Raw genomic sequence first — 55,953 nt, 5'->3', positions numbered from 1 at the left:
CGCGGTGCACCGCCAGCGTGCCGGGGCTGCCGCGGGGGACGGGCGCGCCGGACGCATTCAGCACCGCGACGCGGCGGCCGGGCTGGGGCCAGCCGGTTGCCTCGTCGGGGGCGGGCCGGTCCGGGGCAGCAGAGATGAAGGTGGAAATCTCGGACATGCCGAGTGCCTCGAAGATCTCGGTTCCGGTCGCGGCTTCCCAGGCGGCGCGGATCGGGGCGGGGAGCTTCTCGCCCGCGGACAGCCCGTGGCGCAGGCGCGGCAGCGGCAGGTTCGGCGCCTCGCGCAGCATCTGCCGGAAGACGCCGGGGGCGGCGGCGAAGATGGTGGCGTCGAAGCGTTTGAGCAGCAGCGGCAGCTGCGCGGTGCTGGTGCCCGCGCCGGGGATCAGCGCGGTGGCGCCGACCGTCCAGGGGTCCATCAGCCCGGTGCCGAGGGTATAGGTCCAGTTGAAGGCGCCCGCGTGCAGCAGCCGGTCTGTGGGCCCCAGCCCCTCCCATCCCTGCAGCATCATCGCGCGGCCAAGGATGGCGCGGTGGGCATGGACCACCCCGCGCGAGGTGCCCGAGGTGCCGGAGGTGTAGATGATGTAGGCCGGGCGCTCGGGGTCGCCCATGTGCCAGGGCGCGGGGGGTAGCGCCTCGAACCCGCGCAGGGTGTCTTCGGTCATCACCGGGGCTGCGCTGCCTTCGGGCAGGGCCACGCCCTCACCGGCGACGATCAGCCGCGCCTCCAGGCCGGCGGCCATTGCCGTGATCTCGGGCACCGTCAGCTGCGCCGAGGTCGGCACCGGCACCAGCCCGGCGGCGATGGCGCCGAGGAAGGCCACCGGAAATTCCACGGTGTTGCCAAGCCGCAGCAGCACCCGGTCGCCCGGGGCAAGGCCCGCCTGCAAGAAGCCGGTAGCGGCGCCGCGCACGGCGGCGATCAGCCGGTCATAGCTCCAGCGTTCGGCGCCGGTGGGGCGCAGGATCTGCAGGGCGCTCTTGCCCGGCGTCGCGGCGCCCGCGGCCAGCACATAGCCCGCAAGGTTGAAGGGCGCGGGGCAGGCCGGGGCGCTGCCTTCGGAATAAATGGACTGCATGGGATGTTGCTACGCCCCGCGGCAGGCCGTTGCAAGGCAGCGCGAAATGCCCCAGAAGCACGTAAACCTGTGCGGGAATGAACATGACGCGGCAGAGCGAGCCCAAGATGCCGGCCCAGATGCCGGCTAAAAACGCCGACCAGACCCGGATCATCCGCATCGCCCGCGAAAGCGGCGAGGCGGCGGAGCTACCTGAACCCCTGAACCTGGGCGAGCGGGTGCGCGAGCTGCGCAAGGCAAAGGGCTGGACGCTGGAACAGGCGGCGGTGCAGGCGGGGCTGGCGCGGTCCACCCTGTCGAAGATCGAGAACGGGCAGATGTCGCCGACCTATGAGGCGCTGAAGAAGCTGGCCGAGGGGCTGGCAATCTCTGTCCCGCAGCTGTTCACCCCGCCGTCGAAGGCGCAGGTCACCGGCCGCATGGCGGTGACGCGCGCGGGCGAGGGGCAGGCGCAGGCGACGGTGACCTATGAGCATGAGCTGCTGGCCGGCGCGCTGCGCGCCAAGCAGATGCTGCCCTACCGCGCCCGCATCCGCGCCCGCAAGCTGGAGGAGTTCGGCGGCTGGGTACGCCATGACGGCGAGGAGTTCCTCTATGTGCTGACCGGGGTGATCCGGCTCTATTCCGAGTTCTACGAGCCGGTGGACCTGCGCCGCGGCGACAGCGCCTATTACGACGCGACGATGGGCCATAACGTGATCTCGGTCAGCGAGGAGGATGCGACGATCCTGTGGGTGACCTCGCTGACCTGAGGCGGGGCTATCCGCGGGCGGCGTCGACGGCCTCGCGCAGGGTGGCCCTGTCGATGACCCCGGGGAACATCGTCATGCCGACGATGTAGGACGGGGTGCCCAGGAAGCCGAAGCCCTGGGCCTGTGCGGCGTTGCGGTCCAGGAGGGCGGCCCACCGATCCTGTTCCGCCGCGTGGCTTGTGGCTGCTGCGGCGATGTCGATGCCCGCTTCGGTCAGCGTGCTGTCGATCTGCGCCCCGGTCAGCCGGCCCTTGGTCGCCATCAGCGCCGCCTGCGCGGCGGCGTAGTCGCCCTGCCGCTGCGCGCCGAGCACGAGTTGGGTCGCATGCAGCGAGGCGGGGCCGAAGATCGGCCAGTCCTTCAGGATCAGGCGGATGCCGCCGTCGCGCGCCACCTCGTCCATCAGCAGCGGGTGGTTGGATTTGCAATAGGGGCATTGGTAGTCGAAATACTCGATCACCGTGACATCGCCGGCGGGGTTGCCCTGCACCGGCGCGTCGGGGTCGTTCAGCACCTCTGCCGGGTCGGGATAGGATTGGGCGCGCAGGGCCGGGGCGGCAAGCGCGAAGGCGGTGCTGGCGGCGATCAGGTGGCGGCGGGAGAGGATCATGGGGAGCTCCTTCAGTTCAGCTGCGGGGCGGGCGCGGTGGCGGCCGTGGTCGCGGTGTCGGGCGTCAGCGCGACAAAGCCGGCCGGGTAGTCCACCGGCGGCAGCGGGGTGCCGGGCGGGACCGTGCCCTTGCCGGTTTCGGTCTGGCTGAGCACCACCACCCGCGCGCCGGGCTTCACCCGGTCATGCAGATCGACGATGTCCTGATTGTAAAGCCGGATGCAGCCGGCCGAGGTGGCCTGCCCGATCGACCAGGGGTTTGCGGTGCCGTGGATGCGGTAGAGCGTGTCCTGCCCGTTCTGGAACAGGTAGAGCGCGCGGGCGCCAAGCGGGTTTTCCAGCCCGCCTTCCAGCCCGGCCGCGACCGGCCCGTATTGCTCGGGGTCTTCGGCGATCATGTTCTGCGTCGGCGTCCAGCTGGGCCATTCGCGGGTATAGGGGATCGTCGCCTCGCCCGAAAAGCCGCGGCCTTCCTCGCCGACCGCGACGCCGTAGCGCATGGCGCGGTTGCCGTCTTGCACGAGGTAGAGGTAGCGGGCGAAGGGATCGACGACGATGGTGCCCGGCTTCTCCTCGGTCCAGTAGTCGACCTCGGTGCGCTTGTTGCGTTCGGACAGCCATTTGGGGGGAATGGCGGGGATGGTCAGGTCGCCGTCGGGCAGCTCGGAATACATCGCCAGCAGTGCGGGATCGGGCGCGAGGGCCTGCGGCAGCGGCGCGCGCGTGGCTTCCGGCTGGGCGCAGGCGGCGAGGGTAAGGAGCAGGGGGAGGAGGGGCAGTCGCATCGAGGGCATCCTGTTGGCCCGCAGGGGGCGGGTCTTGGGAGTGCCGTCGGGGGCGGAGCTTAACCGCGCCTTAAGGGGGGGCAAGTTCCCCTGCGTCGAAGGCCAGCCGTGCCACCTCGCCCTGCGGGAGGCGGGGCGTCAGCGTGAAGGTGGCGCCGAGGCGCAGGGCGGCGGTTTCGACGATGGCGAGGCCGAGGCCGCTGCCGCCGCCCTCGCTGCAGCCGCGATAGAAGCGTTCGGTGACGCGGGGGCGGGCGGCGGCGGGGATGCCGGGGCCCTCGTCCAGCACCTCGGCCTGCCAGCCGGGAGGGGTGGCGGTCAGGCGCAGATCGACGCGGGCGCCTTCGGGGCTGGCATGGACGGCGTTTTCCACGAGGTTGCGCAGGACGACCACCAGCAGGTCGGGCAGCGGCGGGCTGAGGGCGGCGAGTGCGTCATCGTAGTGCAGGTGCAGGTCCACGCGGGCCGCGCGGGCGGCGGCGGCGGTCAGGTCCAGCACTTCGGCGCCGAGGCGGGGCAGGGGGCGGGGCAGGGGGTGGGGCGCGGGGCCGTCGCTGCCCTGATCCACCGCCGCCATGTCCAGCAGCTGATGCACCAGCCGGTCGGAGCGGTCGACCGCGCGGCGGATCTGCGCCAGCGCGTGATCGCGGGTTGCGGCATCGGGGGCGAGCCGCGCCACCTCTGCCTGCATCTTGAGCCCGGCCAGCGGCGTCTTCAGCTCATGCGCGGCATAGGCGGTGAAATCCTGCTCGCGCTGGCGCGCGTCGCGGACCCGGGCGAAGAGGCCATTGAGGGCCGCGACCATCGGCACCACCTCGCGCGGGGCGGGTGCCTCCAGCGGCGCCAGATCCTCGGCGCCGCGCTGCGAGAGAAGCCCGGCGATGCGGTGCAGGGGCGCAAGGCCGCTGCGCAGGCTGAGCCAGATTGCGCCCGCCAGCAGCGGCAGGATGAACAGCGCCGGCCACATCAACCCCTGCACCACATCGGCCAGCAGCCTCTCGCGGATCGCCACGCTGTCGCCGACCATTACGCGGATGCCGCGGGCGGTATCGACATGGGTATAGACGCGCCACAAGAGGCCATCGACCTCGCGTTCGCTGAACCCGTCGTCCACCGTCGCCAGCGCCTGCTGCGGCGCCTGCGAGGAGGCCGCCAGCCGCGTGCCATCGAGCCCCCAGACCTGACAGGAGAGCTGCCTTGCATAGCTGTGCGCCGCCGCGCCCGGCAGCGCCGGGGCGGCCAGCGCCATCGCCGCGTTGAGCTGCAGGCCATCCTGATCGACGAGGCTGCCGACCATCCGCGCCGCCTCGGCCAGCCGGCTGTCGAGCACGCGGTTCAGCTCCACCCGGGTCGAAGACTGGATCCACAGCGCGGCCGACAGCCAGATGAGGCCGGTGGCGGCGAGCAGGGCGACAAACAGGCGGCGCTGGATCGAGGTCATGCGGGGGGTGGTTCTGGGGGTCATGCGGGTTCTGCCAGCCGGTAACCGGCGCCGCGCACGGTTTCGATGAAGCTGTGGCCCAGCTTGGTGCGCAGCTTGTGGACATGCACCTCGACGGTGTTGCTGTCGATCTCTTCCTGCCAGCCATAGAGATGCTCTTCCAGCCGGCTCTTGCTGAGGATCGCGCGGGGATGGGCCATCAGCGCCTGCAGCACCGAAAACTCGCGGGGGGAGAGGGGGATGACGGTGTCCCCGCGCCGCGCCTCCTGGCAGGCAAGGTCGAGTATGACGCCGTTCCAGACCGGCTGGGTGCGCGACAGCGCCGCGGGGCGGCGGCCAAGGGCGCGCAGGCGGGCGGCCAGTTCTTCAAGGTCGAAAGGCTTGCCAAGGTAGTCATCGGCGCCAAGGTCGAGCCCGCGCACCTTGTCGCCGGGGCGGTCGCGGGCTGTCAGCACCAGCACCGGCACCGGATCGCGGGCGCGCCGCAGCTCCGCCAGCAGGTCGAGGCCCGAGCCGTCGGGCAGCATCAGGTCCAGCACCAGCACCTCGAACCGGGTCGCCCTGAGCGCGCCGCGGGCATCCTCGAGGCTGCCGACGGACTCGGGGCTGAACCCGGCAAGCCGCAGCCCGACCTGCAGCCCGTCGCGCAGCACCGCGTCATCCTCGATGATCAGAACCCGCATGATGTGCTTTCGGTATCTGGTGACAGGGACTGCGGTGGCGTGCCTGGGAAGAGTTGTATCACGGGGCGGGGGAAGGGGACAGGCGCGGGCGGGGATCGGGGCGGGGTCATGGCAGGCTCCTCCTCGGGGAAGCGCAACGCGAGCGGGCTTAACCGGGGCTTAAGGCGCGCGATTGCGTCTGGCCGGGACCCCGTCGGCCGCCGCCCAAAGACAAGGCCTGCCGGCAGCGGCCCCGGCCCGGCGCGGCGGTTCAGTCCCGCCGCTGCACGGCGCCAGCCCCGGCCAAGTCACCGTTCCCGACCATGCGCCATGTCCCTTCCTGCCCGGCAGTTTTCCCTTGAACCCGCCGATCCCTCGCGTGTAAACACCGCCGCAACGGATCGGTGGCCGAGTGGTCGAAGGCGCACGCCTGGAAAGTGTGTAGGCGGGGAACCGTCTCTAGGGTTCGAATCCCTATCGATCCGCCATAATCCCCCATTGCGCCACCGGGCATGGCGCGACGAGCTCCCCTCAGCCGGGCGACGCGGCAGAGCCGGCGAGCAGGCCGCCGTCGATGGTGATCTCGGCCCCCGTCACATAGCCCGCCTCGTCCGAGGCCAGCATCAGCGCGATGGCGGCAACCTCTTCGGGCGTGCCGAAGCGTTGCAGCGGCGTGTCGGAGACCAGGGCCTGCATCTTCGCCGCGCGGTCCGGGCCGGTGCCCAGCATCGGCTCCCAGATCGGGGTCAGGATCGCGGCGGGGTGGATCGAGTTGCAGCGGATCTGCCAGCCCTGCTGCGCGCAATAGAGCGCCACCGTCTTGGAATGATTGCGGATCGCCGCCTTGGAGGAGGCATAGGCGGCGGCCAGCGGGATGCCGACCAGCCCCGAGCGCGAGGAGATGTTGATGATCGATCCGGTGCCGCGCTGCTTCATGGCGCCGATGGCGTAGCGGCAGCCGAGGAAGGTCCCGTCGAGGTTGACGCGGTGGACCGCCCGCCAATCCTCGAGGCTGGCATGTTCGGGATCGTGGGGCGCCATCCCGTGCTCGAACCCCGTCACGCCGGCATTATTGACCACCACGTCGGCGCTCGGCACCAGCCGGGCCAGCCGCTGCCAGTCGGCCTCCTCGCGCACATCGAGCCGTTCGAAGCGGCAGCCGATGGCGGCGGCAGCGGCGGCCCCGGCGGTTTCATCAAGGTCGGTCAGGATGACGGTGGCACCTTCGGCATGGAAGCAGGCGGCGATGGCGCGGCCGATGCCGCGGCCCGCGCCGGTGATGACGCAGGTCTTGGAGGTCAGTCGGTGCATGAGAGCCTCGAAACAGGGTGCAATCGGCGGATCGCTCCGCGGGGAGTGCCGTGTTCAGCCTGGATCATGTCGAAAATCCTCCGGCGTCAGGGGGGCAGTCTACCCGGGCTGCCAGGACTCCGCAACTCCGGCGGACCCGAAGCGCGGCCGATGGTCAGGACGCTTGGAGGGCGCGGCGATGGCGCCTATGCATGGGCGGGGTGCGCCTGTGATCGACGGCGAAGGCGCCCACTCGCGCGAAAGCGGGGAGACCCGTCCGCAGATTGGACATGACATGCAGATGACTCCGCCAGGTGAACGGCTGAACATCGCCCTTCTGGGGCTGGCGCTGTCGGGGTTGGTGGGCGGTCTTGGCCTCTGGCTGGCGGGGCAGCCGCAGCTGGCGGGGCCGGTCTGGGCGGCGGGCGTCGTGCCGGTGCTGGCGGCGCTGTGCGTCGAGATCCTGCGGAGCCTGCGCAAGGGCGAGGTCGGGCTCGACATCGTTGCCGCGCTGTCGATGTCGGCGGCGCTGCTGGTCGGCGAGACGCTGGCGGCGGCGGTGGTCGCGCTGATGTATTCGGGCGGCACCTTTCTGGAGAGCTTCGCGCAAGGCCGGGCCCGGCGCGAGATGAGCGACCTGTTGTCGCGCGTGCCCCGCACCGCCACCCGCCACCGGGCCGGTGCGCTGGAGGAGGTGGCGCTGGACGCGATCGCGCCCGGCGATCTGCTGCTGATCCGGCAAGGCGATGTGGCCCCCGTGGACGGCACGGTGGAGAGCGCGGGCGCGATGCTGGACCAGTCGGCGCTGACCGGCGAGGCGATGCCGGTGCGGCTGGCGCAGGGGCATGATGTGATGAGCGGCTCGACCAATGCCGGCGAGGCCTTCGACCTGCGCGCGACGCGGGCCGCGGCCGACAGCACCTATGCCGGGATCGTGCGGCTGGTCGAGGCGGCGCAGGCCTCCAAGGCGCCGATGGCGCGGCTGGCGGACCGCTATTCGCTGCTGTTCCTCGCGGTGACGGTCGCGCTGGCAACGGCGGCCTGGTGGTTCACCGGCGATCCGGTCCGCGCGGTCGCGGTGCTGGTGGTGGCGACCCCCTGCCCCCTGATCCTGGCGGTGCCGGTGGCGCTGGTGGCCGGGCTGTCGCGGGCGGCGCATTTCGGGGTGCTGATCAAGGGCGCGAAGCCGCTGGAGGCGCTGGCGCGGGTCAAGACGCTGATCCTCGACAAGACCGGCACGCTGACCGACGGGCGCCCGCAGATCGTGCGGATCGACAGGCTGGGTGCGCTGTCCGAAGACGAGATCCTGTACTTCGCCGCAGCGCTGGATCAGGCGTCGAGGCACCCGGTCGCGCAGGCGATTGTCGCGGCGGCGCAGGCGCGGGGCCTCGCCCTGCCGGTGCCGGAGCATGTGGTGGAAAGCCCCGGTGAGGGCGTCACGGGCTGCATCGACGGGCGGCAGGTGATCGTCGGGGGCGCGGGCTTCGTCGCCGCGCAGGCGGGCACCGCCGTGCCCGAGGCGGCAGTCATCGCGGCGGGGACAGTGGTGGTATCGCTCGGCGTGGATGGCAAGCTGGCGGGGCATCTGGTGATGGCCGACGCGCTGCGCGCCGGCACCGGCGATCTGCTGGCCGGGCTGCGCCGGCTGGGGGTTGCGCGCATCGTGCTGGCCACCGGGGATCGCCGCGCCGTGGCCGAGGCGGTCACCGGGGGGCTGGGGCTCGACGCGCTGCACGCCGATCTGGCGCCAGGCCAGAAGGTGGCGCTGGTGCTGGCAGAGCGCGCGGGCGGCCCGGTGATGATGGTCGGCGACGGCGTCAACGATGCGCCCGCGCTGGCGGCGGCCGATATCGGCGTGGCGATGGGCGCGCGCGGGGCGGCGGCCTCGGCCGAGGCGGCGGATGTGGTGCTGCTGGTCGATCATCTGGATCGCCTCTTGCCGGGGATCGAGATCGCGCAACGCTCTCGCCGCATCGCGATGGAGAGCGTGGTGGCCGGGATCGGCCTGTCGGTGCTGGGCATGATCGCCGCCGCCTTCGGCTACCTGACCCCGGTGCAGGGCGCGCTGCTGCAGGAACTGATCGACGTGGCGGTGATCCTGAACGCGCTGCGGGCGCTGCGGATCCAGCCGGGGCGGACCGCTGCGAGGCCGGACGATGCTGCGGCCCGTGTGGCGCATCGAGATCCCGGGCGAAGCGCAGATCGCTGATCCGCGGATCGCAGGGAAACCGTTGGTGACAAACGCCTTTCCCACCTCTAGCCTGGCGCGATGCCGAGCGGGCCCTGGACAGATGCCGAGAATGACCTGATCGTCGCGGATTATTTCGCGATGCTGGCCGCGGATGTCGCGCGGCGTCCCTACAACAAGGCAGCGCACAACCGCGATTTGCAGGGAAGCATAGATCGCAACCGTAGCTCCATCGAGTTCAAGCATCAGAACATCAGCGCGGTGTTGAAGGGGCTTGGTGAAGATTGGATCGGTGGTTACAAGCCCGCCTTCAATTTTCAGATGGCGCTGGTCGATGCCGTGGCGCGCTGGCTCGCCCTGCATCCTGCCTGGCTTGCCCGGATGCCGGACGCGCAGCAGGGGGGCATGGCTGCGCCGTCCCCGCTGTGGATCGGGCCGCCGCCCACCCACTCGAACCAGCCCCCGCCGGCCGAGCTGGAGCAGATGCTGCACATCGCGCGCAAGTTCGACGTGGCGGCGCGCGACGCAAGCAACCGGGCCCTCGGCCGGGCTGGCGAGGCGCGGGTGCTGGCGCATGAAAGGGCCGCGCTGACCGATGCCGGGCGCGGCGATCTGGCCTGCAAGGTGCGCTGGGTCTCGGAGGAGGAGGGCGACGGCGCGGGCTATGACATCGAAAGCTACGCGCCGGATGGTCGGCCGCGGCTGATCGAGGTGAAGACGACGAATGGCTGGGAGCGCACTCCCTTCCACATTTCGCGCAATGAGCTGGCGGTGGCGGAAGAGCGCCGGGCCGACTGGTGCCTGATGCGGCTGTGGAATTTCGCGCGCGTGCCGAGGGCGTTCGAATTGCGTCCACCGCTGGAGGCGCATGTGTCGCTGACCGCGAGCAGCTTTCAGGCCAGCTTTCACTGATGGCCCCCGGCTGCCGGGCCGGGGGCCGACGCGCTCAGCCCTCGCGCCGCCTTGTCTTGTCGCGCAGCGCCCGGCGGGTCATGCGGCCGAACGCGCGGTCGCGGCTATGGGCCTCGGCCAGCGTTTCCGAGTTGTAGCGGTCCTCGCGGCGCAGTTTTTCCCATCGCAGCACGCGCCCCGGGTCCAGATCACCCGCCTCCACCGCGGCGCGGAGGGCGCAGCCCGGTTCGGACTGATGGGTGCAGTCACCGAAGCGGCAGGTGCGGGCGAGCGCGTCCAGATCGTCAAACACCGCGGCGATCCCTTCTTCGGCATCCGTAAGGCGCAGCTCTCGCATTCCCGGCGTGTCGATCAGCCAGCCGCCGCCGTTCAGCGCCAGCAGGTGCCGGGCGGTGGTGGTGTGGCGGCCCTTCGCGTCGTCCTCGCGGATGCCGGCGGTGGGGTGGGCGGCGCCCACCAGTGCATTGGCCAACGTGGTCTTGCCGACGCCCGAGGAGCCGGCCAGCGCCACCGTCTGACCGGGGCGGCACCAGTCGGCGAGCCGCGCGCCCACATCGGGCGCCAGCGCATCGAGCACCAGCACGGGCACGCGGCGGGTCACCGCCTCGGCCCGTGCGCGCCAGTCCTCGGGGTCATCCGCAAGGTCGGCCTTGGTCAGCACGATCACCGGCGTGACCCCGGCGCTGATCGCCAGCGCAAGGTAGCGCTCCAGCCGCGCCGGGTTGAAGTCTGCGTTGCAGGAGGTGACCACGAATAGCGTGTCGACATTGGCCGCGATCAGCTGCCGCCCGGCACCGGTGCCGGGCGCGCGGCGGGCAAGGTTGGTGCGGCGGTCCAGCACCCGCAGCAGGCGCGGCCCCTCGGCCAGCACCCAGTCGCCGACGCCGATGTCGGCGGTGGACTGGCCCGGGGGCAGGGTCAGGGACAGCGGGCCGTCCTCGGACAGGGCGCCGAGGCGGTCCCTGTGGACGGCGCAGATGCGGCATGGGGTGGTGGTGCCGATCTCGTCCAGGGCAAGCTGGCGCAGGAAATCGGCAGCCCAGCCGAGACCGGCGAGCGTAGGAGTGGGGTTCAAGGGAAGGCCCTCGCAAAAGACTGAAAGGCTGGCGCCGGGTTGGGCGCCGGTGACGATCAGACGGGCAGGGCGGCGGCGGATGGCCCGCTCAGACGGCCCTGGCCCGGAGGGATGCAAGCTCTGACATGTCCTCTCCTTTGCGGCGATGGTTTCGGCGGCAGCCTTGCCGCCGCCGCTATTTTACGCCTGCGCGGCGGCCTCTGCAAGCCGCGGCACACTGCCCTGAACATTCCGTCGCAACTGTACTTGACTAGTTTACTCAGATAAGCGAAATCCCGCACATATTCCAATCGCCAACGCCAGCACCTCCGCCAGCGAAGCCAGCAACCGCTTCTCTGGGGGACCACCCGATGCGACCTTCCCACCGGCATCTTGCCGCCGTTCTGCTGGGCACAACCTGCCTGACGCTTGCCGCCGCCCCGCTGGCCGCGCAAGAGACCATCCAGCTCGATACCATCGTGATCGTCGGCTATGACGAGGACGGCGCGCCGATCTTCGCCGGTGAGAACACCACCAGCCTGGACGCGGAGGACCTGCAGTCGGGCGTCGGCGTCACCGATCTGAACACCACCCTGCGCCGCCAGACCTCGGTCTTCACGCAACAAGACCCCGGCAACCCCGGTATCGCGGTGAACCTGCGCGGGTTCGAGGGCTCGGGCCGCGTCGCCATGTCTGTGGACGGGGTGCCCCAGCAGTTCCGCCTGACCGGCCATGCCGCGCAAAGCGCCGCCTTCGTCGATGAGAACTTCCTCGGCGGGGTCGAGATCATCCGCGGCGCGGTCACCACTACGGGCGGCACCGGCATTGCCGGGTCGGTCAACTTCTCGACCATCGACGCGGCGGATGTGGTGCGGGACGGGCAGAGCTTCGGCGGCATCTCGCGGCTGACCTATGGCGACAATGGCCAGAACCATTCGGGCATGGCGGCGGTGGCCTACCGCGATGACCGCTTCGACATGCTGCTGGGCTACAGCCGCCACCTGTCGGACGATTACGAGGATGGCAACGGCGACACCGTGGCCAATACCGATGAGGATGTGGTCTCGGGCCTGTTCAAGCTGGGCTACAACATCGATGCCAGCCAGCGCGTCACCTTCATGGCCTCGCGCTATGACAGCGACTTCTTCGCCACCAGCTATGATCAGGAGCTGACTTCCGACATCTACAAGCTGGGCTACAGCTATGACGCGGGCGACAACCTGATCGACCTGAAGGCGAACCTCTACCGGGCGGAGACCGAGACCGAATGGGTGGGCGGTACCGGCTCCTATGTGGGGCGGAAACTGTCGACCGAGACCACGGGCTTCGACCTGACCAATACCTCGCGCTTCGCCTTCGGGAACTGGTCGCTGACCAGTGTCAACGGGTTCGAGATTTCGCAGGACGAGCTGGGCGGCAAGACGGGCGGGGTGAACCCGACCGATGGCACCGCGGACCGCGCCTCGATCTTCTCGGAAAACATCTTCGTCAATGGCAAGTGGGAGCTGACCGCCGGCCTGCGCGCCAATGAATATGCGCTCGACGGCGAGGCCTCGCAGGGCGATATCGACATCAAGAACACCTCGGTCGATCCCAAGCTGACAGTGGCCTACCGCGTGACCGACTGGTTCCAGCCCTATGCGACCGTCTCGCGCACCATGCGCTCGCCGACGCTGCAGGAAACCATGCTGGGCGGCAGCCATCCGGGCGGCGGCTTTGGCATGATCGCCAACCCCGAGCTGGAGGCGGAAACCTCGGAAGGCTTCGAGCTTGGCTTCAACCTCGACCGCCAGGACCTGTTCGCCAGCGGCGACAGTCTGTCAGGCCGGGTGAACTACTACCGGATGGATGTCGACAACTATGTCGCCACCAGCTTCGCCTTCACCAATGCCTTCGGCCAGTCCGGGGTGGCCTTCGTCAACGTCGATGGCATTTCCGAAACCAGCGGGGTCGAGGTCGAGCTGGCCTATTCGTATCGCCAGCTGGATCTGGGCCTGTCCTACACCAAGAATGACAGCGACATCCCCAGCCAGACCCCGGGCCTCGGTGCCGGACAATACCTGCCGGACTCCACGCTCTCGGCCAGCATTGCCGGGCGTTTCCTGCAGGACCGCATGACGCTGGGGGCGGAATACAGCTTCGTCTCGGGCGGGCTCTACACCGACACCTATGACAGCACGCCCTATCAGCGCGACGACAGCTATGAACTGGTCGACCTCTTCGCCAGCTACAAGCTGAACGACACCGTGCAGCTGAATGCCAAGATCGAGAACGCCTTCGACACCGATTACGTGCCGTGGCTGTCCTCGGGCGAAAAGGGGCAGGGCCGCACCCTCTATGTCGGCACCAGCCTGCAATTCTGATCCTTGTTCCGGGAGGGCCGCGCTGGCCCTCCTGTCCACCCATGCCAGAAAGGACCCGCCATGAGCGCCCCCAGCCCCGAAGAGATCCGCGCCGCCCGTGCGGCAGAGCCGAAGATGCGCGCCCGTGATCTGGCGGAAAGCCTTGGCATCGCCGAGGCCGAGATTTGCGCCGCGCTGGTGGGGGCCGAGGCCACGCGCATCGCGGCGCATCCCGATGCGATCATGCCGCTGCTCACGGCCTTCGGCCCGGTGATGGCGCTGACCCGCAACGACAGCTGCGTGATCGAGAAGGTCGGCATCTATGACGACTACCGCCCCGGCCCCCATGCGGCGCTGGTGGTGAACGAGACCATCGACCTGCGGCTGTTCCCCGGCCATTGGGTCCATGCCTTTGCGATGGACGAGGCGGGGCCGAGCGGTCCGCGCCGGTCGGTGCAGGTCTTCGATGCGGCAGGGGATGCCGTCCACAAGATCCACCTGCGCGCGGAAAGCGATGCCGCGCACTGGGCGCCCTTCGTCGCGGCGCTGCGGCTGGAGGATCAGGGCCAGGTGCTGGACCTCTCGCCCCGCCAGCCGCCCGAGGTGCCCAAGGCCAACCCCGACCGGGCCGAGGAGCTGCGGCAGGGCTGGGACGAGATGACCGATACCCACCAGTTCATGCGCCTGACCTCGCGGCTGAAGATGAACCGGCTGGGGGCCTACCGCATCGCAGGCGCGCCCTATGTGCGGCAGCTGGCGCCGAAATCGGTGGAGGCGCTGCTGCACAGGGCTGCGGAAACCGCCGTGCCGATCATGGTCTTCGTCGGCAACCGCGGCATGATCGAGATCCATACCGGCCCGATCACCCGCGTGGTCGAGTTGGGGCCTTGGATCAACGTGCTGGACCCCGGCTTCGATCTGCATCTGCGGATGGACCATATCGCCGAGACCTATGCGGTGGTGAAGAACACCCAGCGGGGCCCGGCGCATTCGGTGGAGTGTTTTGACGCGCGCGGCGCGCTGATCGCGCAGATCTTCGGCGTGCTGCGCGCCGGCGACGAGGCAGCGGCGGGCTGGAACGCGCTGGTGGCAGAGCTGCCCGGCTTGGAAGCGGTGGAGGCATGATGTCGCGTCTTCTTCTGGGCGCCGCGCTGGCCCTGCTGCCCCTTGGCGCAGCGGCGCAGGAGCGGGTGCTGGCCATCGGCGGGTCGGTCACCGAGATCGTCTATATGCTGGGCGAGCAGGGCCGGCTGGTCGGGCGCGACAGCACCTCGACCTTTCCCGCCGAGGTGGAGGCGCTGCCCGATGTCGGCTACATGCGCGCGCTCTCGCCCGAGGGGGTGCTGTCGGTCTCGCCCGAGCTGATCCTGATGGAGTCGGGGGCTGGACCGGCGGAGACGCTGGACACGCTGGCAGGGGCGGGGGTGGCGACGGTGACGGTGCCCGACGACTACAGCCCCGCAGGCGTGCTGGCCAAGGTGCGCAGCGTGGCCGGGGCCATGGGCGTGCCCGACAAGGGCGAGGCGCTGGCGGCCGATCTGGACGCGCAGATGCAGGCGGCGCTGGCGAAGGTTGCTGCCGAAGACGGGCCGCCGCCGCGGGTGCTGTTCATCCTGGGCAACAGCGGCGGGCGGCTGATGGGGGCGGGCACCGATACCGCCGCCGCCGCGATGATCGAGCTGGCGGGCGGCACCAGCGCCATCGACAGCTTCGAGGGCTACACTGCGCTGACCGATGAGGCCATAGCCGTCGCCGCCCCCGACGTGATCCTGGCGATGGAGCGGGGCGAGGGCGCAAGCTCGCATGGTGATGACGAATACCTGACCCATCCGGCGCTGGCGCAGACGCCCGCGGCACTGGGCGGGCATGTTGTGCGGATGCCTGGCACCTTCCTGCTGGGCTTCGGCCCGCGCACGCCCGACGCGATTGCCGCGTTGCACGCCGCGCTCTATCCGGACGCGCCGTGAGATGACCGCCATCCCCTTCACCCCCGCCATCCGCGCCCCGCGCCTTGCGGTGCCGGCGGTCACGACCGGCCTTGCGCTGCTGCTGGCGGCGATGGCCTGCCTCAGCCTCAGCATCGGCGCGTCGGGGCTGCTGCCGTGGGAGCTGTTCACGCGCGAGCTGAACCCGGCGGAGCGGGCGATCTTGCTGGACATCCGCCTGCCGCGGCTGATCCTGGGGATGCTGGTCGGGGCGGCGCTGGCGGTGTCGGGCGCGCTGATGCAGGGGCTGTTCCGCAACCCGCTCGCCGATCCGGGGCTGGTGGGCGTGGGGGCGGGCGCCGGGCTTGGCGCGGTGATCGCCATCGTGCTGGGGGGCGTCATGCCCGCGGCGGTGCAGGCGGTGACGGGGATGTACATGGTGTCGCTGTTTGCCTTCTTCGGCGGCTGGGCGACGACGCTGATCCTCTACCGTGTCGCCAGCCTGCGCGGCCACACCTCGATCGCCACCATGCTGCTGGCGGGGATCGTGCTGGGGGCGCTGGCGGGGGCGGCGACGGGGGTGCTGATCTATCTGGCCGATGACAACCAGCTGCGCGACCTGACCTTCTGGGGCCTCGGCTCGCTGGCAGGGGCGAACTGGGTCAAGGTCTGGGCCGCCGCGCCGGTGCTGATCGCGGGCCTTGCCGCCGCGCCGTTCCTGGCGCGCGGGCTGAACGCGATGGCGCTTGGCGAGGCGGTGGCGCGGCATCTGGGCGTGCCGGTGGAGGCGGTCAAGCGCGGCGCGATCCTGGCGGTGGCGGCGATGACCGGCGCCTCGGTCGCGGTGTCGGGCGGCATCGGCTTCGTCGGCATCGTGGTGCCGCATATCCTGCGCCTTGCCATCGGGCCCGACCATCGCACCCTGCTGCCCGCGGCCGCCCTCTTCGGCGCCACGCTGCTGATCGGCGCCGACACCTTCTCGCGCGTCGTGGTGGCCCCGGCCGAACTGCCGATCGGCATCATCATGGCGCTGATCGGCGCGCCGGTGTTCCTGTGGATCCTGCTTGCGCGCCGCGCCACGATGGAGATCTGAGCCATGCTTCTGGCAGCCGATCTGGGGGCCAGCCTTGGCGGGCGCGATGTCCTGCACGGGGTGGATTTCGAGGCCCGCCCCGGCCACATCACCGCCATCGTCGGGCCGAACGGGTCGGGCAAGACCACGCTGCTGCGGCGGCTGACGCGGGATCTGCCGGGGCCGGGCTCCATCAGCCTCGACGGCGTGCGGCTGGCGGATCTGACCCCCCGCCAACTGGCGCTGCGCCGGGCGGTGCTGCCGCAGGCCACCGCCGTTGGCTTTCCCTTCACGCTGCGCGAGATCGTGCGGATGGGGCATGAGGCGGGCCATGCGGCGCATCTGCCCGGCATCGTCGAGGCGGCGGTGGAGGAGGTGGGCCTGAGCCCAAAGATCGACGGTTTCTTTCAGGACATGTCGGGAGGCGAGCAGGCGCGGGGGCATCTGGCGCGGGTGCGCGCGCAGGTCTGGCAGGCGCGGCGGGCGGAGTATCCGTGCTGGCTGTTCGTCGATGAACCCGTCGCCAGCCTGGACATTGGCCACCAGCTGCAGGTGATGGCGGTGCTGCGGCGCTTTGCCGATGCGGGGGGCGGCGTGGTCGCGGTGATGCACGATCTGAACCTGACCGCGATGCACGCGGACCGCATGGTGCTGATGGCCGAGGGCCGGATCGCCGCCGCTGGCCGACCGGCCGAGGTGATGACGGGTCCGCTGCTGTCGGGTGCCTATCGCTGCCAGCTTTGCGTGAACACCGCGCCGCCGGGCGGGATCTGGCTGCTGCCGCAGGCCGCGCGGCTGGGCTGAGCTTGCTTGACGGGGCCGCACGGATGTGGCGTACCCGCGGCACATCCCCAGCCCGAGGCCTTCATGTCCCGCCCCATGCAATTCTTCCGCCGCCAGTCGCTGCGCAGCTGGATCGCGCTGGCAATGGTCTGCGCGCTGCTGCCGCTGCTGGCCAGCGCCGTGGCGGGCTATGCGGTCTATCACCAGACCATCGTGCAGCCCTTCCGCGATGTGCTGGCCCGCCAGCATGACCTGCTGATCAGTCTTGAGCGGATCCAGGGCGATTACTGGACGATTTCCGAAGCGTTGAACGCCTATGTGCTGACCGGCGATGTCGCGCAGCGCGAAACCTTCGACGCCGCCGCCGACCGCATCGGGGCACAGTTTGCGCGGCTGGAGGCCGCCGCCTCGGTGTCGAATGCCGGACAGGTTCAGGCTGCGCGGCAGGAATGGGACAGGGCCTTTGCCGATGCGGGCGCGGTCCTTGCGCGCCCGCGCGGCAGCGTGGCGCCGAATGTCGCCGACCTGCAGCAGGTGCTGGCCGTCGAGCGCGAGCTGCCCGTCGCCGCCCGCCGGCTGGAGGCGGTGCTGGACCGGATGCGCGCCGAAAGCGAGGCCAGCCATGCCGCGGCGCTGCTGGCCTTCCGGCGCCTGGAGCTTGGGGCGCTTGGCGCAATCCTGATGTCGCTGGGGATGATGGGCCTCGGCGCCTTCATCGTGAACCGGGCCATCGTGCTCAGCGCCGATGAGCTGGTTGCGGGGGCCAGGCGCTTCGCCTCGGGCCGCCATGACACCCCGGTGCAGATCACCGTGCCACCGGAACTGGCCGCCGTTGCCGAGGCCTTCAACACCATGACCCGCACCATTCAGGAGCAGCGCGAGCAGTTGGCCGAGCATGCACGGCGCGACGGGTTGACCGCGCTGCTGAACCGGCGCGAGTTCGATGCGGCATTGGGGGCGCGGCTGGGGGCGCTGACCGCGGGCGGACCCGGCTTCGCGCTGCTGATGGGGGACGTGGACCATTTCAAGCGGATCAACGACACCTATGGCCATGTCGAGGGCGACCGGGTGCTGCGCCGGGTGGCAGAGGTGCTGGCGTCCGAGGCCCGGGCCGATGACCTTGTGTTCCGCTATGGTGGCGAGGAATTCGCGCTGATCCTGAACGATGCCGGCCCGGAGGCCGCCGCCGCCGTGGCCGAGCGCCTGCGCCTTGCCATCGCGGCAGTCTTCGAGGCGGAAGGCACGGGAACCGCCGTCACGCTGAGCTTCGGCATGGCCTTCTGCGCCGCGCCTGCCGCGCCCGAGGCGCTGATCCGCGTGGCCGATGGCGCGCTCTATGAGGCGAAGGCCGGCGGCCGCAACCGGGTGGTGGTGCGCGGGGGCTGAGGCTGCGCGGCGCTTTTCCGCCCAAGGCTGCCTGAGACGTCCGGCGCATTGAACCGGAGGCTCACATCTTCGTTAGGCCTTGGAACCCGGAGGACCGATCGATGAAATCAATCCCGCTTGTCTTGCTGCTGCTTGCCGCCGCTTGCACCCAGACCGAAACCACGACCACCCGCCCGATGGACGAGGTGCCGGTCCAGAGCCGCCTTGCCAATGGCGACCGCGAATATCGCTTTGCAAACGGCTGCGCCGTGGTGCTGGAGCCGGTGCAGGCTGTCCTGCGGGCCGAGATCGGGCCTTGCGAGCTTTATCACCGCGATATCGCGCTGCTTTACGCCTCGGGGGATTGAGCCGGGCGGACTGCCGCGGCACGGTCTGGGCCCCGATGGCCGAAGCGCGGGCGCTGAAGTCCCGACGCGCTTGCGCCTGCGCCCCATGATCCACATCAACGCAGGCCGTCCTCGCGCAGGCTACGTTCTGAAAGCCACCCGCCGGTCCGTCGCTGGACTGCGGGAGCTTGGGCCCAGAACAGGACGGATCCGTGTCGGTAGCACAGCAAGAGACGGATGTTGCGGACAGGGCAGCAGCTGCGGCCCCGGTGACCGGGAAACCCGGCTTGCCGGCGACGCGGGCGCCCGCGCCAGAGCGACGGGGACGAAGCGGCCGGGTCTGGGCACTCTGCATGGCGCTTGCGGGGGGGCTGACAGCGGTGCTCTACCTTCAGCCTTGGACAACCGGAGCAACGCCGGTGCCGGTGGAACTGGTGGCGATGGCCCCGGTCACGCGTGTGCTGGCGACGAATGGCCGGATCGCCGCGCGCCATTCGGTGGACATCCGCTCTTTGGTGGGCGGCAGGATCGAGGCTCTGGGCGTCGCCGAGGGCGATGAGGTGCAGGCGGGCGTGGAACTGGCGCGCATCGACGCCGCCGCGCCGCAGGCGGCCCTTCGGCAGGCGATTGCGGGGCTGGATGGCGCGTTGGTGGCCGAGGCGCAGGCGCAAGATACGCTGGCCCGGGCGAGGGCGCTTGGCGCCAATGTCTCGTTGACCACGCTCGAGACTGCCGAACGCGCGGTTCAGTCGGCGGCGCAAGAGGTGGCGCGCGGCACGGCGCTGGTCGATCAGGCGCAGGTGCAGCTGGCGGATTACACGCTTCACGCCCCGATGACGGGCACGGTGCTGGCGCTGACTGTCGAGCCGGGGCAGAGCATCGACCCTTCGACAGCGCTGATGACGATTGCCGACCTTGGCGAACTGATCGTCGAGACCGATGTCGACGAGGCCTATGCCACCCAGCTGCGCAAGGGACAGGCGGCCGTGCTGCAGCTGGCGGGCGAGACGCTGCTGCGGGATGGCCGGATCGACTTCGTCTCGCAGCAGGTCGATGCGGCGACGGGCGGCCTTGCCATCGAGCTGAGCTTTGAGGACCCGGTGACAGCCCCCGTCGGCCTGACCGTGACCGCCAACATCGTCGTGGAGGCGCTGGAGGCTGCCCTGACCGCGCCCCGTGCCGCGATCCAGTCGGGCGAGGCCGGCGCGGCGGTGTTCATGCTTGCCGATGGCGTGGCCCGGCGCCGCCCGGTGTCGGTGATCGACTGGCCCGCCGCGCGGCTGATCGTGACGGACGGGCTGGCGCCGGGCGAGGTGCTGATCCTTGATGCGGCCGGCATCAGCGACGGGCAGGCCGTGCGCGGGACGGCCCCCTGATGCTCTACGCGCTCAAGATCGCCGCGCGCTACCTGACCGCCAGCAAGGCGCAGACCGCGCTTTTGGTGCTGGGGGTGGCGGTGGGGGTGTTCATCTTCATCTTCATGTCGGCGCTGATCGGCGGGCTGGCAGAGTTCATCCTGTCGCGCACCGTGGGCGACCTCAGCCATGTGACGATTGCGGCCGAGGATCCTGACCCCGCGATCCTGATCCACCCCGATGGCCATGTTCTGGCAGTGATCGAACGCGGCCGCGCCCGCACCGCCTCGCTGTCCGAGGCCGCGACCTTCATTCCGCTGATCGAGACGGTGCCGGGGGTGATCGCCGTGTCGCCGCAGATCACCGGCGCAGGGTTTCTGGCGCGCGGGGCGCAGGTGGCGCAGGTCAGCGTGACCGGGCTGGAGCCGGGGCGCGAATCCGACATCCTCGATCTGGACGGCTACATGACCCAGGGCTCCGTGCGCCTTGGCTCGGGTCTGGTGGTGCTGGGGGAGACGCTGGCCGAGGACATGTCGCTGCGGCTGGGGCAGACGGTGCGGCTGCAATCCTCGACCGGCGAGTCGGCGGTGCTGACGCTTGGCGGGCTCTATGACACCGGCAACGGGCTGATCGACGCCAGCAGCATCTATGTCAGCCTCTCCACCGCGCGCACGCTGTTCGCGCTGCCCCAAGGGGTGACGCGGATCGAGATCAAGCTGCGCGACCTCAACGAGGCCGATGCCGCTGCGCTGCGCATCGCGGCGCTGACCGGGCTTGATGCCGAACCCTGGACCGAGGGCGCCGAACAGCTGCTGGAGGCGCTGGACGCGCAGGCGCAGACCGGGATCTTCCTCAAATCCTTCGCGCTGATCACCATCGTGATCGGCGTCGCCTCGGCGCTGCTGCTGTCCACCTACCGCCGCCGCCCCGAGATCGGAATCATGCGGGCGATGGGGGCAGGCCGCGGCTTCGTGGTCTTCGTCTTCGTGACGCAAGGCGCGCTGGTCGGGCTGATGGGCGGGGTCACCGGCGCGGCGCTTGGCTATCTGGCGCTGCTGCCGTTTCCGTCGCGCGAGGAGTTCGAGGTCGGCACCCTGCCGATGGACATCACCCAGGGCTCCTATGGTCTTGCGATCACGCTCACGGTGATCGGTGCCATCCTCGCCTCGATCCTGCCGGCGCGCGCCGCGGCACGGGTCGATCCGGTCACGGCGATCGGCCAATGACCGTGCTGCTGGAGGTGTCGGACCTCATCAAGACCTTCGGCACGGGCGAGGCCGAGACGCGGGTGCTGCGCGGCCTGTCGCTGGTGCTGGAGGCAGGCGAGATGGCGGCGCTGCTGGGGCCATCGGGGTCAGGCAAGAGCACGCTGCTGACGATCCTCGGCACGCTGATGAAGCCGACATCCGGGCGCTATGCCATGCTGGGAACGGATCTTGTCGCCGCAGATGACACCGAGCTGACCGAGTTCCGCAACCGCCATATCGGCTTCGTCTTCCAGTTCCACAACCTGCTGCCCGACTTCACCGCGCTGGAGAACGTGGTGTTCCCGACGGCGGTGCGCGAAGGGCGCGAGACCGCCGCCGCCCGGGCGCGCGGGCGCGAATTGCTGACGCGGATGGGGCTGGCGGAACGGATCGACTTCCCCTCGGCCAATCTTTCGGGCGGGCAGAAGCAGCGGGTGGCGGTGGCCCGCGCGCTGATGAACCGGCCCGAGCTGGTGCTTGCAGATGAGCCGACCGGCAACCTCGACCGCGCCTCGGCCATGCAGGTCATGGACCTGATCGCCGAGATCAACCGGGACGAGGGCACGACCTTCCTGATCTCGACCCATGACGAGAAGATCGCGGGCCTGTGCCGGCGGAAGATCGTGGTGGGCGACGGGCTGGTGACGGGATAGGGGCAGGGGCTACTCGTGCGGGGGACTTTCCCCGGTCCACACCGGCAGGCTGTCCAGAAACGCCTGCGAGGACCGGGCGATGTCGGCCCGTTGCCCGTCCGGCATCCTGGCAAGCGTCTTGTAGGGCATCGCCATGCGCAGGTTGCGCGACAGCACCGCCTCGTTCTCGATCAGGAAGTTCCAGTAGAGGTAGTTGAACGGGCAGGCCGTGGGGCCAAGCTTGACCTTGGGATCATAGGCGCAGGTTTTGCAGTAATCCGACATCCGGTTGATATAGGCGCCCGAGGCGGCATAGGGCTTCGACCCCATCCGCCCGCCATCGGCATGCATCACCATCCCATGCACGTTGGGCAGCTCCACCCACTCATAGGCATCGGCATAGACCGCCAGATACCACTCCTCGATCTGCGGCGGCGATACCCCGGCCAGAAGGGCGAAGTTGCCGGTGACCATCAGCCGCTGGATGTGATGGGCATAGGCATGGCGGCGGGTGGCGGCGATGCAATCGGCCATGCAGTGCATCTGCGTGTCACCCGTCCAGTAGAGCGCGGGCAGGTCGCGGGCGGCGTTCAGGTGGTTGGTCCGGGCATAGCCCGGCATCTCGGTCCAGTAGATGCCGCGCACGAACTCGCGCCAGCCGAGGATCTGGCGGATGAACCCCTCCACCGCGTTGATCGGGGCATCGCCGGCGCGGTAGGCGGCCTCGGCCCGGTCACAGACCTCGCGGGCGGTCAGGAGGCCGATGTTGAGGTAGGGAGAAATCAGGCTGTGATAGAGGAAATCCTCGCCCGCCTTCATCGCATCTTGATAGTCGCCAAAGTCCGGCAGGCAACCGGCGATGAAATGGTCCAGCGCCTGCAGCGCGCCCTCGCGGGTGACGGCCCAGCCGAAGGGCGTGAGGTCGCCGAAGTGGTGATCGAAGCGGGTTTCGACGAGCGCCAGCACCTCGGCGGTAATGGCATCGGGCTCGAACCGACGGCGCGGCGGGGGCTGGTGACCACGGGGCAGCGACTTGCGGTTCTCGGGGTCGAAATTCCACTGGCCCCCCTCCGGGCCCTCGCCTGCCATCAAAAGGCCCGTCCGGCGGCGCATCTCGCGGTAGAAGAACTCCAGCCGGCTGGTCTTGCCGGCCTTGGCGAGGGCCGCGAACTCGGCGCCCAAACAGAAGAAGCGGTCGTCGGGGCGGATCTCCACCGGGCAGATCAGGTCCCAGTCCTGTATCATCTGCAGCACCCGCCACTCGCCGGGCTCGGTCACCACGACCGAGGCGGGCGCATGGCGCACCACCGCGCGCGCAATCTCGCCGCTGAAACTGTGGGTATTTTCCGGGTCGTCCAGTGTCACATAGTCAACATTTATGCCTTCAGATTTCAGGCTCTTGGCGAAATTCCGCATGGCCGATAGCACAAATGCGATCTTCTGCCTGTGATGCGGCACATAACGCGCCTCGGCCGCGACCTCGACCATCAGCACCACATCCTGCGCCGGGTCGAGATCCGCCAGCGAGGACAGGCCCCGCGTCAGCTGATCCCCGAGAACGAAGCGAAGCCGCCTCATGCCGGCACCTTCGGCCGCGCGGCCTTCGCGGCGCTGCGGCAGCGATCCGAGCAGTGGGTCACCTGCTGCCAATCCCGCTCCCACTTCTTGCGCCAGGCGAAGGGCAGGCCGCAGACTACGCAGACCTTGGTCGGCAGTTCGGATTTCTTGCGCATCTTGGGCATCGGGCGGTCCTGCGGCTCTGGCGTTCTGGTTCCCCCCATATGGCGCGGGTTTCGGTGAGGACCACTGGATATTCGAGAGCCGCCTGGGCCAGAACCCTTGTGCCGATCACGGACAGCGGGTTCGGTGGCTTGTCCATGGGGACGGTGGTCGGCCGGAAGCGCAGTGTCAGGGTGACCGCCGGTTACCTGAAATGCGGCTGGTCGGCCAGGATCACATCGGCCGCCTTTTCCGCCGCCATGATCACCGGGGCGTTGGTATTGCCCGAAGCCAGGGTCGAAAAGATCGAGGCATCCACCCCCCGAAGCCCCGTCAGCCCACGCGCCCGCAGCCGGCGGTCCACGACATCTTGCGCCGGGTCCGGGCCCGATCTTGCAGGTAGCCGACCGGGTGGAACACCGTCCCGGCACGGGCGCGGCAATCGGCCAGCAAATCCGCGTCGTCCTGCACTGCAAACCCCGGCAGCAGGTCCGCCTCGACGATCCGCGCCAGCGAGGGGGCACCGGCAAGGCGGCGCAGGACCTTCACCCCGACTGGCTTGCCAGATCGCGCTATCAGGTCAGCGGCCTGGAGCACGCCGGGACGTGGAGAGGGCGTGCAGAGCCTGGGCTGGTCGACCTTCGCCAGGTGGGGTGCTCAGCTTCCGCTGCCAGGATCCCGCGGCGCCGGCGGGGCGAGAGGAGCTGACGGCGAACCGGTCACCGCCTCGGTCGGTCTGCGTCCTACCCCGTCCACCGCGCCAAGCTTCCGGATGCACAAGGCAAAATCGGGGTAGGTGCTCGCCAAAAGCCGCTGAACCAGGAGTATCAGGTGCTTCCTGTCCTCCCATCACCCGGTATCCCGACGCACGCAGACACGCTTGCAAATGCAAGATCGAAAAAATCGTATCAACTTCAAAAGCTTGTGGAAGCTGGCTCCGGCGGTGGCGGCCGGAGCGTAAACGTCCCGCAATGTGACAGTCTTGCGTGACAGATGTAGGAGAGGGTGTGACCGGGGCAAGCGGTTTGGGTAGGCCGGGCTTTGCCCCGTTGAGCGACTGCATCGGTCGATGCGCTTTGCCGGCCTCAGGGCGAGCGGGATATCCGGCGGCATGTCAGTCCAGGTATTCGCAACCCGACTCCCTCAACGCCTGGTCGACCCAGGCGCGGTCCAGGGTACCGGCTTCGGTCGCAGCCATCTGTTTTTGCTCCGCGGTGTTCTTCGCCCGCGTTGCCGTCAGCACCTGTTCGGCCCGATCCGTCGGCACCGACAGCACGCCGTCGAAATCCCCCAGCACCAGATCGCCCGGTGCCACAAGCGCCGCACCGAGACGGATCGGGAAACCGATCTCGCCGGGGCCGGTCCGGTAGGGCCCGCGATGGGTGATGCCTTGCGCATAGACAGGCAGGTTGCGCGCGAGGAAGGCTTCGGCGTCCCGGATGGCCCCGCCAAGCACGAAGCCCGCGACACCGCGCCGGATCGCATGGGCCAGCATCAACTCGCCCATCAGCGAATTGGTCAGATCACCGCCCGCATCCACGACGATCACGTCGCCCGGCTCGGCCATGTCGATGGCCTTGTGCAACATCAGGTTGTCGCCGGGGCGGGTTCGCACCGTCAGCGCCGGTCCTGCCAGCACGCCGGTGCGATGCATCGGGCGGAAGTCCGGCCCGAAGCCGGGCAGGCGCTGCATCGCATCGCTGACATTCGCAACGGGCAGTTCGCGGAAGGCCCCGACCATCCTTGCGTCAATCCGGGTCCAACTTTGCTTGATCCTGAAGCCGTAGGCCATGATGTCCTTTCCCGGCCGGTCAGGCCGACAGTTCCGATGCGAGGGCGAGGCTGCGCGGGTCCGGCGGATTGCCGTCGAGCACGCTGATGATGTGGCGCGCGGCGATCTCTGCCATCGAGCGCGCCGAGCCGGTGGTAACGCCGCCGACATGCGGCGTCGCGGTGAGGGTGGGGAGAGGCCAGAGGGGATTGTCCGCGGCGGGTGGCTCTTGCGCAAAGCTGTCGAGACCCGCAGCGGCAATTCGGCCTTCTGCCAACGCCAAGGCCAGCGCCGCCTCGTCGATCAGCCCGCCGCGGGCGGTATTGACGATCACCGCGGTGGCTTTCATCAGCGCCAGCCGCCGCGCGTCGATCAGATTTCGCGTCGCCGCGGTCAACGGGCAATGCAGGCTGAGAATGTCGAGAGCGGGCAACATGGCGTCGATCTCGGCCACGGCAAAGCCGTCGGCCTGGATGGCGTCGGCGGCATAGGGGTCATGCACCACGACCTCCATGCCCAGGGCCTGTGCCATCCGCGCCGTCTCGCGCCCGATCCCGCCATAGCCGATCAGGCCCATGGTCGCTCCTTTGAAGTCCTTGCCGATGAAGGTCGGCTTGGGCCAGCCCCCGGCCTTCACGGCGGCGTTCAACGGCTGGATTTCCTTCACCAGCATCAGAGCCAGCGCGATGGCGTGTTCGGCGACTGCGCGCGAGTTCGATCCTAGCGAGCGCAGCACCGGGATGCCCCGCGCCGTTGCCGCGGCGATGTCGATGTTGTCGACCCCGACGCCGTGCTTGACGATCACCCGCAGCTTTGGCGAAGCCCCGATCACCTGATCGTCGATCCTGCCCTGCCGGACCATCAGCGCGTCGATCTGCAGGTCTGCGGCGCGGGCGGCGACGACATCGGACGGATCGTAGGGCGGGGAAAAGAACACGTCGATGTCATGCGCGTTCAGCAGTTGTATGGCGCTTTCGGCGATCTGGGTATGGCTGACCAGCACACGGCGGCTGCGACCGGAGCCGTTGGGGGAAGAAATGTCCATGAGCGTCCTATGTCTGACGGGCGAACCGGGCGACAAGTCGTTCCGCCCGTGTGACGATGGGGGCGTCGACGAAGACGCCCTCCAACATGAAGGCACCGCGGCCTGCGGCGGTTTCCTCGCTCGCGGCAGCCAGGACCTTGCGCGCCCAGATCATCTCGGCCTCGGTGGGCGCGAAGGCTTCATTCAGCACCGGAACGACGCTGGGATGGATGCAGCTTGCCCCGTCGAAGCCATGGTCGCGCGCCTCTTTCGCGGCCTCGCGGATCGCGCCCGTGTCCGTGAAATCGACTGTGCTGCGGAACAGGCCGAAGGACAGGACACCGGCCGCCTTGGCGGCGTAGTGGATCATCAGCTTTGGCAGGCGCAGCACCTCGGGCAAAGGTTTTGCGCCCATCGAGGTGGCAAGATCCTCGGCGCCCGACGAAAGCCCCAGCACGCGCGGGCCCTTGGCGATGGCGCGGGCCTCGAACAGGCCCTCGGCATCCTCGATCAGCGGCACGAAGTGCATCGGCGCGCGGCTGGTCTCGGCTTCGATCGGCGCGAGGTGCGCCGCAAGCTGTTCAAGGATCGCGGAGCCGCTCACCTTCGGCAGGTAGAGCCCGGAGGCGCCGGCCCGGCAGGCAGCTTCGGCATCGTCCAGCAGCCGGCCCGTCATGTTGACCCGGACAAAGACTTCGGCCCCGCCCTGTCCGACCTGCGGAACGCTCTGCGCCAGGTCATCGCGGGCGGCGGTCTTTGCAGCTTCCGGGACCGCATCCTCGAGATCGATGATGATCGCGTCGGCCCCGCGCGAGGCAGCCTTTTCCAGGAACCGGGGCGTGTTGCCGGGAACGTAGAGCAGCGAGCGGATCATGCGCCGCCCTCCAGATCCGCTTGCGACATGCCGATCTCGGCGAGGATTTCAGCGGAATGCTCGCCAAGCGACGGCGCGGGCAGCCGCCAGACGCCCGGTGTCTGCGAGAAGCGCGGGAAGATGTTGTGCATCGGCAGGCTTCCGTTGTCGGCATCCTCCACCTCGACGACGATCTCGCGCTCGGTGAAGTGGCGGTCTTCGGCAATGTCGGCAATGTCGTAGACCGGACCCACGGTGGCACCCTGCGCCCGCATCTCGGCCAGCGCCGTGTCGCGGTCGCGGGTCAGGAACCAGGCACCGACCGCCGCGTCGACAAGATCCCGGTGCTGCACCCGCGCCGCATTTGTGGCAAAGCGTGGATCGGTCTTCAACTCGGGCTGCCCGATGGTGTCGAAGATGCGCATCGCCACCACCTGAGTGGAACCCGAGAGCGCCGCGAACTTGCCATCGCTGCATTTGTAGACGTTGCGCGGGGATACGGTGTTGGAGGCAGAGCCAGCACGCTTCTTCACCTCTCCGGTCTGGCGATAGATCGCCGCCTCAGGCCCCAGCGAGGCGAAGATCGGCTCCAGCAGCGACAGGTCGATCACCTGCCCGGCCGCCATGCCGCGTTCGCGGGCGAAGAGCGCCATCATCGCGGCATTGGCACCGGTCAGCCCGGCAATCATGTCGGCCAGCGCCAGGGGCGGCAGCACCGGCTCGCGGTCGGGAAAGCCGGTGCGGGCGGCGAAACCGCTCATCGCCTCGACCAGCGTGCCAAAGCCCGGCAGTTCCGCATAGGGGCCGGTCTGGCCGAAGCCCGAGATCCGCACGGTGATGAGACGCGGGTTCAGGGCCAGCAGCACCTCGGGGCCGAGGCCCATCTCCTCCAGCGTGCCGGGGCGGAAATTCTCCACGAAGATGTCGGCGCCTTCCAGCAACCGGCGCAGCGCCTGCATCGCCTGCGGCTGACGCAGGTTGAGCACCAGGGACCGCTTGTTGCGCCCATAGGTCTTCCAGTGCAGCGACTGTCCGTTGTCGCGCCAGTCGCGCAGGGGGTCACCCTGCGGCGGCTCGACCTTCACCACGTCGGCGCCGAAGTCGGCCAGCTGCAGCGACAGCATGTTGCCGGCCACCAGACGCGACAGGTCGATCACCCGCACCCCTGCCAGTGGCCCCTGCGCCGCGGCGTCGAAGCGGATGGGATTGTCCTTCGTGCGCATCCTCAGTTCCCCACCGGCTTTTCGCTGAAAAGGGCGCAGGCATCGGCGGGGATGTGCAGCAACACTTCGGGGGCATCGATCTCGAAGGTGGTCTGGATTCGGAATTCGACCGGGCCGCTGCGGACCACATACTGCCAGACCGAGCCGAGGTAGACCTTCTGTTCCACTTTCGCCCGCAATGTGTTGGGGCCCTCCGCGGTTGCGACCGAGATCCGCTCTGGCCGCACGGCAACCACCAGGGAGCCATCTGCCGCGGCCCGTCCCGGTGCGGTTGTGAGCCGCGTGCCATCGCCCAGTTCGACCAGCGCATGGTCGGCGCCGCTCTCGATCATCCGAGCGCCCAGGAAGTTCGACGAGCCGATGAAGTCTGCGACGAAACTGTCGGCAGGCGTCTCGTAGATCTCGCGCGGCGAGCCGAGCTGCCGCATCCGCCCCATGCTCATCACCGCGATCCGGTCCGACACGGCAAGGGCTTCGGACTGGTCATGGGTCACGTAGACGGTGGTGACCTTCAGCCGCTCCTGCAGCTCGCGCAGCCAGACGCGGGCCCGCTCGCGCAGCTTGGCGTCGAGGTTGGAGAGCGGCTCGTCGAGCAGCAGCAGCGGCGGGCGGTAGACCAGCGCCCGCGCCAGCGCGACGCGCTGCTGCTGGCCGCCCGACAGCTCGAAGGGATATCGCTCGGCATAGGGCAGCATCTCGACCAGCCCGAGCGCCTCCTTGATCCGCTCGTCGCGCTCCGACTTGCCCATCTTGCGCAGGATAAGCGGGAAGGCGAGGTTGTCGGCCACCGTCTTGTGCGGCCACAGGGCGTAGCTTTGGAACACCAGCCCGATGTTTCGCCGCTCGGGCGGGACGGCTGCCTTGCTGTCACCGTTGAACAGGATGCGGTCGCCGACCCGGATGATGCCCGAGGTGGCATGGTTGAGGCCCGCGACGGCGAAGAGTGTCGTGGACTTGCCGCAGCCCGAGGGGCCAAGCAGTGTCAGGAACTCTCCCGACGGCACGTTGATGCTCAGGTTCTCGACGGCGGTGACCCCGCCGTATTTGATCGTGAGGTTCTCGATAATGAGATCAGCCATAGATCTTGGCTCCCAGCAGGCGGCGCGCCAGGAAGACGAACAGCGCCGTGATGATGACTTGAATGGTGGCAAGCGCCGAGACGGGGCCGTTGTCGCCCTGCGCCACAAGCTGCAGCATGGTGGTGCCGATGATTTCGGAGCCCGGCTGGTAGAGGAACGCCGCGGTGACGTATTCCTTGAAGAAGTGGATGAAAAGCAGCGCGTAGCAGGAGAACAGCGCGGGTTTCAGGATCGGCAGGATGATCCGTGTCACCGTCGTCCACCAGTCGGCACCCGATATCCGCGCGCCGCGGTCCAGCTCTTCGCCGATCTGCGCGAGTGCGGGGGCGATGGCGCCAAAGCCGACCGGGATGTAGCGCACCACGAACGCGAGGATCAGCACGAAGATCGTGCCGCGGATCGCATCCAGCCCCGGCATCCAGATCACCGCGTAGAAAAAGCCCAGGCCGGCGATGATGCCGGGCAGGGCGCGGGGGAAAAGCGCCACATATTCCAGCGGACGGCGGAAACGAAATTCGGACCGCCGGGCGATCAGCGCAATGACAACGATGAAGAAGGTGCCGATGGCGGCCCCGACCACCGAGACGACCACCGAGTTGACGATCGACCGGACATAGGTTTCAGAGCTGAGCACCAGTTCGAAATTGCCGGTGGTCAGCACTTTCCAGATCGGGATCAGCGGGGTCAGGAAGGTCACGACCGACCGCAGGAAGATGCCGCCGAAGATCGACAGGATGGTGAGCAGGACGAAGCCGAACACGAAGGCGAAGGCCGCCCATTTCCATGGCCCGAGGTCCAGCGTTGACGGACGGCTCGCCTTGCCCCGCACCGTGACGAAACGGCCTGCGCCCTGCATCAGCCTGCCCTGCAACCATACAAGCAGGGCCACGACGATCAGCAGCAGGATCGCCGCAGCGCCGACGATGCCGTATTCGGGGCGCACGGCGGCGTTGATGCCCTTGTCATAGAGGAATGTCGTCACCGTCTGGATGCCGCTTGGCCCCCCGAACAGCAGCGGAATGGCCAGCATTTCGATGCCGATCACGAAATTCAGCACCGCCGAGTAGATCATCGCCGGACGGATCATCGGAATGGTCACCGACCAGAGCGCGCGGAACGGGCCGGCGCCGGCGGAGCGGGCGGCATCCTCAAGCTGTGGATCGGCCTTGGTGACGGCTGCGAGGCACATGAGATACGTCAGCGGTGCCTGGCTCAACCCGGCGACGATCCCCATGCCGGTGACGGAATATAGGTTCCACGGCGCGCCGCCGAGATAGGTGCGCGACGCCAGCGTTATGAAGCCCGAGGGCCCATACATGGTGAACCAGCCGAAGGCGATGACGAGGTTGGACACGAACAGCGGCCAGATGAAGACCTCGCCCATCCAGCGCCGCCCCGGCAGGTTGGTGCGCCCGACGAGGACGGCCATCACCGCGCCGAAAACCTGCGCGACCGCCATGGTGAGCGCCCCGAAATACAGGGTGTTGAGGAAGATGCGGCCAACCCCCGGCTCGCTGAACAGGCGACCGAAGTTGCCGAGCGTGAAGCCGGCGTCGGCGTCGTAGAGTGGTTTGTCGAGAAAGGCCTGAATGAAGATCGGCAGGATCGGGCCGAAGACCAGCACGACGGTCAGCAGCGAGACACCCCAGAAGATCAGGCGCGATCGGTCAAAGGCCGGGCGTCCTGCACCGGCATCGGTTAGGTCGGTCATCGGGTTCTCCTTAGGAGTGGGCGGCCACGCCGGGCCGCCCTGTGCCGGTCAGGTTACTGACCGCCCATCGCGGCAGTCCACTGGTCCGCGAAGGCCTGCGCCTCGGTGATCAGGCGTTCGTCGAAGCCGGCGATCACCATGTTGTCGGCCCCGATCAGATCGGAGATGCCCTGGAAGGTGTAGCGCACCTGATCTTCCGGCACGTCCTCGCGGTAGGGGACCAGTCCGCCCTTGCCGACGAGGGTCTGGCCCTCGGTGCTCAGGGCATAGTCGAGGAACAGCTTGGCCGAGTTCGGGTTGGCCGCCCCGGCGGGAATGCCCATGCCGCGCAGCATGATGATGGTGCCGTCATCGGGGAAGGCGAAGCCGAGGATCTCGCCGCCAGGCTGTTCGAGCCGCGGGAAGATGGTGATGCCGGAGACGGCAATGCCCATGACATATTCACCGGTGGCGATCTTCTCGTTCATCGGGCCGCCCGAGGTCTCGCCGCGGATCATCGGGCCGATCGCGCGCAGATTGTCCCAGCCCTCATCGCCCTTCTCGTTCATGTAGTTCCACCAGGCGGCAAGCCCGAAGGAATTGCGGGCCGCGTCATAGGTGGTGATGCGCCCGTCAAAGGTGCCCGGATCGGACACTGCGGCGGCAACCAGCGAGGCAAACCCCGTGGGACGCTGGTCCTCCGACAGAAGCGCCGCGTTGTAGGTGATGACCAGCGGGTCGGAGGACATCACCGCCACGCCGGGGTAGGGCTGGCCAAATTCGGGAAGCTTGGCGAACTCAGGGCTCTCGTAGGGCTCCATCAGCCCCTCCTTGCCGTAGCTGGCCCAGCGATCGTTCGCGCCCGACACGAGGATGTCGGCGGTGCGCGCATTGGAGCCCTTCTCCGCCTCCCAGCGGGAATGCACGGTCCCCGACCCTAGGTCGACCGTCTCCACCGTGATCCAGGGAAACTGCGCCCGGAAGCCCTCGAGCAACGGCTGCCAGTTGTTGTCAGCCATGTTGGAATAGATCATCAGCCCGCCCTCGCTGCGCGAGGCTTCGACGATGTCGCCGTAGGAGTCGGGATAGTAGTCTGGCAGGTCTTGCGCATAAGCGCCGGTGCCGAGCAGGGCAAGCGTGGCAGCCGCGCCGAGCAGTTTCATATAAGGCGACATGTGACGTTTCCTCCCTCACATAGTTCTGGATGCGCGCCGGCCAATATCCTCCGAGACGGCGCGTGCAGTTTCGAGCACCGCTTGGGTGGCCCGGTCGGAGTGTTCGGCGATCCGCGCCTGCGGACCGGATATGTTGATCGCCGCAACGGCCCGCCCCTGCGCGTCAAGGATGGCCGCGGCAACGCCTGCGGCCCCTTCGACGACACCCTTGAGGTTGAGGCAGAAGCCGTCCCTGCGGGCTAGGCCTACGACCCTGCGGACCTCTGCCGCTTCGGCATCGCTCAACGCCGCGTCGAGGCAGTAGGCATTAAGCGCGCTCTCGCTTTCCGCCGCGAGCAGCACGATGCCGCTTGCGACGCGGTGCGCCGGGCGCGTGCGCGAGATGTCGCGGTCATAGCGGATCTCGCGCGCTGGCAGGATCTTGTTCAGATAGCGGATCTGGCCGCCTTCCAGCACGGCAACGAATCCGGACTCTTCGGTGGCGGCAACCGCCGCCTCCAGATGCGGAGTTGCCAGTGCGAGGATGGCACCCCAGGGCCTGCGCGATCCTGAGACATCGCCCGGCAGCCGGACGAGCACGTAGTTGCCGTTCTCAAGGCGCTGCACATAGCCGCGATCCACCAGCGAGCGGAGCATCATCAGCGCGCTAGATTTCGGAAGGTCCAGAGCCTTGGAGACATGCGCCAGCGCTGCCGGCGCGGGATGCGCGGCGAACCATTCAATCAGATCGAGGATCCGTTCCACCCCGCGTCCGCTCACAGCAACCTCCCCGTAGCCGTTCAGACTGTATCGTTCAGCATAGTGAACGCAGTTAGTATGTTGAATGATGACCAGCATCGCGCGGTGAGTCAAGCCGCCTGATGAATGCGCCTTGTGCCCATGTCGCGTGCACTGACTGCCAAACTTGCGGGCCGACCAATCGCCAGCAGCGATGAAGTTGATCCCGGTGGGGTTGATCCAGAGAGAGCGTCTCAAACACAAAAGCGCCGATCAACGTCGCAGAGAAAGCAATCTGCGACGTTTTTGCCCAAAATATAGGCGAAATTCCCTATAGGGCCCGGCGAGCGTCCCGGTAATCAATCCGCAAAAAGTATGTGTTTGATAAACACATATCCAATATGCATGATTTTCGCATGGAGACTCGTGATCTACAGATCTTTCTCGCGGTAGCGACAACCGGCAGCATCACCCGTGCCGCGGAGATGTGCGGCTGCTCGCAGCCGTCGGTGACCCGGACGGTGAAGGATCTGGAGGCGGAGCTTGGGTTCGACCTTCTCCACCGCGTCGGCCGCGGCGTGGTGCTGTCCGAGGCAGGTATCGCTTTCGAAGGTGAGGCCCGGCGGATGCTGAGCGCTTTCACGGAACTGGCAGAGCGCGCCAAGAGCATCGCCTTGGGAAAGGGGCGGACGCTGGAGATCGCAACAACCTCGGCGATCGGGACCGGGCTGATCCCGGCGGCGCTGGCGTCGATGGGCGCGGACAAGCTGCCGGAGGTGCATCTGGCGCATTTTCTGCCGACGACCGTTTCTCAGCAGGTTCGCAGCGGCCAGTCCGAGATCGGCTTTTCAAGCCTTCCGCTGGACGGGCCGGGGCTCGACCTGCTGAGGCTTTATTCGGCGTCAGACGTGGCGGCCCTTCACAAGGATGACCCGCTGGCAAAGCTGGACGTCGTGCCGCTGGAGGCGTTTTCGGGAAAGCGGCTGGTGACGATGCTCGACCCCATGCGCTTCATGCGCCAGGTGTCGCGCGCCATGGCGGAACGGGGGGTGAAGCCCGGCAGCGTGATGCGCACCAACGTGGCCTATGTAGCTTTGCACCTCGTGCAAGACACCGGGGCGGTGGCGATCATCGACCCTGTCACCAGCTTCACCGTGCCGATGCGCGACGTCGTGATCCGGCCTATCGACGTGTCGCTGCCGTTTCATTGGGGAGCCATCGCGCTGCGCGGCGCGCCGTTGCGGCCGCTCGCCACGGAGCTTGTCGAGGCCGTCGAGCGCATGGCGCTGCTCAAGATCCCCGGTCTGGAAATCCTCGACCCTGCCCGGGCGGGCGACATCATCACGCAATCCAGCGCCAGATCCGGCGCTGACAGGAACGGAACGACCCCATGACTGACCTGCCGCCGCCCGAAGGGCTCGACCGGCTCGAAGCGCGTCTAGCAATGGACATGACGCTTCTGGAACTGCCTGCGAAGCCTTGGGTTCCGGGCCGCGAAGGCGTGCGCGATGTCGTGGTGGTCGGGGCCGGGATGTGCGGTCTGGCCGCGACAGCAAAGCTGATCCTGACCGGGATCACCAATGTCGTGGCGCTGGACGCGGCCCCGGCGGGGCGCGAGGGGCCGTGGGTCACCTTCGCGCGGATGCAGACGCTGCGCTCTCCAAAGCAACTGGCCGGCCCAAGCCTTGGCCTGCCGGCACTGACCTTCCGCGCCTGGTTCACGGCGCAATGGGGCGAGGCGGCCTGGGACGCGCTCGACAAGATCCCCAAGGACATGTGGATGACCTACCTTGTCTGGTATCGCCGGGTGCTGGACTTGCCGGTGGCCAACAACACCCGCGTGACCGGGGTCGAGGCCGAGGGCGATCTCATTACCCTGACCGTGGAAGGCGCCAAACCCGCCCGTATCCTGACCCGGCATCTCGTGCTGGCCACCGGGCGCAGCGGCCTTGGCGGCTTTGCCGTTCCGGCGTTTTTGCAAGGCGTGGACCGGCGCTACTGGGCCCATTCCGCCGATGACATCGACTTCACCGTGCTGCGCGGCAAGCGCGTCGCGGTGATCGGGGCAGGGGCCTCGTCGATGGACAATGCCGCAACCGCGCTGGAGGCGGGCGCGGACAGCGTCGACATGCTGATCCGCCGCAAGCAGATGCCGCGCATCAACAAGATGACCGGAATTGGCTCGCAAGGGGTTGTGCATGGCATGCACCTGCTGCCCGACGCCTGGAAGTGGAAGTTCGTGAATTACACCGCCGCGACGCAGACGCCGCCGCCCCGATCCTCCACGCTCCGCGTATCGCGGCATGCCAATGCGCGCTTCTATCTTGATTGCGGCATCGTGTCGGTGCGCGAGGATGCGGGGGAGCTTCTGGTCCAGACCACACAGGGGCCGATGCGCTTCGACTTCATGATCGCCGCCACCGGCTTCACCAATGACTTCGGCGGGCGCCCCGAATTCGCAAACATCGCGCCCCACATCCGCGCCTGGTCCGATGGGCGTCAACCCGGCGACTGCCCCGACCAGCGCGGGATGAGCGAGGCGCCCGACCTGGGGCCGTCTTTCGAGTTCCGAGAGAAGCGTCCGGGGGCTTGCCCGATGCTGGCGCGCATCCACTGCTTCAACGATGCCGCCATGCTGACGCATGGCAAGGTGTCGGGAGACATCCCTGCGATCAGCGCCGGGGCCGACCGGCTGGTGCGGGGCATTGCCGCCAGCCTATTCGCTGCGGATGTCGAGACCCATTTCGCCAATCTGATCGCGTTCGATACGCCCGAGCTTCAGGGCGACGAATGGACCGACTCTACCCCTTTGCTGAAGGAACGGACCGCATGAGCGAAGAGCGCTATGTCACGCTGAACGGCTGCACCTTCCGCTACCGGATTGCGGGCGAGGAACACCCCGAGACGATCATCTTGCTGCATGGCGGTCGCGGGATCGGCGACCATCTTGGCGAATGGCGGGCCTATAGCGCGTTGTCCGATCGCTACCGGGTCATTGCCTACGATCAGCGCGGCTGCGGCCTGTCCTCGATCACCCACCCGATGAGCTTTCGGCAATATGCCGAGGACGTGGAGGCCTTCCGCCGCCATTTCTGCGGCGAGGAGGGCAAGTTCATCCTTCAGGGCGGCTCTTTTGGCGGCATGATCGCGCTGACCTATGCCGTGCTCTATCCCCAGCACCTGTCGCGCCTGATGGTGCGCGGAACGGCACCCAGCCATCACCACGAGGCAGAGGCCATAGCGATCTTCAAGAGCCGGATCGACAGGGTGCCTTCGGCATCGCCGGCGATGATCGACAAGCTGTTCTCGGAAAACATCATCGACGACACTGAGTTGCGGCTGATCTGGTTGGCCTTGCAGCCGCTCTATTACGAGGCCTTCGACCCGGACGCCGCGCTGGAGCGGACCCGGACGATGCATCTGCATGCCGAGACCCATAACGCCATGTTCCGCGAGAAGGAGCATGACCTGCGCGAGGCGCTGCGCGCGGTCGGCGTGCCGACACTGGTATTCTGCGGCGAGAAGGACTGGATCTGCCCGCCCTCGCAATCACGATTGATTGCCGAGCTGATGCCGCAGGCCGAGCTTTGGGAGGTGCCGGGGGCCAACCACTCTTGCCACATCGAGAAGAACGCCGAAGTGTTGGCGCATATGCGCGCCTTCCTGCAACGGACGGCTTCGTGATGGCGGGCTATCTCGTCCGGCGCTTGCTTGAATCTGCCCTTGCCGTGTGGGGCGTGGTGACCATCGTGTTCTTCGTCACCCGGGTGCTGGGCGATCCGGCAGCGCTGTTGCTGCCGATCGGGGCCAGCGCCGAGCAGATCGAGGCCCTGCGCGACAACCTTGGCCTGAACCAGCCGCTATTCGTGCAGTATCTCCAGTTCCTCGGGCAGGTGGTGCAGGGAGATTTCGGCACGTCTTTCCAGCATGGCCGTCCCGCGCTGGAGGTGGTGATGGAGCGGATGCCGGCAACCGCGCTGCTGGCGGGCAGTGCCATGGTGCTTGGTATCCTGATCGGCGCGGTGGCCGGGGCGATTGCCGCCCTGAAGCGCGGCAGCCTTGCCGAGCTGGTGGTGATGGCGATCGCGTTGCTGGGGCAGGCGACGCCGGTATTCTGGCTCGGGATCATGCTGATCCTCTATTTCGGGGTGAACCTCGGCTGGCTGCCGACTGGCGGCTACGGCACCTTTGCACATCTGGTGCTGCCGGCGATCACGCTTGCGGTGTTCGTCTCGGCCTCCATCGCACGGCTGCTGCGCTCGTCGATGCTGGACATCCTGCGCGAGGATTATATCCGCACCGCCCGCGCCAAGGGCCTGATGCCCCATACCGTCTTCGTCTGGCACATCGCGCGGAACGCGCTGATCCCCGTGACGACCATGACCGCGATCCTTGCGGGTGAATTGCTGGGCGGTTCGGTGGTGACCGAGACGGTGTTCAGCTGGCCCGGCGTCGGGCGGCTGATCTTGCAGGCGATCCAGGCCAAGGATTTCCCGGTGATCCAGGCGGGCGTCTTCGTGGTGGCCTCGCTCTTCGTGCTCATCAACTTTGTGGTCGACCTGCTTTACGGCGTGCTCGACCCACGCATTCGCGCAGAACGCTGAGGGGCCCCGATGAGACAGTTCTTTTCCGAACTTTCGCGCAGCAAGGCCGGTCTGGCCGGGTTCATCTTGCTGGTGCTGTTCGTCGCGCTGGCGGTGCTTGCGCCGTGGCTGGGGCTGGAGGATCCGACCCGCGGCAGCCTGCGCGCCCGGATGACCGCGCCGACTTGGGACGGGTTCTGGCCCGGCGCCCACCCGCTTGGCACCGACGAGGTGGGGCGGGATATCCTGTCGCGGATCGTCCATGGCAGCCGCACCACGCTGGCCGTCGCCGGGGCCGCCGTGGTTGCTGGCGGGATCGTAGGCACCTTCCTTGGCATCCTCGCGGGCTATGCCGGCGGATTGACTGACCGGATCCTGATGCGGCTGGTGGACATCCAGCTTGCCATCCCTTTGATGATGCTGGCGCTGCTGGTGGTCGCGGCGCTTGGTCCGTCGATCCAGAACGTGATCATGGTGCTCGCCCTGACCTCATGGATCCGCTACGCCCGGATCATCCGCGGCCAGGTGCTGTCGCTGCGCGAGCGCGAGTTCGTCCAGTCCGCCCGGGCCATCGGCGCCTCGGGCTGGCGGATCATGCTGCGCCATATCCTGCCGAACGTGATGACGCCGGCGCTGGTGGTGGCCACGCTGGAACTGGCGCGGATCATCGTCATGGATGCCGCGCTGTCCTTCCTCGGCCTTGGCGTGCAGCCCCCCAATCCCAGCTGGGGCCGGATGCTGGCCGATGGCCGCGTCTACATCTCGACTGCCTGGTGGAGCGTTACCTTCCCCGGCCTTGCCATCATGCTGACCGTGCTGGGGGTGAACCTCTTCGGCGACTGGTTGCGTGACTATTTCGATCCCAAAACCCGGAGCGCCCGATGACCCAGACCCGCCCCCGCATTGCAAGGCTGAAGGCCGCCATGGCCGCCGAAGGCATCGACGCGCTCATCTGCTTCAAGCCCGAGCACACGTTCTACCTGTCGGGCTTCAACCCGATCATCTACTCGCATCCGGTCATCGTGATCCTGCCGCTGGAAGGCGATCCGGTGCTGATGGTCCATGCGCTGCGCGACGATCATGGCCGGTCGGAAAGCTGGGTGACCGACATCCGGCTTTACGGGGCCTGGTCGACCAAGGTGACGATGGGCCCGAACTGGCAAGAGGCGCTGGCCTCGGTGCTGGACGAGAAGGGCGTGCGGCAGGGCACCATCGGGCTGGAGGAAGACGCGATGCCGCTGGCCCGTTACCGGGTGATGCAGGGCATCTTGCCGGGCGCCCGGCTGGTCGATTCCAGCGAGATCTTCGACCGTTGCCGACTGATCAAGGACCCTGACGAGATTGCCAACGCCCGCATCGCCGCCACCCTTGCCGATCACGGCATGGACGCCGCCGTCGAGGCGGTGGCCCAGGGCTGCAATGAGCGCGAGATTTCCACTCTGTCGATGGCGGCGATGAACCGCTACTGGACCGAACATCTGCCCGATGTGGAGGTGGCGGATTTCGGCACACTGGAAGGCGGCGCCCAGAACGGGCTCTGGACCTGGACGCTTGCAGGCGACCGGATGTTCCGCAACTGCGACAACTCCAGCCTGCGCCAGCCGAAGCGTGGCGAGACAGTGGCGATCTTCATCTGGGCGGTGGCTAACGGCATCCATGCCGAGAACGAGCGCACGGTGGCCTATGGCCCGATCCCGGCGGCGAACCGGCGGGCGCTCGACACGATCCTGAAGATCCGCGAGGACATCGCGCCGCTGATGCGCCCCGGCACACCGCTGGCCGAGCTGTTCAACGTGACCAAGCGCGGTCTGGAGGCGGCGGGCTATGCCGCCAACATTCCGGGCCGCATCGGCCACACCATCGGCATCGGCGCGCATGAACATACCTCGCTCGACGCCAAATCGACTGTGGTCCTGCAGCCCGGCATGATGTTCACACTGGAGCCGAACCTGAGGGTTCCGGCGGAGAATGTGGCGACGCAAATCTCGGACACGATCCTGATCACCGACACGGGGCACGAATTCCTCACCCGCTCGCGCGGCGGCTATCTGGAGGTGTGAGCTGATGGCCCCGCCGCTGCTTGAGATCCGCAACCTGACCGTGGCGTTCGACACGCCCGCGGGCCGGGTCCATGCGGTGAACGACCTGTCCTACACGTTGAACGAAGGCGAGACGCTTGGCGTGGTCGGCGAAAGCGGGTCGGGCAAGAGCGTGCATGTGCTGGCGATGCTGGGACTGCTTCCCAGCCCGCCGGCGAAGATCTTGTCGGGAGAAGTTCTGTTCCAGGGGCGCGATCTGCTGAAACTGCCGGAGGCCCAGTTGCGCGAACTGCGCGGGGGGCAAATCGGCATGGTGTTTCAGGACCCGATGTCGAGCCTCAACCCGGTGCTGACCGTCGGCCGGCAGCTGCGCGAGGTGATCGAGCGGCACAGCGACCTGCGCGGGGCCAAGGCCGAGGCGCGGGCGACGGAACTGCTAGATCTGGTGGGCATCCCCAACCCGGGCGCGCGGCTGAAGCAGTATCCGCACGAATTCTCCGGCGGCATGCGGCAGCGGGTGATGATCGCCATTGGCCTGTCCTGCAACCCCAAGCTGCTGATCGCCGACGAGGCGACGACCGCACTCGACGTGACCGTGCAGGCGCAGATCCTCGATCTGGTGCGCGACCTGAAGGACCGGCTGGGCACGACCGTTATCTGGATCACCCATGACATGGGCGTGGTGGCCGAACTCGCCGACACGATTCAGGTGATGTATGGCGGGCGCATCATGGAGCGTGGCCCCGTCCGCGCCGTGTTCCGCCAACCGCATTCGGCCTACACTTGGGGCCTGCTGCGGTCCTTGCCCGACGAAGGGGCGCGCGCGCAGCGGCGGCTCTATCAGATCCCCGGCGCGCCGCCCGACATGGCGAACCCTCCGGCGGGGGACCCATTCGCGCCGCGCAACCCCTATGCTACCGACCGCTGCCGCACCGAGGTGCCGCCGCTGCGCCCTGCAAGCCCCGTGCCCGGCCACATGGTTGCCGCTTGGTATGACCTGCCCGCTCGTCTTGCCGCGGAGGCCGCCCATGGCTGAACCCCTGCTGGAGGTGCGCAACCTCATCCGAACCTATGGTGGCAACCGCAGCCTGCTGGGCGGGGCGCGCCCGGTGTTGCATGCGGTGAACGACATCTCCTTCCATGTGGCGGCGGGCGAAACGCTCGGCCTTGTCGGCGAAAGCGGTTCGGGCAAAAGCACCGCCGGCCGTGTGACGCTGCAACTGGAACCTGCAGATGGCGGCTCTGTCCGCTTTGCCGGGCAGGAGATCACCGGCCTCTCGCCCCGGCAGCTGAAGCCCGTGCGGCGCCAGATGCAGATGATCTTCCAGGATCCCTACGCGGCGCTGAACCCGCGGATGCGCGTTGGCAGCTTCGTGGCAGAGCCGCTGGTGGTGCATGGCGAGGACGCCCACAAGGACAGGATCGCCGACCTGTTCCGCATCGTCGGCCTCGACCCCGCCTTCATGACCCGCTATCCGCACGAGTTTTCGGGTGGGCAGCGCCAGCGGATCTGCATTGCCCGCGCCATTGCCTTGAAGCCTTCGTTCATCGTGGCGGATGAACCGATCACGGCGCTGGATGTGTCGATCCAGGCGCAGATCGTGAACCTGTTCCAGGATCTGCAGGATCAACTGGGGTTGGCCTATCTGTTCATCGCCCATGACCTGTCGATGGTGCGCTATCTGTGCCAGCGCGTCGCCGTCATGCTGCGCGGCCGGATCGTCGAGACCGCGTCGGTCGAGCAGATCTTCTCGAACCCCCAGCATCCCTACACCCGCTCGCTGCTCGACGCGATCCCGGTGCCCGATCCTGACCGGCCGCGCCGCAAGCGGCTGGCCTTCGACGTCGCCTCGAACATTCCACCGCGCGAGGCCGTGATGGCCGAAATCGCGCCCGGCCATTTTGTCCTTCAGCCCTGATCCAAGGAGAATTCCATGAAACACCGGACCCTAAGTGCTTCTGTCTTCGCCACGCTGCTCGGAGCTACGCCCGTCCTCGCTCAGGACGTGGTGCTGGCGCTGACCAATGCAGTCAACACCCTCGATCCGCATCAAAGCGCCTCGGTCGGGCTGGATCTGTCGGTGCTGAGCCATGTCTACCCGTCGCTGATCCTGCGCGGCCCCGACATGGCCCTGCACCCCTCGCTTGCGACCGAATGGGAGGCGGTGGATGACACCACTTGGCGCTTCAAGCTGGTCGAGGGCGCGAAATTCGTGAATGGCGAGCCGATCGATGCCGAAACCGTCGCCTGGAACATTGCCCGCGTCACCAATGCCGAGGCGCCGACCCGCATCTCTTCGTGGTTCACGCCCGTGACCGGCGTCAACGTGATTTCGCCCACCGAGTTCGAAATCACCACCGCGACGCCGTATCCGGCGCTGCCGGCGCAACTGTCGATGTTCATGCTGCTGCCGCCGAAATGGGCCGAGACGCATGATCCCGCGTCCGAGACCATGTCGGGCGGTGCCTATGTGGTGGATAACGTGAGCCCAGGTGACAGCGTCACGCTGTCCGCCAACCCGGAGTATTGGGGAGAGGCTCCGCCCTTCGAGCAGGTGACGTTCCGCACCATCCCCGAGACGGCCTCGGCCATCGCGGCCCTGCTGGCGGGCGAGGTCGATTTCATCAACAAGATCCCGCCGTCGGAACTGGCGCGGATCAATGACAGTGGCGCCGCCACTGGCGGATCGGTGTCCTCGACGCGTTCGGTCTTCATCAAGTTCAATACCGAAAAGGCCCCGCTGGACAACAAGCTGTTCCGCCAGGCGCTGAATTACGCCGTCGACAAGGAAGCCATCGCCGAGGTGCTGTTCGGTGGCGAGGCGGAGCTCTCGACCTGTCAGGTGATGACACCCGCCTACTTTGGCTACAACCCCGACCTCAAGCCCTATGCCTATGACCCCGAGAAGGCCAAGGAGCTGCTGGCCGAAAGCGGTGTTGATCTGACCCAGACGCTGGAGTTCGAGGTGCCGACCGCGACCTATCTTCAGGGCGAAGAAGTGGCGCAGGCCGTGGCGCAGATGTTCGACGAGGTGGGGGTGAAGACCGAGTTCCGGATGATGGAATTTGGCGCCTATCTTGAGAAGTATCGCAAGGCGCACGATCTGGGCCAGCTGTCGCTGCTGGGTCAGGCCTGGCCGACCATCGACGCCGATGGCCTGCTGACCATGTTCAAGCCGGGCGACCAGTATTCCTACTGGAACGACGCGGCTTTCGACGAGCAGCTGGTGGCAGGCAACGCGACGACCGATCCCGAAGAGCGCGAGGCGGCCTATGCCGAAGCCGCGCGGATCATGTGTGACGAAGCGCCGGTGGTCTTCATGTATGCCCAACCCGCGACCTATGGCGTGTCGAAGAACATCAGCTACACGCCGCGCGGCGATGATTGGGTGCGGGCCTTCGACATGGCCCCAGTGAACTGACAAAGCGGCGCGGCCCGTTGGGGCCGCGCCTTGCCAGGAGGCAGCATGCAGATTTTCGCGTCGCATTTCGGGTTCTACGAGGTCTCTCCGGGGCCTGTGCTACGGCCGTTCCGGCACGATCCGGCGCCTTCGGCGACCGGTCTTGCCCATCTGGACCTTGCGCGTGACCCGAGCCGGGTGATGCAGCCGATGGCGCGGCGCGGCTGGCTGGAGGGTGACAAGGGCGCGGCGCGCGGCGAGGATGTCTTCGTGCCGCTGACGATGGAGGCCGCGACCCGATTGGCCGCGGACGAGATTGCGCGGGTGCGGGGCACCCATGGCAATGGGGCGATCTTCGGCGGCTCCTATGGCTGGGCCAGTGCCGGAAGGTTCCACCATGCGCAAAGCCAGCTGAAGCGGTTCCTGAACCTTGCCGGCGGGTTTGTCTCGACAGTGAACACCTATAGCTACGGCACGGCCAAAGTGATCCTGCCGCATGTGCTGGGCGCCGAACATGCCGAGTCCGGTGTCTTCGCACCCAGCTGGGACCAGATCGTTGCGCAGTGCCGGGTGATACTCGCCTTCGGTGGCATGAGGCTGAGCAATGCGCAGGTTGAGGCCGGATCCACCGGCGCGCATCGCACTGCGGATTGGCTTGCTGCCTATTCCGCGGCCGGGGGGCGGATCATCACCCTGTCGCCTGATGCCTCGGACGCGCCGCAGGGCGAGCATCTGGCGATCCGGCCCGGCACGGATACGGCGGCGATGCTGGGCATGGCGCATGTGCTGTGGTCCGAAGGCCGGCTGGAACGGGGCTTTCTGGACCGCTGCACTGTGGGAGCCGAGCAGGTGATCGCCTACCTCTCGGGCACTGAGGACGGTGTGCCCAAGACTGCCGACTGGGCCGCCGCGATCACTGGGCTTGGCGCCGATGACCTCCGCCGCCTCGCGCGCCTGCTGACTGACGAGCCAAGCCTGATCAACCTTTCATGGTCATTGCAACGTGCGCGCTATGGCGAGCAGCCCTATTGGGCCGCCGTTGCGCTGGCGGCAATGGTCGGGCGGATCGGCCAGCCGGGGCAGGGTCTTGCCCTCGGGCTTTCGGCCATCGCCTCTGTCGGCCAGCCGGTGCGCAAGCTGCGCGGCCCCGCGCTGCCAGTGGGCCGCAATCCGGTTTCTGCCTTCATCCCCGTGGCCCGGCTGACCGACATGCTGGAACGTCCGGGCGAGGTGCTGGACTATGACGGCCAATGCCTGACGCTCCCCAATATCCGGCTGATCTGGTGGGCCGGGGGCAACCCTTACCATCACCATCAGGATCTGAACCGGCTGCGCGCGGCGTGGAAGCGGCCCGAAACGGTGATCGTGCAGGAAAGTGTATGGACCGCGACGGCGCGCCATGCCGATCTGGTCTTCCCCTCGGCCCTGCCGTTCGAGCGGGCCGATGTGGCTGCCGCCTCGCGCGACAGCTGGATTGGCTACAGCGCCCGTGTAATGGATCCGCCGCAAGGCGTGCTGACCGACCACGAGACACTGGCGCGGGTGGCGGCGCATCTTGGGCTGGAGGACGCGTTCCGTGGAGGCCGGACCGAGCATCAGTGGCTGCAACATATCTACGAAGGCTACGCCGCGGAATTTCCCGAACTTCCGGATTGGGACAGCTTCCGCCTGCAGGGCTTCGCCCAGCTCGATGCCGGGGAAGCTGCGCCTGCCCCCTATACCCCGCTGGCCGCCTTCGTCGCAGATCCCGGCGCGGCGCCGCTGTCTACCCCTTCGGGCAAGATCGAACTGGCCTCGGCGGTGGTAGCGGGCTTTGGCTATGCCGATTGCCCGGGGCATCCGGTCTGGCTCGACCCTGACGAGCCGGGCGACCTGCCGTTCCGCATGCTGTCGCCGCAGCCAGAAACACGCCTGCACAGCCAGCTGGACCGGGCTGGCCCCGCGCGGCAGGCCCGGTGGAAAGGCCTCGAACGGCTGCGCGCCAATCCCGCCGACCTGTTGGCGGCCGGCGTGGCAGTCGGCGATGTCGCCGAGCTTTACAATGACCGGGGTATAGTCCTGGTCGCGGCCACCGCCGATCCGAAAGTCGGGCAAGGAACGCTGGTCCTGCCCACGGGCGGCTGGTTCAACCCGGTGCGAGATGCCTTGGACCGTGTGGTTGACCTTGGCGGCAACCCCAACACCTTGACAGCGGACCTTGGCAGCTCGCGGCTGAGCCAGGGGGCCAGCGCGAACCACCCCCGCGTCGGGCTTCGCGCGCTGCGCGACCCCGGCCTGTTGAAGAAACTGGAGGATCTGGCATGACGGATGCCATCGACCGCGCCGCGGGGCTCGCTCCCGGCGACGCGCTCCACGCACTGCGCCGCCTGCGTCCCGAGTTCGTGGACGGGGCAGAGCTTTGCCGCGTTTCGGTGCTGACCCCTGCCAGCGATCAGGGACTGTCCCCCGACCTGCGCGCGGCGCTGGCGCGGCGGATGGCGCTGCAGAACGCCGACCCCTCGCTGGCAGACCCATACGGCGGTGCGGACCCAGAGCTGCGCCGCCTTGCAGAGGGGGAGACGGATCTGCCTGAACCCTTGGCAAGCATCGCCGCCCATGTGGATCTGGTGACACAGACACCGGCGAAGGCGGCGGCAGAGAGCCTTCGCCGGCTGGAGCGGGCCGGTCTGACCAATCCGCAGATCGTGGCCCTGTCCGAGTTGATCGCCTATGTCAACTTTCAGGCTCGTATCGCCGCCGGGCTGCGCCTGATGAAGGAGGCCAGATGATCGCCTCGGTCACGCTGAAACCCCTGGTCTGGCATCCGCATATCGCACCGGTCGAGCTGCCTGATGCCACGCCCGAGCAGCTGGAGGCGATGAAGGTGACGCCTTCCGCCAAGAAGGTCTCGGCCTATGTCCGCACCTTGGCGCATGATCCCGAAAGCTACGTGGCGCGGACGGTGCTGTTCAACGCGATCATGTATGCCGAGGGGGGGCTGCCGCGCCCTGACCGCGAATTGGGAGCCCTCGGCGCCTCGGTCGTCAACGGATGCGCCTATTGTGCGGTGATCCATGGCCGCCAGCACGCGCATCTGACGCAAAGCACGTCCCTAGTCTCGGCGGTCTATCTGCGCCGGCTGGATCTGCTCTCGCCCCGGGATGCCGCGATTTTCGCCTTCGCTCGCCGGCTGTCGGTTACTCCTTCGGAAGCGACGACCGAAGACATCGTGGCCCTGCGCGCGGTCGGGCTGGACGATGCCGAGATCCTCGACCTCATTCACGCCATCGCCATCTTCGGCTGGGCCAACCGGCTGATGCATGTCCTGGGCCATGCCGAACCGCAAAAGCCCGCCGCTCAACCCCGAAGGACGCCATGACCTGCTGCTGCCCAAGCCTCGCCCCACTCCCCGCCTGCGAAAACCGCGACTGGACGCGCCGTGCCATTGCGCTGCTGCAGGGGGACGGTCGCCGCTCGGCGGATACGCATCTGGTAAATCCGGCGTTCAAGGGTCTGCGCGGCATCCAGATCTATCTCAAGGATGAAAGCACCCATCCGACCGGAAGCCTCAAGCATCGGCTGGCGCGGTCGCTGTTCCTGTATGGCATCTGCAACGGCAAGATCACCGAGGGCACGACGCTGGTCGAAGCCTCCTCCGGCTCGACCGCCGTGTCGGAAGCCTATTTTGCCAATCTGCTGGACCTTCCGTTCCTTGCGGTCATGCCGCGTTCGACCAGCCGGCAGAAGATCGACGCGATCGAGCGGTTCGGCGGGCGCTGCCACTTCGTCGACCACGCTGGAGAGGTTTATTCCGTCGCGCAGCGCATGGCAGAGGAGGCAGGGGGCCACTACCTCGACCAGTTCACCAATGCCGAGAGGGCGACTGACTGGCGCGGCAACAACAACATTGCGGAAAGCATCTTCGAGCAGATGCAGGGCGAGGAGCATCCGGTCCCTGACTGGGTGGTGATGAGCGCCGGAACGGGCGGCACTTCGGCTACCATCGGGCGCTTCATTCGCTACAAGAACCTCGCGACCCGCCTTTGCGTAGTGGATGTCGAAAATTCGGCCTTCTTCGACGCCTGGAAGTGCGGCGATATGGAGATCACTGCGCCGGGGTCGCGCATCGAAGGCATCGGTCGGCCGCGGGTCGAGCCCTCCTTCATCCCCGGCGTCGTCGATCACATGATCCGCGTGCCCGATGCCGCCTCCATAGCTGCAATGCATGTGCTGTCCGACCGGTTGTTCCGCCGGGTCGGCGGCTCTACCGGAACCAATTTCTTCGGCCTGTGCTGGATCGCGGCCAACATGCTTCGCGAGGGGCGGAAGGGTTCGCTGGTGTCTCTGATCTGCGACAGCGGTGAACGCTATGCGTCAACCTACTACAGCCCGGACTGGCTGGCGGCCCAGGGTCTCGACATCGCGCCCCACAGGGCGATGATCGAGCGGTTTCTTGACACGGGAGAATATGTCCCTGTGGTGTGAGGCATTCCTGGCTGTCTTGCACGCGAACCACCGGCGGCGGACCCGCGCAGGCCGCTTGATGCCCAGGTGCTGAAGACCTGATATCCGGCGTGGTTGATGCTTCCGTCTCGCTCGATCTCCAGACTCGCCCGCACCTGCCGCTTCTGTTCTGGACCACCGATTGCACGCAGCTTGCAGCTTGCCGATCGGCCCCGCCCATCATAGCCTCACCTCATGCACCCCCTGCGCACCCATATCCCTTCAGCCAATGCTCTTTTCACTTTCGAGGCCGCTGCCCGGCGACGAAGCTTCACCGCCGCCGCGGACGAGTTGAACGTTTCCCAGCCCGCCGTTTCAAAGATGATCCGGCAGTTTGAAGCCTCGCTCGGTTTCAAGCTCTTTCACCGCGACACGCGGCCTTTGGAACTGACCGCCGAGGGCAAACGGCTTTTCGCCGATGTCGAGCGCAGCTTCGATTTGCTGAATTCCTCGATCCTGGCCATGCGCCAAGGGGAGCGACGGGACACGGTTCGGGTCTCGTTCTCCGCCTCGTTTCTGCAACTCTGGCTCTTGCCCCGACTGTCCGATTTCACCGAAACCCACCCCGGCGTTGACCTTGCCATCCTGGAAAGCAGCCATGACGACATCGACCTATATGCCGAGGGTATCGAGGTCTCTGCGCGCCTTGGTCATGGCAACTGGCCTGACCTGAACGCGCAAGAGCTTGTGCCCGAGGTGATTTTTCCCGTGGCCCACCCGGGCTTCATTGCCAAGACCGGGGGCCAGATCGGCGATCTCGGCCGCGCCCGGCTCTTGCATTTCCGCGAGAGACACCGGGTCCGCTTTGGGTGGCGCGACTGGCTGTCGGCGAGCGGAGGCCTCGGCGGGAGGGTGGAAGAGGCCGTGGTTTTCTCGGATGCCCTGGGCTCTTTGGGTGCGGCCAGCCTCGGGCACGGTGTGGCGCTTGGATGGTCGCATCTGGTGCTGGACCAGGTGCTGGCGGGCAACCTGCAACAGGTCGGGTCGCGGCGGCTCGCTACGGGAAATTCGGTCTGGCTGGTCACCTCACGCCGCAGGTCCCCGTCGCCAGCGGCGGAAGCCTTCCTTCGGTGGGTGCTGCGGCGGATGGGTCAGGACTGCGCCGCACATCCGGGGATATTCCTCCCACAAGATAACATGAATTCATGATGGCAGGCAGATTTTCTACCGTCCCCCGAGACTTGGGCGCGGGTTAGGCTGGGTCCTGCAAAAGGCATGGTGCCGGTTTGAAAAGGGGCAGGTGATGCAGGCACATGCAAGGGCTGTGGTGATCGGCGGCGGCTGCGTCGGGGCGGGAATCCTTTTGGGCCTGGCGCGGCGGGGCTGGTCGGACGCGGTTATGCTGGAGCGCACCCGGCTGACCGCGGGCTCCACCTGGCACGCGGCGGGGCTGATCCCGTCCTATGCGCGCTCGCGCCCCATCGGGCTGATGATCCAGAAATCGATCGAGATTTATGAGGGGCTGGAGGCCATCTCGGGCATGCCTGTCGGCTGGCACAAATGCGGTCAGCTGCGGATTGCGAAATCCCGGGACCGGGTGGACGAATTCCAGAGCTACCTTGATACGTTCCAGACGCAGGGCATCCGGGCCGAATGGCTGGACAAGGCCGGGGTCCATGAGCTGTGGCCGCTGTTGCGCCACGACGAAGAGATGCGCGGGGCGTTGTATCACCCCGATGACGGCCATATAGCGCCCGCCGATGTGACCATGGCCATGGCAAAGGCGGCCCGCGACCTTGGCGCTAAGATTCACCAAGAGACCGAGGTCCTGTCGGTCGCCCGCACCCCTTCGGGCGAGTGGGAGATCACCACGACCAAGGGGGTGATCACGGCGGAGCACGTGATCAGTGCGACGGGCAATTACGCGCGGCAGACCGGGGCGATGTTCGGGCTGGACCTTCCCTGCATCCCGATCCTGCACCAATACTGGATCACCGAAGCCGTCCCCGCGATCCGCGCCCGCAAGGCCGCGGGCTTGCCTGAAATGCCGATCCTGCGCGACGAGGCCTTTGAAGGGTATCTGCGCGAGGAAGGCGACGGGCTGATGTTCGGCCCCTATGAGCGCCCGGAAAAGCTGCATCTTTTCGCGGAGAACGGGGTGCCTTCGTGGTTTGGCGCCGACCTTGTGGAGGAAGATTTCGACGCCGTCGCATGGAACTGGGAAGCGGCGATGAAATCCGTTCCCACCTTGGGCGAGGTCGGCATCAAGGCCAATGTGCGCGGTCCCTTCCAGATGACACCGGATGAGCTTCCGCTTGTGGGCAAGGCTTGGGGCGGCGCCCCGAACCTGTGGCTGGCCGAAGGCGTTCCCGGCGGAATCCTCTGGGGGGCGGCCATCGGGCACTACCTGTCCGAACAGATCGTCGAGGGAGGAAACGACCTTGACACCTCGACCCTGGATCCGCGCCGGTTTGGCGACTACGCCAACAAGACCTGGCTGAAACCCAAGATCATCGAAAGCTGGGGCACACATGGGATGCAGCACTATCCCGGCGAAGAGCGCGAGGCGGGGCGGCCCGGTAAAACCGCACCTTCCTATGATTTTCTTGACCGAAAAGGCGCGGTCTGGGGCGTGTTGAATGGATGGGAGCATCCCAACTGGTTCGCCCCAGATGGTGCGCCGCAGGTCAACCAATCCGGCTGGCGCTGGACTCCGAAGGGCGTTTACGTGGGGCAAGAGGTCAAGGCCGTGCGCGAGGCGGTGGGTCTTGTGGAAATGACCTTCATGTCAAAATTCGAGGTCGATGGCCCCGGCGCGGCGGCGTGGCTGGATGCGATCCTTGCCAATCGCCTGCCGAAAGTGGGGCGCGCCAACCTCTCGCATCTTTTGTCCCTGAAGGGGACGGTGGTGGCGGAGTTCACTGTCTCTCGCCTGTCCGAGGATCACTTCTACCTTATCGGCACGCCCTCTGCCGAGCGGATCTATTTCGACGAGCTGTCGCGCCTGAAGCCGGACAATGTCACCCTCCGCAACGCCTCGGCCGAGCGGGCGGGGATGACGGTGGTGGGGCCGAGAGCGCGGGAGCTGCTGCAGGGGCTGACGGAAACCTCGCTTGAAGCCAAGGACTTTCCCTGGTTCGGGGTGCAGACCGTCAATCTCGGCTTCGCATCGGATGTCCGGATGCTGCGGATCAACTACTCCGGCGAACTGGGCTGGGAGATCTACTGCCCGATCGAATACCAGCGTGGATTGATCGCGCAGATCTTCGCCGCTGGAGAGCCGCTTGGCCTGAGACCCGTAGGCTCCATGGCGCTCGAAAGCCTGCGGCTGGAGAAATCCTATCGCGCGATGTTCCGCGACATGAACGGCGAACTGACTGCCCTGGAAAGCAGCCTCGAGCGGTTCCTCGACATGGGCAAGGACTTCCGCGGCAAGGCGGCGCTGAAGGCGCCAGAGCAGCGCTCCGTCACGGTGAAAATCGTGACCGATGGGGCCAGCCTGATCGGCGGCGAGACGCTGCTGGCCAATGGTGAGCCCGTCGGCCGCATCCTCTCGGGCAGCTACAGTTACACCTGCGGCTGCGATCTGGGGATTGCGCTCTTGCCAAGCGGCACCGCCCCGGGTGCAGTGTTCGACTTGACGATCCTCGGCACCCCGCACAAGGCCGAAGTGATCGCGGAAAGCCTCTACGACCCCGCCTCGGCACGGGCGCGGGCCTGACGTCGGCGGGGCAACCGCACTGCTGCGGGGTAAGAGAGCCGGATAGTGTCCACCATCGATTGTGGACACAATGGTGATGGCCTGGCGCGTCGAACGAAGCGGCTTTCCGGGGCCGAAGACGGAACTACAATTTGGCAGAGACTTCTATTCACCTAAAGGAATCCGATCCAGCGCCCGGCGATCAGAACTGAAACCCACACCAGCGCCGACAGAGCGGCCATCAGCCGCACAACCCCGCTGACAGCGCCCCCGCCCATCGCAACGCGGAAGCCTTTGTCCGAGTGCATGATGACGATGTTGGCCAGTCCGAGAGCGATGAGGGCAGCCTTGATCAGAAATGCTCGATTGCCGAGATACGAGCCAGGATCGACGCTGAAAAGCCAGAGCCCGGTCGGCAGCGCCAGAGCCAGGCCAACGCCTGCTGCCCGCACCAGAAACGGACCTATCACCTCGAGCCGCGTCGAACCAAACCCGGCAAGACGCAGATCGAGAGGCAGGATGGCACCCAGCAGCAGGCCGATCCCGAGAATATGCGCGGCGTTTACCAGCAGATAGGCCGTGCCGGAACCACGTAGCCACTCCGCGCCCTGCCAGCCCGAGATCAACTCCAGCACTCAGTTCCCGCCGAGCCGGTCGGGATACATCACATAGTCGGTGCCATCGACTGTGATCCGCACCGCCTTTATCAGCATTTCGCTCTCGTCCAGCGACCGGTTGCCCAAGACGATAATCGACGCGCCCTCCTCGGCCCCGGTGAAACCCGAGCGCTCGGTCTGGCCCGGATTGCCAAGGTCGACCTGCCAGAGGGCGCCATCTTCGGCGGTAACCTCAAGAGAGGGGTGCGGAGGGGCCATAGAGGCGGATGCAACGGTTCCTGACAGTTCGCTCAGTTCGGTCTCGGCCCAGGACCAGCCATGATGAGCCATGGCGGCGGAAGCGGCGAGGGCGGTCGCAATGCCGAGGGCGAGGGTTGCTCGAGTGTTCATTGGAAAACTCCTGTCTTGTCCGGGGGTGTAACTACCGGGTCGACAAAGCGGTCGATCCTGTGGGTTCAAGATTAGTTGAGCAACTGATCCGCCCCCCAACCTTGGACCGCCCGAAGGCAGATTTTTCCTGCTTCCGCTCAGGGTGACGGGCTGGTGGCGCCCCCTGATTTCGTCAGCATGATCGGGACCTTGTTGCCGATCGCGCCGTGTGGCCGTTCCTCGTTGTAGTATCTACGCCAAGCCTCCAACTTTTCCGCTGCATCCGCAAGCGTCAGGAACCAGTGCTGGTTCAGGCATTCGGCCCGGAACCTGCCATTGAACGCTTCAATGGAGGCGTTGTCGGTCGGCTTGCCCGGGCGCGAGAAGTCGAGAACAACGCCGCGCTGATACGCCCAGAGGTCAACGTCGCGCGAGACGAACTCGGTGCCCTGATCGACGCGGATCGTCTTTTGATAGCCACGGGCACCGACCAGTCGAGACCGACCAGCCGCAGCAGGCTCTCGACAAAACCGGTCGTTTGCCGGAGCGGCAAGCCGAACAGAACCTTCATCGTCAGACGCGTCTGGATGGCGGTGTCACTGTAGGTCTGCTGTCAGCCACGCCCGCCTGTAGGCGCGGCTTCCCAGTTCATCCTAGGTCGAACCAGATCGTCAGCGAGCCAAGGCGCTTTAGCGCATCATTGTGGGCCGGCCAGTTCCTGGTCTTGTTGCTCGGGTATGTGTCTGCTCAAGCATCCCAGCTACCACACTGGATTCACGAGATAAATCCCTCACAGGATTTGTGAAACAGAGCCAATCGGCGAAATATCGGGCCCGTCAACCTTGGCCGAGATCAATCGTATCGGGGTGCCCAGGCTCGGACTCGGCGGCGAGCCAAGCTACAAGGTCGCGCGCGATCTCGGGTAGCCTGCTCCTGATCGCACACTCCCAAACTATGGCGACGCGCCAGCCCATCCTGCCGAGATCCTCGATGGCCCGGTAGTCCCGCGCGACGTTGGCGTCAAATTTCGCCTGCCAGAACTCGGGCCGCGTGGATGGCGTCGTAGCATATCGGCATCCGAGGTGGCGATGCCAGAAGCAGCCATGGACGAAGGCCACAGCGCGGTAGCGCGGAAAGACGAGATCGGGCGATCCTGGCAGATCCTTCCGGTGCAGCCGAAATCTGACGCCGCGGGCATGCAACGTTTTTCGAAGCGCGATTTCAGGCCGAGTGTTCGTGCCGCCTATGGCGGCCATCATGCGGGATCGAACATCCGGGGTGACGATGTCGACCATCTTCGCTTGCGCTCCACCCGCGGACCTGGGACAAGACAACCCGAGCATTCACAACGAGTTCCGCAATGGCAAGTCCGGTCAGCATAGTCGATCTCTTTTCGGGTCCGGGTGGCCTTGGAGAAGGATTCGCATCTGTCCGGGTTGGCGATGACGCCGCCTACAGGCTGGAGGTATCGGTCGAGAAGGAAGCCTCGGCACACGCGACCCTGCGCCTGCGCGCCTTTCTCAGGCAGTTTCCGGCCCTTCCGCCGGCATATCTGAACTGGCTCCGCGAAGGAGGCAGGCAACCCGACTGGGCCAAGCTCTATCCATCGGCATGGGCCGCGGCCGACCATGAGGCTTGCTGCGTCGAGCTGGGCACCGAAGCCGCGGCGGCGCTTCTGGAAGCGCGGATCCGGGGTATAGAGGCATCAGGTCAGCGGAAGACCCTTCTGATCGGCGGGCCGCCGTGTCAGGCATACTCACTGGCGGGACGGTCCCGAAACGCTGGTATTGCGGATTACGATGCCCTGCTGGACCACCGTAACTTTCTCTATGAGGAATACGTGCGCGTCCTTGGTCGCCTCAAGCCGGCAGCGTTTGTCATGGAAAACGTGAAGGGAATACTCTCCTCTTCGGTGGAGGGGCGGGCAATCTTCTCGACGGTGATGAAGGATCTAATGGCGGCTGGAGACGGTTACCGCCTGTTCGCGCTGTCTGCGGACCGGCGCCTTGCCGACGAGCCCCGACCGGCGGATTTCCTGGTGAGGACCGAAGAGCACGGCGTTCCACAAGCGAGGCATCGTGTGATCATCGTTGGCATACGTGCCGATATTGCCGCCAGACTGCCGCCGGAAATTGCACCGCGGCTTGATCGCGCCCGCGAGGTCGTGACGGTGGAACAGACCATCGGACATCTTCCGCAGCTGCGGAGCGGGCTGAGCCGTGGAGACAGCACAGACGCGTGGATGGCTGCCATGTTCGCGGCGATCGAAACTGTGGAGGAGTGCCTGGAAGAAGCGAACACCACGCGGCCAGGTGCCTTCCGCGCCCTTCTTGCCGATGTCCGAGGTGAAGTGGGTTCATTGGCGGCACAGGGCAGGGCCTCAACCAGACTGGCGTCCGGCACCAACAGGCTTCCGCAAGAGCTTGCCGCGTGGCTGGCGGGCAGGCCCCAAGGTGTCCTGACGCTGCACGACACCCGCGGACACATGCCGTCCGACCTGGCGCGTTACCTGTTCGCGACCTGTTACGCTAGGATTGAAGGGGCCAGCCCTCGCGCAAAGGACTACCCGCTCGCGCTGGCACCGGATCATAAAAGCTGGACGACAGGGAAATTCAACGACCGTTTCCGCGTTCAGCTTGCCGGCCAGCCAAGCACGACCATCACGAGCCATATCTCCAAGGATGGCCACTACTTCATTCATAGCGACCCTGTGCAATGCCGTAGCCTGACAGTGCGTGAGGCGGCAAGATTGCAGACGTTTCCCGATGACTACCTTTTCCTGGGCAATCGCACGCAGCAATATGTGCAGGTCGGCAATGCCGTTCCGCCTTGGCTTGCTCATCAGATCGCGAAGGCGCTGTTGCCAATTTTCGATTTTATCTGAGCCACTTGCTTCGTCGGGCCAAAAAAAGCCAAGGAGTCGTCAAGGTTTGGTTGCAACCTGCAGACAGTTAGGTTCCATTAACTTTCGCAGGAGTTGTGGTCGCCATGGTGCTTCAAGGGATGGAGGGGTTCGGTCTGGACATGGCGCGCTTCGAGCCCGCCATTTCAAGCGTTGAGAGCAATCCTCCGTCGCCTTTGGCACAAGACACCCCGCGTGTTGCAGTGGACGAACGCGGACGCACCCTCCTTCATATGGCTGCTGCGGCCGGAGACGCGCATGCCTGCCGAAGCTTGCTAAATGGTAAGCGTCCGGCCTGACCGCTATCGGTTCCAGCGCCAGGGCAGCAGGTCGTCGACCTTTGTGATCTTGTAGTCTGGGATGCGGGCTAGGGTGTCGGCGAGCCAGGCTTGGGGATCGACGGCATTGAGTTTGGCTGTTTCGATCAGGGTGTAGGCAATGGCGGCGGCCTTGCCGCCCGCCTCGGAGCCGACAAAGAGGTAGTTTTTCCGCCCGAGGGCGATGGCGCGCATGCCGCGTTCGGCGGCGTTGTTGTCCAGTTCCAGGATGCCGTTGTCGAGGTATGGACGCAGGCGTTCCATGCGGGTCAGGGCATAGCGGATGGCCGCAGCAAGCGGCGATTTGCCCGATATTGTCGTGAGCTGCATGGCCAGCCAGACTTCCAGGTCATCGAAGACCGGAGCCGCATGGGCCTTGCGAAGTTCGACACGGACATCCGGTGGCGACCCTCGGGCCTCCTTCTCGATGGCGTAGAGCTGTGCGATCCGGCCGATGGCCTCTTCGGCGATCGGTGAACCTTGCGACCGGTGGATGTCGACGAACTTGC

At 67.2% G+C, this 55,953-nt stretch carries 52 protein-coding genes, 1 tRNA gene and 2 pseudogenes (1 of these 55 only partly in view); 30 read left to right on the top strand and 25 right to left on the bottom strand.

Going from position 1 to position 55,953, the window contains the following annotated elements; genetic code table 11:
- On the bottom strand, positions 1–1,081 hold the 5' portion of the coding sequence (locus GVY41_RS07250; RefSeq protein ID WP_161345431.1) for a class I adenylate-forming enzyme family protein. The gene continues 458 nt to the left of window position 1, outside the view; the window shows 1,081 of its 1,539 coding nt (coding positions 1–1,081); its start codon is at positions 1,079–1,081; its stop codon lies beyond the left edge, outside the window.
- Positions 1,082–1,200: 119 nt separating this feature from the next.
- On the opposite strand from GVY41_RS07250, the gene GVY41_RS07245 reads away from it, so the two are divergent.
- Positions 1,201–1,833, top strand: coding sequence for a helix-turn-helix domain-containing protein (locus tag GVY41_RS07245; RefSeq protein ID WP_161345581.1), 633 nt, complete (start codon positions 1,201–1,203; stop codon positions 1,831–1,833).
- A gap of 7 nt (positions 1,834–1,840) precedes the next feature.
- Here GVY41_RS07245 and GVY41_RS07240 read toward each other — a convergent pair whose 3' ends face one another.
- The 4 genes from GVY41_RS07240 to GVY41_RS07225 form a co-directional block, all read right to left on the bottom strand.
- Positions 1,841–2,443 (bottom strand): thioredoxin domain-containing protein, encoded by a 603-nt coding sequence (locus tag GVY41_RS07240; RefSeq protein WP_161345433.1) that lies wholly within the window; start codon positions 2,441–2,443, stop codon positions 1,841–1,843.
- A gap of 11 nt (positions 2,444–2,454) precedes the next feature.
- Positions 2,455–3,237, bottom strand: a complete 783-nt coding sequence (locus GVY41_RS07235; protein ID WP_161345435.1) for a L,D-transpeptidase — start codon at positions 3,235–3,237, stop codon at positions 2,455–2,457.
- A gap of 61 nt (positions 3,238–3,298) precedes the next feature.
- Positions 3,299–4,669 carry an ATP-binding protein gene (locus GVY41_RS07230; protein ID WP_161345583.1) on the bottom strand — a complete coding sequence of 457 codons (1,371 nt, stop codon included), beginning with the start codon at positions 4,667–4,669 and terminating at the stop codon, positions 3,299–3,301.
- A gap of 20 nt (positions 4,670–4,689) precedes the next feature.
- Positions 4,690–5,352 (bottom strand): response regulator transcription factor, encoded by a 663-nt coding sequence (locus GVY41_RS07225; protein WP_161345437.1) that lies wholly within the window; start codon positions 5,350–5,352, stop codon positions 4,690–4,692.
- 377 nt (positions 5,353–5,729) lie between these two features.
- Between GVY41_RS07225 and GVY41_RS07220 the strand changes: the two genes are divergently transcribed.
- A tRNA-Ser gene (locus GVY41_RS07220) sits at positions 5,730–5,819 on the top strand.
- Positions 5,820–5,862: 43 nt separating this feature from the next.
- On the opposite strand, the gene GVY41_RS07215 is transcribed toward GVY41_RS07220, so the two are convergent.
- Positions 5,863–6,642: an SDR family oxidoreductase gene (locus tag GVY41_RS07215; RefSeq protein WP_161345439.1), complete on the bottom strand. Its 780-nt coding sequence runs from the start codon at positions 6,640–6,642 to the stop codon at positions 5,863–5,865.
- Positions 6,643–6,922: 280 nt separating this feature from the next.
- On the opposite strand from GVY41_RS07215, the gene GVY41_RS07210 reads away from it, so the two are divergent.
- Both GVY41_RS07210 and GVY41_RS07205 read left to right on the top strand, forming a co-directional pair.
- Positions 6,923–8,830: a heavy metal translocating P-type ATPase gene (locus tag GVY41_RS07210; RefSeq protein WP_373283272.1), complete on the top strand. Its 1,908-nt coding sequence runs from the start codon at positions 6,923–6,925 to the stop codon at positions 8,828–8,830.
- 60 nt (positions 8,831–8,890) lie between these two features.
- Complete coding sequence (locus GVY41_RS07205) at positions 8,891–9,721, top strand: protein NO VEIN domain-containing protein (RefSeq protein ID WP_161345443.1); 831 nt, start codon at positions 8,891–8,893, stop codon at positions 9,719–9,721.
- A gap of 34 nt (positions 9,722–9,755) precedes the next feature.
- On the opposite strand, the gene rsgA is transcribed toward GVY41_RS07205, so the two are convergent.
- On the bottom strand, positions 9,756–10,796 hold the full coding sequence (rsgA, locus tag GVY41_RS07200) for a ribosome small subunit-dependent GTPase A (RefSeq protein WP_161345445.1): 1,041 nt from the start codon (positions 10,794–10,796) through the stop codon (positions 9,756–9,758).
- 350 nt (positions 10,797–11,146) lie between these two features.
- On the opposite strand from rsgA, the gene GVY41_RS07195 reads away from it, so the two are divergent.
- From GVY41_RS07195 to GVY41_RS07150, 10 genes are all read left to right on the top strand, one after another.
- Positions 11,147–13,138 carry a TonB-dependent receptor domain-containing protein gene (locus GVY41_RS07195; RefSeq protein ID WP_161345447.1) on the top strand — a complete coding sequence of 664 codons (1,992 nt, stop codon included), beginning with the start codon at positions 11,147–11,149 and terminating at the stop codon, positions 13,136–13,138.
- Between the two features lie 60 nt (positions 13,139–13,198).
- Positions 13,199–14,242 carry a hemin-degrading factor gene (locus tag GVY41_RS07190; RefSeq protein ID WP_161345449.1) on the top strand — a complete coding sequence of 348 codons (1,044 nt, stop codon included), beginning with the start codon at positions 13,199–13,201 and terminating at the stop codon, positions 14,240–14,242.
- Positions 14,242–15,084, top strand: coding sequence for a heme/hemin ABC transporter substrate-binding protein (locus tag GVY41_RS07185; RefSeq protein ID WP_331250892.1), 843 nt, complete (start codon positions 14,242–14,244; stop codon positions 15,082–15,084). The genes GVY41_RS07190 and GVY41_RS07185 overlap by 1 nt, the downstream gene beginning before the upstream one ends.
- A gap of 1 nt (position 15,085) precedes the next feature.
- Entirely contained in the window at positions 15,086–16,135 is a 1,050-nt protein-coding gene (locus GVY41_RS07180; RefSeq protein WP_161345453.1) for a FecCD family ABC transporter permease, read from the top strand.
- 3 nt (positions 16,136–16,138) lie between these two features.
- Complete coding sequence (locus GVY41_RS07175) at positions 16,139–16,918, top strand: heme ABC transporter ATP-binding protein (RefSeq protein ID WP_161345455.1); 780 nt, start codon at positions 16,139–16,141, stop codon at positions 16,916–16,918.
- A gap of 63 nt (positions 16,919–16,981) precedes the next feature.
- Entirely contained in the window at positions 16,982–18,283 is a 1,302-nt protein-coding gene (locus tag GVY41_RS07170) for a GGDEF domain-containing protein (RefSeq protein ID WP_161345457.1), read from the top strand.
- A gap of 101 nt (positions 18,284–18,384) precedes the next feature.
- The gene (locus GVY41_RS07165) at positions 18,385–18,630 is read left to right on the top strand and encodes a hypothetical protein (protein ID WP_161656875.1); all 246 of its coding nucleotides are present in this window, start codon (positions 18,385–18,387) and stop codon (positions 18,628–18,630) included.
- 332 nt (positions 18,631–18,962) lie between these two features.
- A complete protein-coding gene (locus tag GVY41_RS07160) occupies positions 18,963–19,985 on the top strand; it encodes an efflux RND transporter periplasmic adaptor subunit (protein ID WP_161345459.1) in 1,023 nt (340 codons plus the stop codon).
- The gene (locus GVY41_RS07155) at positions 19,985–21,190 is read left to right on the top strand and encodes an ABC transporter permease (RefSeq protein ID WP_161345461.1); all 1,206 of its coding nucleotides are present in this window, start codon (positions 19,985–19,987) and stop codon (positions 21,188–21,190) included. The genes GVY41_RS07160 and GVY41_RS07155 overlap by 1 nt, the downstream gene beginning before the upstream one ends.
- Positions 21,187–21,864, top strand: a complete 678-nt coding sequence (locus tag GVY41_RS07150) for an ABC transporter ATP-binding protein (protein WP_161345463.1) — start codon at positions 21,187–21,189, stop codon at positions 21,862–21,864. Before GVY41_RS07155 ends, GVY41_RS07150 begins: the two co-directional genes overlap by 4 nt.
- Positions 21,865–21,873: 9 nt before the next feature.
- Here the strand turns inward: GVY41_RS07150 and GVY41_RS07145 are convergent, their stop codons facing one another.
- The 12 genes from GVY41_RS07145 to GVY41_RS07095 all read right to left on the bottom strand — a co-directional run bounded on the left by GVY41_RS07145 (position 21,874) and on the right by GVY41_RS07095 (position 33,214).
- A complete protein-coding gene (locus GVY41_RS07145) occupies positions 21,874–23,421 on the bottom strand; it encodes a cryptochrome/photolyase family protein (protein WP_161345465.1) in 1,548 nt (515 codons plus the stop codon).
- On the bottom strand, positions 23,418–23,585 hold the full coding sequence (locus tag GVY41_RS07140; protein WP_161345467.1) for a DUF2256 domain-containing protein: 168 nt from the start codon (positions 23,583–23,585) through the stop codon (positions 23,418–23,420). Before GVY41_RS07140 ends, GVY41_RS07145 begins: the two co-directional genes overlap by 4 nt.
- A 182-nt stretch (positions 23,586–23,767) precedes the next feature.
- Positions 23,768–23,926: a GMC oxidoreductase gene (locus GVY41_RS20315; protein ID WP_229725975.1), complete on the bottom strand. Its 159-nt coding sequence runs from the start codon at positions 23,924–23,926 to the stop codon at positions 23,768–23,770.
- Positions 23,896–24,111, bottom strand: coding sequence for a hypothetical protein (locus GVY41_RS20310; RefSeq protein ID WP_229725974.1), 216 nt, complete (start codon positions 24,109–24,111; stop codon positions 23,896–23,898). The genes GVY41_RS20315 and GVY41_RS20310 overlap by 31 nt, the downstream gene beginning before the upstream one ends.
- Before the next feature lie 565 nt (positions 24,112–24,676).
- A complete protein-coding gene (locus tag GVY41_RS07130; protein WP_161345469.1) occupies positions 24,677–25,354 on the bottom strand; it encodes an RraA family protein in 678 nt (225 codons plus the stop codon).
- A gap of 19 nt (positions 25,355–25,373) precedes the next feature.
- A complete protein-coding gene (locus tag GVY41_RS07125) occupies positions 25,374–26,378 on the bottom strand; it encodes a hydroxyacid dehydrogenase (protein ID WP_161345471.1) in 1,005 nt (334 codons plus the stop codon).
- Between the two features lie 7 nt (positions 26,379–26,385).
- Positions 26,386–27,231 carry an HpcH/HpaI aldolase/citrate lyase family protein gene (locus GVY41_RS07120; RefSeq protein WP_161345473.1) on the bottom strand — a complete coding sequence of 282 codons (846 nt, stop codon included), beginning with the start codon at positions 27,229–27,231 and terminating at the stop codon, positions 26,386–26,388.
- Positions 27,228–28,433 carry a CaiB/BaiF CoA transferase family protein gene (locus GVY41_RS07115; RefSeq protein WP_161345476.1) on the bottom strand — a complete coding sequence of 402 codons (1,206 nt, stop codon included), beginning with the start codon at positions 28,431–28,433 and terminating at the stop codon, positions 27,228–27,230. Before GVY41_RS07115 ends, GVY41_RS07120 begins: the two co-directional genes overlap by 4 nt.
- A 2-nt stretch (positions 28,434–28,435) precedes the next feature.
- Entirely contained in the window at positions 28,436–29,512 is a 1,077-nt protein-coding gene (locus tag GVY41_RS07110) for an ABC transporter ATP-binding protein (RefSeq protein WP_161345478.1), read from the bottom strand.
- Positions 29,505–31,223: an ABC transporter permease gene (locus GVY41_RS07105; protein WP_161345480.1), complete on the bottom strand. Its 1,719-nt coding sequence runs from the start codon at positions 31,221–31,223 to the stop codon at positions 29,505–29,507. The genes GVY41_RS07110 and GVY41_RS07105 overlap by 8 nt, the downstream gene beginning before the upstream one ends.
- 53 nt (positions 31,224–31,276) lie before the next feature.
- A complete protein-coding gene (locus tag GVY41_RS07100) occupies positions 31,277–32,377 on the bottom strand; it encodes an ABC transporter substrate-binding protein (protein ID WP_229725973.1) in 1,101 nt (366 codons plus the stop codon).
- Between the two features lie 15 nt (positions 32,378–32,392).
- Complete coding sequence (locus GVY41_RS07095; protein ID WP_170301145.1) at positions 32,393–33,214, bottom strand: IclR family transcriptional regulator; 822 nt, start codon at positions 33,212–33,214, stop codon at positions 32,393–32,395.
- 296 nt (positions 33,215–33,510) lie between these two features.
- On the opposite strand from GVY41_RS07095, the gene GVY41_RS07090 reads away from it, so the two are divergent.
- The 15 genes from GVY41_RS07090 to GVY41_RS07020 all read left to right on the top strand — a co-directional run bounded on the left by GVY41_RS07090 (position 33,511) and on the right by GVY41_RS07020 (position 51,260).
- Positions 33,511–34,488 (top strand): LysR family transcriptional regulator, encoded by a 978-nt coding sequence (locus GVY41_RS07090; protein ID WP_161345482.1) that lies wholly within the window; start codon positions 33,511–33,513, stop codon positions 34,486–34,488.
- The gene (locus GVY41_RS07085) at positions 34,485–35,927 is read left to right on the top strand and encodes an NAD(P)-binding domain-containing protein (RefSeq protein WP_161345484.1); all 1,443 of its coding nucleotides are present in this window, start codon (positions 34,485–34,487) and stop codon (positions 35,925–35,927) included. Before GVY41_RS07090 ends, GVY41_RS07085 begins: the two co-directional genes overlap by 4 nt.
- Positions 35,924–36,778 carry an alpha/beta fold hydrolase gene (locus tag GVY41_RS07080; protein ID WP_161345486.1) on the top strand — a complete coding sequence of 285 codons (855 nt, stop codon included), beginning with the start codon at positions 35,924–35,926 and terminating at the stop codon, positions 36,776–36,778. The genes GVY41_RS07085 and GVY41_RS07080 overlap by 4 nt, the downstream gene beginning before the upstream one ends.
- Positions 36,778–37,698 carry an ABC transporter permease gene (locus tag GVY41_RS07075; protein WP_161345488.1) on the top strand — a complete coding sequence of 307 codons (921 nt, stop codon included), beginning with the start codon at positions 36,778–36,780 and terminating at the stop codon, positions 37,696–37,698. The genes GVY41_RS07080 and GVY41_RS07075 overlap by 1 nt, the downstream gene beginning before the upstream one ends.
- A 9-nt stretch (positions 37,699–37,707) precedes the next feature.
- On the top strand, positions 37,708–38,562 hold the full coding sequence (locus GVY41_RS07070) for an ABC transporter permease (protein WP_161345490.1): 855 nt from the start codon (positions 37,708–37,710) through the stop codon (positions 38,560–38,562).
- Positions 38,559–39,737, top strand: a complete 1,179-nt coding sequence (locus tag GVY41_RS07065) for a M24 family metallopeptidase (protein WP_161345492.1) — start codon at positions 38,559–38,561, stop codon at positions 39,735–39,737. Before GVY41_RS07070 ends, GVY41_RS07065 begins: the two co-directional genes overlap by 4 nt.
- Positions 39,738–39,741: 4 nt before the next feature.
- Complete coding sequence (locus GVY41_RS07060) at positions 39,742–40,752, top strand: ABC transporter ATP-binding protein (RefSeq protein WP_161345494.1); 1,011 nt, start codon at positions 39,742–39,744, stop codon at positions 40,750–40,752.
- Positions 40,745–41,635 (top strand): ABC transporter ATP-binding protein, encoded by an 891-nt coding sequence (locus tag GVY41_RS07055; RefSeq protein WP_161345496.1) that lies wholly within the window; start codon positions 40,745–40,747, stop codon positions 41,633–41,635. The genes GVY41_RS07060 and GVY41_RS07055 overlap by 8 nt, the downstream gene beginning before the upstream one ends.
- 15 nt (positions 41,636–41,650) lie before the next feature.
- Positions 41,651–43,138 carry an ABC transporter substrate-binding protein gene (locus tag GVY41_RS07050; RefSeq protein ID WP_161345498.1) on the top strand — a complete coding sequence of 496 codons (1,488 nt, stop codon included), beginning with the start codon at positions 41,651–41,653 and terminating at the stop codon, positions 43,136–43,138.
- Between the two features lie 45 nt (positions 43,139–43,183).
- Entirely contained in the window at positions 43,184–45,421 is a 2,238-nt protein-coding gene (locus GVY41_RS07045) for a molybdopterin-dependent oxidoreductase (RefSeq protein ID WP_161345500.1), read from the top strand.
- Positions 45,418–45,885, top strand: coding sequence for a CMD domain-containing protein (locus tag GVY41_RS07040; RefSeq protein WP_161345502.1), 468 nt, complete (start codon positions 45,418–45,420; stop codon positions 45,883–45,885). The genes GVY41_RS07045 and GVY41_RS07040 overlap by 4 nt, the downstream gene beginning before the upstream one ends.
- Positions 45,882–46,475 carry a peroxidase-related enzyme gene (locus tag GVY41_RS07035; RefSeq protein ID WP_161345504.1) on the top strand — a complete coding sequence of 198 codons (594 nt, stop codon included), beginning with the start codon at positions 45,882–45,884 and terminating at the stop codon, positions 46,473–46,475. Before GVY41_RS07040 ends, GVY41_RS07035 begins: the two co-directional genes overlap by 4 nt.
- The gene (locus GVY41_RS07030) at positions 46,472–47,581 is read left to right on the top strand and encodes a PLP-dependent cysteine synthase family protein (RefSeq protein WP_161345506.1); all 1,110 of its coding nucleotides are present in this window, start codon (positions 46,472–46,474) and stop codon (positions 47,579–47,581) included. Before GVY41_RS07035 ends, GVY41_RS07030 begins: the two co-directional genes overlap by 4 nt.
- A gap of 213 nt (positions 47,582–47,794) precedes the next feature.
- Positions 47,795–48,748: a LysR substrate-binding domain-containing protein gene (locus GVY41_RS07025; RefSeq protein WP_161345508.1), complete on the top strand. Its 954-nt coding sequence runs from the start codon at positions 47,795–47,797 to the stop codon at positions 48,746–48,748.
- Positions 48,749–48,842: 94 nt separating this feature from the next.
- A complete protein-coding gene (locus GVY41_RS07020; protein ID WP_161345509.1) occupies positions 48,843–51,260 on the top strand; it encodes a GcvT family protein in 2,418 nt (805 codons plus the stop codon).
- A 152-nt stretch (positions 51,261–51,412) separates the two neighbouring features.
- On the opposite strand, the gene GVY41_RS07015 is transcribed toward GVY41_RS07020, so the two are convergent.
- The 5 genes and pseudogenes from GVY41_RS07015 to GVY41_RS06995 form a co-directional block, all read right to left on the bottom strand.
- Positions 51,413–51,874: a DUF2214 domain-containing protein gene (locus GVY41_RS07015; RefSeq protein ID WP_161345512.1), complete on the bottom strand. Its 462-nt coding sequence runs from the start codon at positions 51,872–51,874 to the stop codon at positions 51,413–51,415.
- Positions 51,875–52,246 (bottom strand): hypothetical protein, encoded by a 372-nt coding sequence (locus GVY41_RS07010; protein ID WP_161345514.1) that lies wholly within the window; start codon positions 52,244–52,246, stop codon positions 51,875–51,877.
- Positions 52,247–52,383: 137 nt separating this feature from the next.
- Positions 52,384–52,704 (bottom strand): annotated as a pseudogene (locus GVY41_RS07005) (integrase core domain-containing protein); the annotation flags it as partial.
- Between the two features lie 2 nt (positions 52,705–52,706).
- A pseudogene (locus GVY41_RS07000) lies at positions 52,707–52,960 on the bottom strand (transposase); the annotation flags it as partial.
- A gap of 101 nt (positions 52,961–53,061) precedes the next feature.
- Positions 53,062–53,520 (bottom strand): very short patch repair endonuclease, encoded by a 459-nt coding sequence (locus GVY41_RS06995; protein ID WP_161345516.1) that lies wholly within the window; start codon positions 53,518–53,520, stop codon positions 53,062–53,064.
- Positions 53,521–53,585: 65 nt separating this feature from the next.
- Between GVY41_RS06995 and GVY41_RS06990 the strand changes: the two genes are divergently transcribed.
- Positions 53,586–55,109: a DNA cytosine methyltransferase gene (locus GVY41_RS06990; RefSeq protein WP_202456093.1), complete on the top strand. Its 1,524-nt coding sequence runs from the start codon at positions 53,586–53,588 to the stop codon at positions 55,107–55,109.
- Between the two features lie 320 nt (positions 55,110–55,429).
- On the opposite strand, the gene GVY41_RS06985 is transcribed toward GVY41_RS06990, so the two are convergent.
- A partial coding sequence (locus GVY41_RS06985; protein ID WP_161656874.1) for an IS66 family transposase occupies positions 55,430–55,953 on the bottom strand: 524 nt, incomplete at its 5' end.

It is taken from the genome of Frigidibacter albus, from assembly GCF_009908165.1.
In the GTDB taxonomy this organism is placed as follows: Bacteria; Pseudomonadota; Alphaproteobacteria; order Rhodobacterales; family Rhodobacteraceae; genus Frigidibacter; species Frigidibacter albus.
This window is presented reverse-complemented; position numbering and strand designations above follow the sequence as displayed.

Excerpts from the sequence above, each read along its gene's own strand:
- GVY41_RS07245 (WP_161345581.1), top strand. The coding sequence starts at position 1,201 with ATGCCGGCTAAAAACGCCGACCAGACCCGGATCATCCGCATCGCCCGC.
- GVY41_RS07240 (WP_161345433.1), bottom strand. The coding sequence starts at position 2,443 with ATGATCCTCTCCCGCCGCCACCTGATCGCCGCCAGCACCGCCTTCGCG.
- GVY41_RS07235 (WP_161345435.1), bottom strand. The coding sequence starts at position 3,237 with ATGCCCTCGATGCGACTGCCCCTCCTCCCCCTGCTCCTTACCCTCGCC.
- GVY41_RS07230 (WP_161345583.1), bottom strand. The coding sequence starts at position 4,669 with ATGACCTCGATCCAGCGCCGCCTGTTTGTCGCCCTGCTCGCCGCCACC.
- GVY41_RS07225 (WP_161345437.1), bottom strand. The coding sequence starts at position 5,352 with ATGCGGGTTCTGATCATCGAGGATGACGCGGTGCTGCGCGACGGGCTG.
- GVY41_RS07215 (WP_161345439.1), bottom strand. The coding sequence starts at position 6,642 with ATGCACCGACTGACCTCCAAGACCTGCGTCATCACCGGCGCGGGCCGC.
- GVY41_RS07210 (WP_373283272.1), top strand. The coding sequence starts at position 6,923 with ATGACTCCGCCAGGTGAACGGCTGAACATCGCCCTTCTGGGGCTGGCG.
- GVY41_RS07205 (WP_161345443.1), top strand. The coding sequence starts at position 8,891 with ATGCCGAGCGGGCCCTGGACAGATGCCGAGAATGACCTGATCGTCGCG.
- GVY41_RS07195 (WP_161345447.1), top strand. The coding sequence starts at position 11,147 with ATGCGACCTTCCCACCGGCATCTTGCCGCCGTTCTGCTGGGCACAACC.
- GVY41_RS07190 (WP_161345449.1), top strand. The coding sequence starts at position 13,199 with ATGAGCGCCCCCAGCCCCGAAGAGATCCGCGCCGCCCGTGCGGCAGAG.
- GVY41_RS07185 (WP_331250892.1), top strand. The coding sequence starts at position 14,242 with ATGTCGCGTCTTCTTCTGGGCGCCGCGCTGGCCCTGCTGCCCCTTGGC.
- GVY41_RS07180 (WP_161345453.1), top strand. The coding sequence starts at position 15,086 with ATGACCGCCATCCCCTTCACCCCCGCCATCCGCGCCCCGCGCCTTGCG.
- GVY41_RS07175 (WP_161345455.1), top strand. The coding sequence starts at position 16,139 with ATGCTTCTGGCAGCCGATCTGGGGGCCAGCCTTGGCGGGCGCGATGTC.
- GVY41_RS07170 (WP_161345457.1), top strand. The coding sequence starts at position 16,982 with ATGTCCCGCCCCATGCAATTCTTCCGCCGCCAGTCGCTGCGCAGCTGG.
- GVY41_RS07165 (WP_161656875.1), top strand. The coding sequence starts at position 18,385 with ATGAAATCAATCCCGCTTGTCTTGCTGCTGCTTGCCGCCGCTTGCACC.
- GVY41_RS07160 (WP_161345459.1), top strand. The coding sequence starts at position 18,963 with ATGGCGCTTGCGGGGGGGCTGACAGCGGTGCTCTACCTTCAGCCTTGG.
- GVY41_RS07155 (WP_161345461.1), top strand. The coding sequence starts at position 19,985 with ATGCTCTACGCGCTCAAGATCGCCGCGCGCTACCTGACCGCCAGCAAG.
- GVY41_RS07150 (WP_161345463.1), top strand. The coding sequence starts at position 21,187 with ATGACCGTGCTGCTGGAGGTGTCGGACCTCATCAAGACCTTCGGCACG.
- GVY41_RS07145 (WP_161345465.1), bottom strand. The coding sequence starts at position 23,421 with ATGAGGCGGCTTCGCTTCGTTCTCGGGGATCAGCTGACGCGGGGCCTG.
- GVY41_RS07140 (WP_161345467.1), bottom strand. The coding sequence starts at position 23,585 with ATGCCCAAGATGCGCAAGAAATCCGAACTGCCGACCAAGGTCTGCGTA.
- GVY41_RS07130 (WP_161345469.1), bottom strand. The coding sequence starts at position 25,354 with ATGGCCTACGGCTTCAGGATCAAGCAAAGTTGGACCCGGATTGACGCA.
- GVY41_RS07125 (WP_161345471.1), bottom strand. The coding sequence starts at position 26,378 with ATGGACATTTCTTCCCCCAACGGCTCCGGTCGCAGCCGCCGTGTGCTG.
- GVY41_RS07120 (WP_161345473.1), bottom strand. The coding sequence starts at position 27,231 with ATGATCCGCTCGCTGCTCTACGTTCCCGGCAACACGCCCCGGTTCCTG.
- GVY41_RS07115 (WP_161345476.1), bottom strand. The coding sequence starts at position 28,433 with ATGCGCACGAAGGACAATCCCATCCGCTTCGACGCCGCGGCGCAGGGG.
- GVY41_RS07110 (WP_161345478.1), bottom strand. The coding sequence starts at position 29,512 with ATGGCTGATCTCATTATCGAGAACCTCACGATCAAATACGGCGGGGTC.
- GVY41_RS07105 (WP_161345480.1), bottom strand. The coding sequence starts at position 31,223 with ATGACCGACCTAACCGATGCCGGTGCAGGACGCCCGGCCTTTGACCGA.
- GVY41_RS07100 (WP_229725973.1), bottom strand. The coding sequence starts at position 32,377 with ATGTCGCCTTATATGAAACTGCTCGGCGCGGCTGCCACGCTTGCCCTG.
- GVY41_RS07095 (WP_170301145.1), bottom strand. The coding sequence starts at position 33,214 with ATGCTGGTCATCATTCAACATACTAACTGCGTTCACTATGCTGAACGA.
- GVY41_RS07090 (WP_161345482.1), top strand. The coding sequence starts at position 33,511 with ATGGAGACTCGTGATCTACAGATCTTTCTCGCGGTAGCGACAACCGGC.
- GVY41_RS07085 (WP_161345484.1), top strand. The coding sequence starts at position 34,485 with ATGACTGACCTGCCGCCGCCCGAAGGGCTCGACCGGCTCGAAGCGCGT.
- GVY41_RS07080 (WP_161345486.1), top strand. The coding sequence starts at position 35,924 with ATGAGCGAAGAGCGCTATGTCACGCTGAACGGCTGCACCTTCCGCTAC.
- GVY41_RS07075 (WP_161345488.1), top strand. The coding sequence starts at position 36,778 with ATGGCGGGCTATCTCGTCCGGCGCTTGCTTGAATCTGCCCTTGCCGTG.
- GVY41_RS07070 (WP_161345490.1), top strand. The coding sequence starts at position 37,708 with ATGAGACAGTTCTTTTCCGAACTTTCGCGCAGCAAGGCCGGTCTGGCC.
- GVY41_RS07065 (WP_161345492.1), top strand. The coding sequence starts at position 38,559 with ATGACCCAGACCCGCCCCCGCATTGCAAGGCTGAAGGCCGCCATGGCC.
- GVY41_RS07060 (WP_161345494.1), top strand. The coding sequence starts at position 39,742 with ATGGCCCCGCCGCTGCTTGAGATCCGCAACCTGACCGTGGCGTTCGAC.
- GVY41_RS07055 (WP_161345496.1), top strand. The coding sequence starts at position 40,745 with ATGGCTGAACCCCTGCTGGAGGTGCGCAACCTCATCCGAACCTATGGT.
- GVY41_RS07050 (WP_161345498.1), top strand. The coding sequence starts at position 41,651 with ATGAAACACCGGACCCTAAGTGCTTCTGTCTTCGCCACGCTGCTCGGA.
- GVY41_RS07045 (WP_161345500.1), top strand. The coding sequence starts at position 43,184 with ATGCAGATTTTCGCGTCGCATTTCGGGTTCTACGAGGTCTCTCCGGGG.
- GVY41_RS07040 (WP_161345502.1), top strand. The coding sequence starts at position 45,418 with ATGACGGATGCCATCGACCGCGCCGCGGGGCTCGCTCCCGGCGACGCG.
- GVY41_RS07035 (WP_161345504.1), top strand. The coding sequence starts at position 45,882 with ATGATCGCCTCGGTCACGCTGAAACCCCTGGTCTGGCATCCGCATATC.
- GVY41_RS07030 (WP_161345506.1), top strand. The coding sequence starts at position 46,472 with ATGACCTGCTGCTGCCCAAGCCTCGCCCCACTCCCCGCCTGCGAAAAC.
- GVY41_RS07025 (WP_161345508.1), top strand. The coding sequence starts at position 47,795 with ATGCACCCCCTGCGCACCCATATCCCTTCAGCCAATGCTCTTTTCACT.
- GVY41_RS07020 (WP_161345509.1), top strand. The coding sequence starts at position 48,843 with ATGCAGGCACATGCAAGGGCTGTGGTGATCGGCGGCGGCTGCGTCGGG.
- GVY41_RS07010 (WP_161345514.1), bottom strand. The coding sequence starts at position 52,246 with ATGAACACTCGAGCAACCCTCGCCCTCGGCATTGCGACCGCCCTCGCC.
- GVY41_RS06995 (WP_161345516.1), bottom strand. The coding sequence starts at position 53,520 with ATGGTCGACATCGTCACCCCGGATGTTCGATCCCGCATGATGGCCGCC.
- GVY41_RS06990 (WP_202456093.1), top strand. The coding sequence starts at position 53,586 with ATGGCAAGTCCGGTCAGCATAGTCGATCTCTTTTCGGGTCCGGGTGGC.